This is a genomic window from Bradyrhizobium sp. 160, from assembly GCF_023073735.1.
Lineage (GTDB): Bacteria > Pseudomonadota > Alphaproteobacteria > Rhizobiales > Xanthobacteraceae > Bradyrhizobium.
The window spans coordinates 227,226-283,305 of record NZ_JADPKD010000067.1; the positions used below are offsets into that span (position 1 = coordinate 227,226).

At 63.9% G+C, this 56,080-nt stretch carries 54 protein-coding genes and 2 pseudogenes (2 of these 56 only partly in view); 23 read left to right on the forward strand and 33 right to left on the reverse strand.

What is annotated here, in order from left to right; all coding sequences use genetic code 11:
• Positions 1–381 carry the final stretch of a Bug family tripartite tricarboxylate transporter substrate binding protein gene (locus IVA98_RS28615; RefSeq protein ID WP_247301623.1) on the forward strand. It extends 597 nt beyond the left edge of the window, so the window shows 381 of its 978 coding nt (coding positions 598–978); its start codon lies beyond the left edge, outside the window; it ends in the stop codon at positions 379–381.
• Between the two features lie 185 nt (positions 382–566).
• Here IVA98_RS28615 and IVA98_RS28620 read toward each other — a convergent pair whose 3' ends face one another.
• Positions 567–2,252, reverse strand: coding sequence for a methyl-accepting chemotaxis protein (locus IVA98_RS28620; RefSeq protein WP_247301621.1), 1,686 nt, complete (start codon positions 2,250–2,252; stop codon positions 567–569).
• A 251-nt stretch (positions 2,253–2,503) separates the two neighbouring features.
• Here IVA98_RS28620 and IVA98_RS28625 point away from each other — a divergent pair, with 251 nt between their 5' ends.
• The 5 genes from IVA98_RS28625 (at position 2,504) to IVA98_RS28645 (ending at position 8,411) form a co-directional block, all read left to right on the forward strand.
• On the forward strand, positions 2,504–3,547 hold the full coding sequence (locus IVA98_RS28625) for a C-terminal binding protein (RefSeq protein WP_247301619.1): 1,044 nt from the start codon (positions 2,504–2,506) through the stop codon (positions 3,545–3,547).
• An 84-nt stretch (positions 3,548–3,631) separates the two neighbouring features.
• Positions 3,632–4,981, forward strand: a complete 1,350-nt coding sequence (locus tag IVA98_RS28630; RefSeq protein ID WP_247301617.1) for an ABC transporter substrate-binding protein — start codon at positions 3,632–3,634, stop codon at positions 4,979–4,981.
• A gap of 140 nt (positions 4,982–5,121) precedes the next feature.
• Complete coding sequence (locus IVA98_RS28635) at positions 5,122–6,078, forward strand: carbohydrate ABC transporter permease (RefSeq protein ID WP_247301616.1); 957 nt, start codon at positions 5,122–5,124, stop codon at positions 6,076–6,078.
• Positions 6,071–6,970 carry a carbohydrate ABC transporter permease gene (locus IVA98_RS28640; RefSeq protein ID WP_091888289.1) on the forward strand — a complete coding sequence of 300 codons (900 nt, stop codon included), beginning with the start codon at positions 6,071–6,073 and terminating at the stop codon, positions 6,968–6,970. The genes IVA98_RS28635 and IVA98_RS28640 overlap by 8 nt, the downstream gene beginning before the upstream one ends.
• A gap of 85 nt (positions 6,971–7,055) precedes the next feature.
• Positions 7,056–8,411: an esterase-like activity of phytase family protein gene (locus IVA98_RS28645; protein ID WP_247301614.1), complete on the forward strand. Its 1,356-nt coding sequence runs from the start codon at positions 7,056–7,058 to the stop codon at positions 8,409–8,411.
• Between the two features lie 129 nt (positions 8,412–8,540).
• Here the strand turns inward: IVA98_RS28645 and IVA98_RS28650 are convergent, their stop codons facing one another.
• From IVA98_RS28650 to IVA98_RS28675, 6 genes are all read right to left on the reverse strand, one after another.
• Complete coding sequence (locus tag IVA98_RS28650) at positions 8,541–9,374, reverse strand: energy transducer TonB (protein ID WP_247301613.1); 834 nt, start codon at positions 9,372–9,374, stop codon at positions 8,541–8,543.
• A complete protein-coding gene (exbD, locus tag IVA98_RS28655; protein ID WP_247301611.1) occupies positions 9,374–9,820 on the reverse strand; it encodes a TonB system transport protein ExbD in 447 nt (148 codons plus the stop codon). Before exbD ends, IVA98_RS28650 begins: the two co-directional genes overlap by 1 nt.
• Positions 9,821–9,824: 4 nt before the next feature.
• Positions 9,825–10,601: a tonB-system energizer ExbB gene (exbB, locus tag IVA98_RS28660; RefSeq protein ID WP_247301610.1), complete on the reverse strand. Its 777-nt coding sequence runs from the start codon at positions 10,599–10,601 to the stop codon at positions 9,825–9,827.
• 26 nt (positions 10,602–10,627) lie between these two features.
• Positions 10,628–11,143: a heme utilization cystosolic carrier protein HutX gene (gene hutX, locus IVA98_RS28665; RefSeq protein ID WP_247301608.1), complete on the reverse strand. Its 516-nt coding sequence runs from the start codon at positions 11,141–11,143 to the stop codon at positions 10,628–10,630.
• A 27-nt stretch (positions 11,144–11,170) separates the two neighbouring features.
• Positions 11,171–11,506, reverse strand: coding sequence for a heme-degrading protein HmuQ (gene hmuQ / locus IVA98_RS28670; RefSeq protein WP_247301607.1), 336 nt, complete (start codon positions 11,504–11,506; stop codon positions 11,171–11,173).
• A 97-nt stretch (positions 11,507–11,603) separates the two neighbouring features.
• Positions 11,604–13,955, reverse strand: a complete 2,352-nt coding sequence (locus IVA98_RS28675; protein ID WP_247301605.1) for a TonB-dependent receptor, heme/hemoglobin family — start codon at positions 13,953–13,955, stop codon at positions 11,604–11,606.
• A gap of 261 nt (positions 13,956–14,216) precedes the next feature.
• Here IVA98_RS28675 and hemP point away from each other — a divergent pair, with 261 nt between their 5' ends.
• The 4 genes from hemP to IVA98_RS28695 are packed head-to-tail and all read left to right on the forward strand — an operon-like array spanning position 14,217 to position 17,267.
• Entirely contained in the window at positions 14,217–14,417 is a 201-nt protein-coding gene (gene hemP, locus IVA98_RS28680; protein ID WP_247301604.1) for a hemin uptake protein HemP, read from the forward strand.
• Positions 14,418–14,422: 5 nt separating this feature from the next.
• Positions 14,423–15,376, forward strand: coding sequence for a heme/hemin ABC transporter substrate-binding protein (locus IVA98_RS28685; RefSeq protein WP_247301602.1), 954 nt, complete (start codon positions 14,423–14,425; stop codon positions 15,374–15,376).
• The gene (locus IVA98_RS28690) at positions 15,373–16,467 is read left to right on the forward strand and encodes a FecCD family ABC transporter permease (protein ID WP_247355982.1); all 1,095 of its coding nucleotides are present in this window, start codon (positions 15,373–15,375) and stop codon (positions 16,465–16,467) included. Before IVA98_RS28685 ends, IVA98_RS28690 begins: the two co-directional genes overlap by 4 nt.
• A complete protein-coding gene (locus IVA98_RS28695) occupies positions 16,464–17,267 on the forward strand; it encodes a heme ABC transporter ATP-binding protein (RefSeq protein WP_247355984.1) in 804 nt (267 codons plus the stop codon). The genes IVA98_RS28690 and IVA98_RS28695 overlap by 4 nt, the downstream gene beginning before the upstream one ends.
• Before the next feature lie 70 nt (positions 17,268–17,337).
• On the opposite strand, the gene IVA98_RS28700 is transcribed toward IVA98_RS28695, so the two are convergent.
• The 4 genes from IVA98_RS28700 to IVA98_RS28715 form a co-directional block, all read right to left on the reverse strand.
• The gene (locus IVA98_RS28700; RefSeq protein ID WP_247301598.1) at positions 17,338–19,014 is read right to left on the reverse strand and encodes a mucoidy inhibitor MuiA family protein; all 1,677 of its coding nucleotides are present in this window, start codon (positions 19,012–19,014) and stop codon (positions 17,338–17,340) included.
• Between the two features lie 226 nt (positions 19,015–19,240).
• Positions 19,241–19,876 (reverse strand): GNAT family N-acetyltransferase, encoded by a 636-nt coding sequence (locus IVA98_RS28705; RefSeq protein ID WP_247301596.1) that lies wholly within the window; start codon positions 19,874–19,876, stop codon positions 19,241–19,243.
• Positions 19,877–19,898: 22 nt separating this feature from the next.
• Positions 19,899–20,549: a CoA transferase subunit B gene (locus IVA98_RS28710; protein ID WP_247280156.1), complete on the reverse strand. Its 651-nt coding sequence runs from the start codon at positions 20,547–20,549 to the stop codon at positions 19,899–19,901.
• Positions 20,549–21,286, reverse strand: coding sequence for a CoA transferase subunit A (locus IVA98_RS28715; protein ID WP_247301594.1), 738 nt, complete (start codon positions 21,284–21,286; stop codon positions 20,549–20,551). The genes IVA98_RS28710 and IVA98_RS28715 overlap by 1 nt, the downstream gene beginning before the upstream one ends.
• Before the next feature lie 287 nt (positions 21,287–21,573).
• Here IVA98_RS28715 and IVA98_RS28720 point away from each other — a divergent pair, with 287 nt between their 5' ends.
• Positions 21,574–23,466 carry an AsmA family protein gene (locus IVA98_RS28720; RefSeq protein WP_247301631.1) on the forward strand — a complete coding sequence of 631 codons (1,893 nt, stop codon included), beginning with the start codon at positions 21,574–21,576 and terminating at the stop codon, positions 23,464–23,466.
• 95 nt (positions 23,467–23,561) lie between these two features.
• On the opposite strand, the gene IVA98_RS28725 is transcribed toward IVA98_RS28720, so the two are convergent.
• Both IVA98_RS28725 and IVA98_RS28730 read right to left on the reverse strand, forming a co-directional pair.
• The gene (locus IVA98_RS28725; protein WP_249817074.1) at positions 23,562–24,947 is read right to left on the reverse strand and encodes a C4-dicarboxylate transporter DctA; all 1,386 of its coding nucleotides are present in this window, start codon (positions 24,945–24,947) and stop codon (positions 23,562–23,564) included.
• A gap of 54 nt (positions 24,948–25,001) precedes the next feature.
• Positions 25,002–26,075 carry a 4-oxalomesaconate tautomerase gene (locus IVA98_RS28730; protein WP_247355987.1) on the reverse strand — a complete coding sequence of 358 codons (1,074 nt, stop codon included), beginning with the start codon at positions 26,073–26,075 and terminating at the stop codon, positions 25,002–25,004.
• Between the two features lie 116 nt (positions 26,076–26,191).
• Here IVA98_RS28730 and IVA98_RS28735 point away from each other — a divergent pair, with 116 nt between their 5' ends.
• From IVA98_RS28735 to IVA98_RS28750, 4 genes are all read left to right on the forward strand, one after another.
• Complete coding sequence (locus tag IVA98_RS28735) at positions 26,192–27,172, forward strand: LysR family transcriptional regulator (protein WP_247301589.1); 981 nt, start codon at positions 26,192–26,194, stop codon at positions 27,170–27,172.
• Between the two features lie 403 nt (positions 27,173–27,575).
• Complete coding sequence (locus tag IVA98_RS28740) at positions 27,576–28,961, forward strand: ABC transporter substrate-binding protein (RefSeq protein ID WP_247280157.1); 1,386 nt, start codon at positions 27,576–27,578, stop codon at positions 28,959–28,961.
• A 94-nt stretch (positions 28,962–29,055) separates the two neighbouring features.
• On the forward strand, positions 29,056–29,928 hold the full coding sequence (locus IVA98_RS28745; protein ID WP_247280158.1) for a carbohydrate ABC transporter permease: 873 nt from the start codon (positions 29,056–29,058) through the stop codon (positions 29,926–29,928).
• On the forward strand, positions 29,925–30,791 hold the full coding sequence (locus IVA98_RS28750; protein ID WP_247301587.1) for a carbohydrate ABC transporter permease: 867 nt from the start codon (positions 29,925–29,927) through the stop codon (positions 30,789–30,791). The genes IVA98_RS28745 and IVA98_RS28750 overlap by 4 nt, the downstream gene beginning before the upstream one ends.
• 123 nt (positions 30,792–30,914) lie before the next feature.
• On the opposite strand, the gene IVA98_RS28755 is transcribed toward IVA98_RS28750, so the two are convergent.
• The 5 genes from IVA98_RS28755 to IVA98_RS28775 are packed head-to-tail and all read right to left on the reverse strand — an operon-like array spanning position 30,915 to position 38,069.
• Entirely contained in the window at positions 30,915–31,727 is an 813-nt protein-coding gene (locus tag IVA98_RS28755) for an ABC transporter permease (protein WP_247301586.1), read from the reverse strand.
• A 4-nt stretch (positions 31,728–31,731) separates the two neighbouring features.
• Positions 31,732–32,646 (reverse strand): ABC transporter permease, encoded by a 915-nt coding sequence (locus tag IVA98_RS28760; RefSeq protein ID WP_247333749.1) that lies wholly within the window; start codon positions 32,644–32,646, stop codon positions 31,732–31,734.
• Complete coding sequence (locus IVA98_RS28765) at positions 32,643–33,815, reverse strand: ABC transporter ATP-binding protein (RefSeq protein ID WP_247301584.1); 1,173 nt, start codon at positions 33,813–33,815, stop codon at positions 32,643–32,645. Before IVA98_RS28765 ends, IVA98_RS28760 begins: the two co-directional genes overlap by 4 nt.
• A 52-nt stretch (positions 33,816–33,867) precedes the next feature.
• Positions 33,868–35,346, reverse strand: coding sequence for a glycerol-3-phosphate dehydrogenase (locus tag IVA98_RS28770; protein WP_247301583.1), 1,479 nt, complete (start codon positions 35,344–35,346; stop codon positions 33,868–33,870).
• A gap of 35 nt (positions 35,347–35,381) precedes the next feature.
• Positions 35,382–38,069 (reverse strand): sensor domain-containing protein, encoded by a 2,688-nt coding sequence (locus tag IVA98_RS28775; RefSeq protein ID WP_247301582.1) that lies wholly within the window; start codon positions 38,067–38,069, stop codon positions 35,382–35,384.
• Between the two features lie 202 nt (positions 38,070–38,271).
• Between IVA98_RS28775 and IVA98_RS28780 the strand changes: the two genes are divergently transcribed.
• Entirely contained in the window at positions 38,272–39,375 is a 1,104-nt protein-coding gene (locus IVA98_RS28780) for an NAD(P)/FAD-dependent oxidoreductase (RefSeq protein ID WP_247301581.1), read from the forward strand.
• A gap of 167 nt (positions 39,376–39,542) precedes the next feature.
• On the opposite strand, the gene IVA98_RS28785 is transcribed toward IVA98_RS28780, so the two are convergent.
• On the reverse strand, positions 39,543–39,722 hold the full coding sequence (locus IVA98_RS28785) for a YdcH family protein (RefSeq protein ID WP_025034152.1): 180 nt from the start codon (positions 39,720–39,722) through the stop codon (positions 39,543–39,545).
• 330 nt (positions 39,723–40,052) lie between these two features.
• Between IVA98_RS28785 and IVA98_RS28790 the strand changes: the two genes are divergently transcribed.
• The 3 genes and pseudogenes from IVA98_RS28790 to IVA98_RS28800 all read left to right on the forward strand — a co-directional run bounded on the left by IVA98_RS28790 (position 40,053) and on the right by IVA98_RS28800 (position 40,864).
• The gene (locus IVA98_RS28790) at positions 40,053–40,259 is read left to right on the forward strand and encodes a YdcH family protein (RefSeq protein WP_008546179.1); all 207 of its coding nucleotides are present in this window, start codon (positions 40,053–40,055) and stop codon (positions 40,257–40,259) included.
• Between the two features lie 114 nt (positions 40,260–40,373).
• The gene (locus tag IVA98_RS28795) at positions 40,374–40,592 is read left to right on the forward strand and encodes a hypothetical protein (RefSeq protein WP_247280165.1); all 219 of its coding nucleotides are present in this window, start codon (positions 40,374–40,376) and stop codon (positions 40,590–40,592) included.
• A 21-nt stretch (positions 40,593–40,613) separates the two neighbouring features.
• Positions 40,614–40,864, forward strand: a pseudogene (locus IVA98_RS28800) (hypothetical protein).
• A gap of 2 nt (positions 40,865–40,866) precedes the next feature.
• On the opposite strand, the pseudogene IVA98_RS28805 reads toward IVA98_RS28800, so the two are convergent.
• A pseudogene (locus IVA98_RS28805) lies at positions 40,867–41,576 on the reverse strand (GGDEF domain-containing protein).
• Between the two features lie 141 nt (positions 41,577–41,717).
• On the opposite strand from IVA98_RS28805, the gene purE reads away from it, so the two are divergent.
• Both purE and IVA98_RS28815 read left to right on the forward strand, forming a co-directional pair.
• Positions 41,718–42,206: a 5-(carboxyamino)imidazole ribonucleotide mutase gene (gene purE / locus IVA98_RS28810; RefSeq protein ID WP_247280168.1), complete on the forward strand. Its 489-nt coding sequence runs from the start codon at positions 41,718–41,720 to the stop codon at positions 42,204–42,206.
• On the forward strand, positions 42,203–43,309 hold the full coding sequence (locus tag IVA98_RS28815) for a 5-(carboxyamino)imidazole ribonucleotide synthase (RefSeq protein WP_247301580.1): 1,107 nt from the start codon (positions 42,203–42,205) through the stop codon (positions 43,307–43,309). The genes purE and IVA98_RS28815 overlap by 4 nt, the downstream gene beginning before the upstream one ends.
• A 34-nt stretch (positions 43,310–43,343) precedes the next feature.
• On the opposite strand, the gene aqpZ is transcribed toward IVA98_RS28815, so the two are convergent.
• Positions 43,344–44,066 (reverse strand): aquaporin Z, encoded by a 723-nt coding sequence (gene aqpZ / locus IVA98_RS28820; RefSeq protein ID WP_247301579.1) that lies wholly within the window; start codon positions 44,064–44,066, stop codon positions 43,344–43,346.
• A gap of 262 nt (positions 44,067–44,328) precedes the next feature.
• Between aqpZ and rpsU the strand changes: the two genes are divergently transcribed.
• Entirely contained in the window at positions 44,329–44,625 is a 297-nt protein-coding gene (rpsU, locus tag IVA98_RS28825) for a 30S ribosomal protein S21 (RefSeq protein ID WP_008546194.1), read from the forward strand.
• Between the two features lie 256 nt (positions 44,626–44,881).
• Complete coding sequence (locus IVA98_RS28830; RefSeq protein WP_247301578.1) at positions 44,882–45,532, forward strand: tetratricopeptide repeat protein; 651 nt, start codon at positions 44,882–44,884, stop codon at positions 45,530–45,532.
• A 21-nt stretch (positions 45,533–45,553) separates the two neighbouring features.
• Here IVA98_RS28830 and IVA98_RS28835 read toward each other — a convergent pair whose 3' ends face one another.
• From IVA98_RS28835 to IVA98_RS28890, 12 genes are all read right to left on the reverse strand, one after another.
• On the reverse strand, positions 45,554–46,546 hold the full coding sequence (locus IVA98_RS28835; RefSeq protein ID WP_247301576.1) for a hypothetical protein: 993 nt from the start codon (positions 46,544–46,546) through the stop codon (positions 45,554–45,556).
• A 93-nt stretch (positions 46,547–46,639) separates the two neighbouring features.
• Positions 46,640–46,924 (reverse strand): cupin domain-containing protein, encoded by a 285-nt coding sequence (locus tag IVA98_RS28840; protein WP_247301575.1) that lies wholly within the window; start codon positions 46,922–46,924, stop codon positions 46,640–46,642.
• A gap of 22 nt (positions 46,925–46,946) precedes the next feature.
• Positions 46,947–48,044: a calcium:cation antiporter gene (locus tag IVA98_RS28845; RefSeq protein ID WP_247355989.1), complete on the reverse strand. Its 1,098-nt coding sequence runs from the start codon at positions 48,042–48,044 to the stop codon at positions 46,947–46,949.
• A 49-nt stretch (positions 48,045–48,093) separates the two neighbouring features.
• Positions 48,094–49,428, reverse strand: coding sequence for a sodium:proton antiporter (locus IVA98_RS28850; protein ID WP_247301571.1), 1,335 nt, complete (start codon positions 49,426–49,428; stop codon positions 48,094–48,096).
• Positions 49,429–49,525: 97 nt separating this feature from the next.
• Positions 49,526–50,323 carry an alpha/beta hydrolase gene (locus IVA98_RS28855; RefSeq protein WP_247301569.1) on the reverse strand — a complete coding sequence of 266 codons (798 nt, stop codon included), beginning with the start codon at positions 50,321–50,323 and terminating at the stop codon, positions 49,526–49,528.
• Between the two features lie 210 nt (positions 50,324–50,533).
• Complete coding sequence (locus IVA98_RS28860) at positions 50,534–51,931, reverse strand: NAD(P)(+) transhydrogenase (Re/Si-specific) subunit beta (protein ID WP_247280178.1); 1,398 nt, start codon at positions 51,929–51,931, stop codon at positions 50,534–50,536.
• Positions 51,932–51,970: 39 nt separating this feature from the next.
• On the reverse strand, positions 51,971–52,288 hold the full coding sequence (locus IVA98_RS28865; protein ID WP_235543528.1) for a proton-translocating transhydrogenase family protein: 318 nt from the start codon (positions 52,286–52,288) through the stop codon (positions 51,971–51,973).
• An 11-nt stretch (positions 52,289–52,299) separates the two neighbouring features.
• Entirely contained in the window at positions 52,300–53,427 is a 1,128-nt protein-coding gene (locus IVA98_RS28870; protein WP_247301568.1) for a Re/Si-specific NAD(P)(+) transhydrogenase subunit alpha, read from the reverse strand.
• A 138-nt stretch (positions 53,428–53,565) separates the two neighbouring features.
• A complete protein-coding gene (locus IVA98_RS28875; RefSeq protein ID WP_008136857.1) occupies positions 53,566–53,718 on the reverse strand; it encodes an aa3-type cytochrome c oxidase subunit IV in 153 nt (50 codons plus the stop codon).
• Positions 53,719–53,814: 96 nt separating this feature from the next.
• Positions 53,815–54,210: a type II toxin-antitoxin system death-on-curing family toxin gene (locus tag IVA98_RS28880; RefSeq protein WP_247301566.1), complete on the reverse strand. Its 396-nt coding sequence runs from the start codon at positions 54,208–54,210 to the stop codon at positions 53,815–53,817.
• Between the two features lie 10 nt (positions 54,211–54,220).
• The gene (locus IVA98_RS28885) at positions 54,221–54,445 is read right to left on the reverse strand and encodes an AbrB/MazE/SpoVT family DNA-binding domain-containing protein (RefSeq protein WP_124162834.1); all 225 of its coding nucleotides are present in this window, start codon (positions 54,443–54,445) and stop codon (positions 54,221–54,223) included.
• A gap of 87 nt (positions 54,446–54,532) precedes the next feature.
• Positions 54,533–56,080 carry the 3' portion of a M3 family oligoendopeptidase gene (locus IVA98_RS28890; RefSeq protein WP_247301564.1) on the reverse strand. 390 nt of this gene lie beyond the right edge of the window, so the window shows 1,548 of its 1,938 coding nt (coding positions 391–1,938); the start codon falls outside the window, past its right edge — the gene reads right to left on this strand; it ends in the stop codon at positions 54,533–54,535.

Here is a 56,080-nt window from a genome sequence, read left to right on the forward strand (position 1 = left end):
CGCGTCTCGATGATGTTCGTCGACATCCTGACCGGCCTGCCGCATGTCAACGGCAACGCGCTGCGCGCGCTCGCGGTCACCACCAAGGAGCGCTCGCCGCTGGTGCCGCATCTGCCCTCGATGCAGGAGGCCGGCGTGCCGGACTTCGACATCTCGTCATGGCAGGGCTATTTCGGCCCGGCCGGCATGCCCAAGGAGATCGTGACGCGGCTCAATACCGAGATCAGGAAGATCGTCGAGAATCCGGAGATCAAGGCCAAGCTCGCCACCCTCGGCATGGACGCCTTCTCGGGCACGCCGGAGCAGCTTGGCACCTTCGTGAACGAGCAGCTCGTGCTGTGGGAGAAGCTGATCACGAACGCGAAGATCGAGAAGCAGTAGGGCGGGCTCCTCGGACAATGTTATCGTCCGCAGGAGGCGACGATCCAGTATTCCAGAGGCGCCTGTGTTTGAACCGAGAGGCCGCGGCGTACTGGATGCGCCTTTGCGGGGGCATGACAGCCGAGAGAAAAAGGTGGGCACGACGCTTTGCGTCTTTGCCCACTCTACGAATTCAGCGCACGGGCTTACGCCGCGCGCACCTTGGCGAGGAAGCCGTCCACGGCGCTGCGCAGCGCGCCGGACTGGTTGTCCAGCTCGCGGGCGTTGGTGAGCACGTCGCTGGCCGCACTGCCGGTCGCTTCCGCGGCCGACGTGACGCTGCCGATATGAGCGTTGATCTCGCTCGAGCCGGCCGCAACCGACTGGATGTTGCGGGCGATCTCGCGGGTCGCTTCGCCCTGCTGCTCGATCGATGCCGAAATGCCGGCGGTGATTTCGCTCATCTCGGCGATCGTCTGGGTGATGCCGGTGATGGCCGTGACCGCGTCGCTGGTCGAGGTCTGCATCGCCGCGACCTGCGCGGAGATCTCCTCGGTCGCCTTCGCAGTCTGGTTGGCGAGCGCCTTGACCTCGGAGGCGACGACCGCGAATCCGCGGCCGGATTCACCGGCGCGTGCCGCCTCGATGGTGGCATTGAGCGCGAGCAGGTTGGTCTGCGCGGCGATCGAATGGATCAGCTTGACGACCTCGCCGATCTTCTCGGCGCCGGTCGAGAGCACCTGCACGGTGGCGTTGGTCCGCTCGGCATCGCTGACGGCGCGGCTGGCGACTTCGGTCGAGCGGGTGACCTGGCGGGAGATTTCCGCAACCGAGCTCGACAGCTCTTCGGCGGCAGCGGCAACCGTGCCGACATTGCCAGAGGCCTTTTGCGAGGCAGCGCCGACCGTTGCGGCACGCGAGGAGGCATCGGTCGCGGTCGCGGTCATCGACTGCGCCGTGCTCTGCATGCCGGCGGCGGCCGAGGAGACGGAGCGGACGATGCAGTTGACGCTGCGTTCGAAATCGTTAGCGATGTCTTCCATCGCGCTGCGACGTTCCGCCGCGGCACGCTCCTTGGCATCCGCCTCGGTCTTCTCGAGGTCGCGGATGCGGACCGCATTGTCCTTGAAGATCTGCACGGTGGAGGCCATCGCGCCGACTTCGTCGCCGCGGCCGACGCCGGGAATGTCGCCCTCGAGCTTGCCATCGGCGAGGTCCTTCATACGGGCGCCGAGCAGCGCCAGCGGACGGCTGATGCCGCGGCCGATCAGCCAGGCGACGCTGCCCGCAACGATGACGATGCCAAGCATGGCCAGGCCGAGCAGCCAATAGACCGGGCCCATCCTGGCGTCGATGTCGTCGAGATAGGCGCCGGTGCCGAGATACATCTCGAAGCCAGGCACGGCGACTGCATATCCGATCTTGCGGATCGGCTTCTCCTGGCCGGGCTTCACATATTCATAATACAGCAGGATCGAACCCTTCGCCTTGACGCCGTCCATCAGCTCGAGCGACAGCTTGCGGCCGTTGGTCACGACGTCCATGCGGTTGGTGCCGATCTGCTTCGGATCGGGCGCAAGCTGGGTGATGCCGTCATACGACGTGCCGAACAGGTAGCCCGCGCCGTTGTCATAGGTCATCGCGTTACCGTAGCGGCGAAGTTCGGCCAGGGCCGCATCCTTGGTCAGCTCGCCGGCATCGACGCGCTTCTTCAGAGCGCCCGCGTAGTTGCGTGCCAGCTCGACGATAGCCTTGGCCTGATCGATGCGTGCATTCACCATCTCCTGCTTCATCAGGTAGCCGGCAAGGACACCGGAGATGCACAGGCCCAACAAGGTGACACCGACAAGAATGCCGAGCTTCGGGGCGATCTTCAGATTGCTCAATTTCACGGGATGGCTCCGGCAATGACGGGATACGGGCACGCGACCAGTTCGATCAAAATCGAATCAACTTTTATGTGTGAGCCCTTATCAAGTTACTTACGGTCATCCGTAGAAGCCCGGACGCAGCCGCACAAACCGGCAATTTATCTCCGCGCCAACAACCGGGAATTGTACGCGGCCGCGTCGATTTCGCGTAAAAGACGCAAAGGTCAGCCACGAAGGCAGGCCACAACAAGAAACCAAATCGGGAGCAGAAAATGCCGAAATACAGGGTGGTGACGCCGAAGGGCGCGAGCTTCACGGTCGCGGGCAGCGATTACTCCTATGAGCGCGAGGCGCTCGATCCGATCGATGCCGAGATCGTCGAGGCGCCGGCCGACGAGGCCGGGTTCATCGCCGCCGCGAAAAACGCCGACGCCATCTATGCCAAGGGTATCCCGATCACCAAGAGCATCATCGACAGCTTAGAAAACTGCAAGGTCATTACGCTCGGCTCGGTCGGCGTCGACAGCGTCGACGTCAAGGCCGCCACCGCCCGCGGAATTCCCGTCACCAACATCCCCGACACCTTCATCGAGGAGGTCGCCGACCACGCCATGATGCTGTTGCTCGCGGGCTTCCGTCGCCTGGTCGAGCAGGATCGCATGGTGCGCGACGGCCGCTGGGCCGAGGGCCGGCCGGCGCTGCTCAAGATCCCGCGGCTGATGGGCCAGACGCTCGGCTTCATCTCGTTCGGCCGCGTCGCGCGCGCGGTTGCGAAACGCGCAGCGCCCTTCGGCCTGCGCATGATGGCCTATGATCCCTTCATCCAGGAAACGCTGATGTACGACCACGGCGTGATCCCGGCGACGCTGAACGAGGTGCTGTCGCAATCCGACTTCGTCTCGATGCACGCCCCCGCCCGGCCCGAGGTCCATCACATGCTGACCGAGAAGCACTTCCGGCAGATGAAGAAGGGCTCGATTTTCATCAACACCGGGCGCGGTGCCACGGTGGACGAGGAGAGCCTGATCAAGGCGCTCCAGGAGGGCTGGATCGCGCATGCCGCTCTTGACGTGCTGGAGAAAGAACCGCCCTCGCACAACAATCCCCTGCTCGGTATGGAGAACGTGACCCTGACCGCCCACGTCGCTTCGGCCTCGGCACGGTTCGACGAGGCGCGCAAGCGCCGCGTGGGCTACGAATTGTCACTGGTGCTTCAGGGCATGTGGCCAGTAAGCTGCGTCAATCCGTCGGTGCTGCAAAGCACCGCGCTCCGCCGCTGGCAACCGGTCAGCATGGATCGCGGGCCGAACAGCTAGGCGGCCGGCGCAAAGGCGCCGGAAACCGGAACGGCCCTTCACCGGCGATCAACGCCGGGAAGGGAGACATCAAGGGAGGAACTGATGAGGAACGACATCACGCGTCGTGATGCCTTGGCGCTGGGCCTGTCTGCTGCAACGCTCGCGGCCACCGGTGCTGCAGCGCAAACAACGCCATCAACGATCAAGGCTGCCGACGTGGCGGCACCGAAACTCGCGATTGAGAAGGGCGCGTCCTTGCGCATGCTGCGCCCGGTACGCTTCGTCCAGGCCGACGAGGACGTGTTCCGCGCCAACGCGGCAAAGTTCACGAAGGATACCGGGGTCGAGGTCAAGGTCGACTTCGTCGGCTGGGAAGATATCAATCAGCAGACCGCAGTGACCGCCAATTCCGGCGCCGGCCCCGACATCATCATCGGCTTCTCCGATGCTCCGCACATCTATATCGACAAGTTGATCGAGCTGACCGATGTCGCCGACTATCTCGGCAAGCGTTATGGCGGCTGGCTGCCGCTGGCGCAGCGCTACGGCAAGAAGAACAAGAGCGATACCTGGATCGGGCTGCCGTTCGGCGCCACGGCCGGCCCCCTGATCTACCGCAAGTCGGTCCTGCAATCGGTCGGCTTCGACAAGGTGCCGGAGGATCATGCCGGCGTCCTCGACCTGTGCCAGAAGCTGCACAAGGCCGGCAAGCCGGCCGGCTTCGCGCTCGGCAATGCCAAGGGCGATGGCAACGGTTTTGCGAGCTGGGCGCTGTGGTCGCACAACGGATCCCTGCTCGATGAAGAGGGCAACGTCACGATCAACAGCAAGGAGACCATCGCCGCGTTGAACTGGGTCAAGCAGCTCTACCCGACCTTCATCGCCGGCACGACGTCGTGGAACGACGTCAGCAACAACCGGGCCTATTCCTCGCAGGAGATCTCCCTGACCGCCAACGGCGTTTCGCTGTACTTCTCGCTGAAGAACGATCCGGCCACCAAGGCGATCGCCGAGGACAGCGAGCATCAGCTGCTGCCGAAGGGTCTGGCCAAGGTCTCTCCGATGGCGGGCCTGACGCTGAACGCCATGGTGTTCAAGCACAGCCAGTACCCCAACGCGGCGAAGGCATTCCTGCAATACATGCTGGAAAAGGACCAGTACGAGCCGTGGCTCAATGCCAATTCGGGCTACTGGTCTCAGCCGCTGGCCGCCTACGCCGAAGCAGCCGTGTGGTCGCAGGATCCCAAGGTGAAGCTGTTCAAGGACACGATGAACAGCACCTATTACGACGGCTACAAAGGCCCGATCTCGACAGCGACGGGAGCCGTCAGCGCCGACTACGTGCTGATCCAGATGTTCGCGTCCGTTGCGACCGGTGCTGCCACGCCGGAGGCGGCTGCCGCAGAAGCCGAGCAGCGGTGCAAGCGGTACTTCCGGCGGCAGGGCCGGTAAAAACTCACGACAAGGCAGCCGTCATTGCGAAGAGCGAGGCGACGACGCAATCCAGACCGGAACCGCGCAGACAGGCTGGATTGCCTCGCTTCGCTCGCAATGACTGCGGTAGCGACAGCCCAAGACAGGACGCCGAACCGATGTCCGTGACCACCTTCTCCTCCCCCGTTCTCGCACAGCGGCAGCCGAACTGGATTGTGCGCCTGTTCGACTACAAGCCGTTCCTGATCGCGATGTGTCTGGCGCCTGCGATCGGGCTGCTCGCGGTCTTCCTGACTTATCCACTCGGCCTGGGCATCTGGCTCGCCTTCACCGACACCACGATCGGCCGGCGCGGCATCTACGTCGGCTTCGAAAATTTCCAGTATCTCCTCACCGATTCTCTTTGGTGGAACGCGGTGTTCTACAGCGTGGTCTACACGGCGGTCGCGACCTTCGGAAAGTTCGCACTCGGCTTCTGGCTCGCGCTGCTGCTCAACAACCATTTTCCGTTCAAGAGCGTGCTGCGTGCGATCATCCTGCTGCCCTGGATCGTGCCGACCGTGCTGTCGGCGCTGGCGTTCTGGTGGATCTACGATCCGCAATTCTCAATCATCTCGTATCTGCTGGTCGACGTGCTGCATTGGCGCTCCAGCAACATCGACTTCCTCGGCTCGGCCTGGCCGGCCCGCTTCTCGCTGATCGCCGCCAATATCTGGCGCGGCATTCCCTTCGTCGCGATCTCGCTGCTGGCTGGGCTCCAGACCATCTCGCCCTCGCTCTACGAGGCTGCGATGCTCGACGGCGCCAGCGCCTGGCAGCGTTTCCGCTACATCACCTTCCCGATGATGATGCCGATCCTCGCCATCGTCATGACCTTCTCGATCATCTTCACCTTCACCGACTTCCAGCTGGTCTACGCCATCACCCGTGGCGGGCCCGGCAACTCGACCCATCTGCTGGCAACGCTGGCCTTCCAGCGCGGCATCGCCGGTGGCGAGCTCGGCGAGGGTGCCGCGATCGCCGTGTCGATGATCCCGTTCCTGGTGTTCGCGACGCTGTTCTCCTATTTCGGACTGGCGCGCCGCAAATGGCAGCAGGGAGAGAGCAATGACTGATACAGTCGCCCAACCGGCTGTCGCCGACGCGAAGGCAGCGCCCGACACGATGGCCTGGGACTCCGGGCTGCGGCGGCTGATGATGATCTATCTGCCGCTCGGCTGCTTCGTACTTATCCTGCTGTTCCCGTTCTACTGGATGGCGATCACCTCGTTCAAGCCGAACGCGGAGCTGATGAATTACAAGGAGCACAATCCGTTCTGGATCTCGTCGCCGACGCTGGCGCACATCAAGCACCTCTTGTTCAACACTGCCTATCCACATTGGCTGTGGACGACGATGCTGGTCGCGATCGGCTCGACCACGCTGTCGCTGATCGCGAGCACGCTTGCCGCTTACGCCATTGAACGCCTGCGCTTCCGCGGCAGCCCTTATGTCGGCCTCGGCATTTATCTCGCTTATCTCGTGCCGCCGTCGATCCTGTTCATTCCGCTCGCCACCGTCGTCGTGCAGTTCGGCCTGTTCGACTCACCGCTTGCCCTGATCCTGGTCTATCCGACCTTCCTGGTGCCGTTCTGCACCTGGCTCCTGATCGGCTATTTCAAGTCGATTCCCTACGAGCTCGAGGAATGCGCGCTGGTCGACGGCGCCACGCGGCTGCAGATCCTGAGGCGGATCACGCTGCCGCTGGCGGTACCGGGCCTGATCTCGGCCGGCATCTTCTCCTTCACGCTGTCCTGGAACGAGTTCATCTATGCGCTTGCGTTCATCCAGAGCGGCGCCAACAAGACCGTGCCGGTCGCGATCCTGACCGAGCTCGTCACCGGCGACGTCTATCAGTGGGGTGCGCTGATGGCCGGCTCGCTGCTCGGCTCGCTGCCGGTTGCGATCTTCTACTCCCTGTTCGTAGATTATTACGTGTCGTCGCTGACGGGCGCGGTAAAGGAGTAGATGGCCACTGCGGCGTTTGGCCCGGCTTCACAAAACTGCAATGTGCCGTCCGCATAAGGCGTGCGTCCGCCAACCGGAGACGCACATGCGCGCGACTTTTCTCGGCACCGTCGCAACGATCATTCTCACCGCGAGCGCCGCGCTCGCGCAGAGCGAAGGTGAATTCCCCGCCAAACTCGTCGGCCACGTGGTGATGCCGGCCGAATCGTTCATCGACGCACCCGCCGATGCGCCAGCCGATCTCAAGACCTCGGGCAAATATACGACGGGCAAGCGCGTCGACGCGCTCGGCACCGTGATGGGCAAGTCCTATGAGCGGGCGACGGGCGTGTCGCTGCCGTTTAGGGGCCAGCCGCTGCAGGGTCATTCCGGCATCAAGACCATGCCGGACGGCACGTTCTGGGTCATCACCGACAACGGCATGGGCGCGCGTGCCAACTCGCCGGATTCGATGCTATACCTGAACCACTACAAGATGGATTGGACCAGCGGCAAGATCGAGCGGCTGGAGACCATCTTCCCGCACGATCCCGACAGACGCGTGCCGTTCCGCATCGTTCATGAGGATACCCAGAAGCGCTATCTCACCGGCTCGGACTTCGACACCGAGGGCTTCCAGATCATCGCCGACAGCTTCTGGATCGGCGACGAGTTCGGCCCCTATATCCTGAAGGCCGACAAAACCGGCAAGATCCTGGCCGTGTTCGAGACGGTCGCCGATGGCAAGCCGGTGCGCTCGCCGGACAATTGGGCAGTGGGAACGCCGGCCGCGCCGGGCGCGACCTACACGAATGTCAACCTCCGCCGTTCCAAGGGTTTTGAGGGCTTTGCATCGTCCAAGGACGGCAAATTCCTCTACGGCCTGCTCGAAGGACCGCTGTGGGACGCCGACAAGAAGGACTGGGAGAAGGTCGACGGCAAGGAAGCCTCCCGCATCCTCGAATTCGACGTCGCTGCCGAGAAATTCACCGGACGCTATTGGCAGTATGTGTTCGAACAGAACGGCAATGCCATCGGCGACTTCAACATGGTCGACCCGACCAGCGGCCTCGTCATCGAGCGCGATAACGGCGAAGGCACGGCCGACAAGTCTTGCCCGCAAGGCACCCGCGGCGAGAACTGCTTTCCTGACCTCGCCAAATTCAAGCGCATCTACAAGATCGAGCTCGCCGATGCCAATGTCGGCAAGCCCGTGCGCAAGATCGGCTATATCGACCTCTTGAAGATCAGGGATCCCGACAAGAAGGCGAGGACGCCGCTCAATGACGGCGTCTACACCTTCCCGTTCTTCACCATCGAGAACGTCGATCGCGTCGACGACACTCGCATTATCGTCGGCAACGACAACAATCTGCCGTTCTCGTCCAGCCGCGACCCCAACAAGGCCGACGATAACGAGTTCATGCTGCTCGAAGTCGCGGATTTCCTGAAGGCGAAGTGAGGCGACGCTCTCTCGATACGGTCATCGCCGGGCTCGATCGGGCGATCCAGTACGCCGCGGCGGCGGCGTCATACGGAAATGCCGCGGCGTACTTGATGCTCCGCCTTCGCGGGGCGTGACAACGGAGACTTATCGCACCGTAAACTCCACCGGAATCGTAAAGCTCATCGCGCCGTTCTTGACCTCGTCCGGGATCGGTGGAAACGGCGAGGCCTGGCGGATCATCGCCATGGCCTGAGCGTCGAAAGCGGCGACGCCGGACGAACCACTGAGGCGGCTGGAAGTGACCTGCCCGCTACGAGCAATCGTAAAGCTCAGCCTCGCGATGCCGCGCTGACCGCCGCCAGAGGACGGATATTGGTGGAAGCGCATCAGATGCGCGCGGACGCGCTGATTGTAGGATGCGATCACGGAGGCCACCGCGCCGGCGTTCTGGGCCGATGCCATCGCCGCCTCGCGCTCGGCGCGCGGGGCTGCGCTGGTGCGCGGCGCCGGCGGCGCTTCCGACGGCTTTTTCGCCTCGCGGCGAGCCACCTTAGGCTTCGCCGGCGCCGGCTTTTCGACCGGGACGATCTTCGCCGGCTCGGGCTTGGCCGGGGTCGGCTCCAATCTCTGCTCGGGTGGCGCTACAACGTCCGGCTTTTCCTGCGGCGGCGTCGGCGCGATCGTCTCCTCGGCCATTTGCTGCTGCACGGGCTGCGGCGGCGAAGCGTCGGCCTCCTGCATCGCCGGCCCTGGCGCGACATCGTCCTGCATCGATTGCGGCGCCGAAGTCACCGGTGCCATGTCGATCATGATCGCCGGCAGGCTCACACCTTGCTCGGGCATCGCCTTGAGCCAGCTCATCGCAAGCAGTGCCGCGGCCACGTGAAGCGCCACGATCACGGCCGCCGATAGGCCCCAGCGCGTGGTTTCCCTTTCGCCGAGCGGCTCGTGCAGGGCAAACGCGTTTGCGGAGGCCATCAGCTGCGCCCGTCGAGGCCGACCAGGGCGACCTTCAGGTAGCCGGCATTGCGCAAGCTGTTCATCACCTCCATCAGGTCGCCATAGGAGACCGCCTTGTCGGCGCGCAGATAAATGCGCTCGTCCTTGCGGCCCTTGGTGGCGGCAGCGAGCGAGGTGCCGAGCGCATCGCGGGACACAAGATCCTCACCGACGGCAATCGAAAGATCCGGCTTCACGGTGACGAAGATCGGCTTGTCCGGCCGCGGCGCGGGCTCGGCGGCGCTCGCCGGCAGATCGACACCGATGTCGACGGTGGCAAGTGGCGCCGCCACCATGAAAATGATCAGAAGCACCAGCATCACGTCGATGAATGGCGTGACGTTGATCTCATGGGTGACGTCGAGATCGTTGGGATCACCACGCTTGAGCGGCGATCCCGAACGTGCGCCAAGCTTTGCGGACATGGCCCTACTCCGCCGCCCGCGCCAGGCGGAATTCTCCGTGGTCGCGCTGGCGGCTCACCAGCAGCATAAGCTGTGCCGAGGCATCGCTGAGCAGCGCGCGGTAATTGGCGATGCCGCGAACGAGATGATTGTAAATCACGACCGCCGGGATCGCGGCGACGAGGCCGAGCGCGGTGGCAAGCAATGCCTCCGCGATGCCGGGCGCGACCACCGCAAGACTCGTGGTGTGGCTCTCGGAGATGCCGATGAAGGAATTCATGATGCCCCAGACCGTGCCGAACAAGCCGACGAACGGCGCGGTGGCGCCGATGGTCGCCAGCGCGCCGGTGCCGCGCGCGATCTGCCGGGACATGGCCGCCTCGACCCGCTCCAACCGCAGCGCCACCCGCTCCTCAAGGCCATTATCGAGCACGCCGCCGGAGAGCTCCGCCTCCTTGGCGCAGGACTGGATAAGCTGGGCGACCGCATCATGCGCATCGCCGGCCCGTGCCGCGGCCTCGGCCAGCGTCATGTTGCCTTCGAGCGCGCGCGTCCGGTGCAAAGCCAGCGCCCCCTTGCGGCGCAGCTCGATGGTCTTCGCAAGCCACACCGTCCATGTCACCAGCGAAGCCACGGCGAGGCCGACCATCACCGTCTTCACGATGATGTCGGCGCTGACGAACATGCCCCAGGGCGACAGATTGCGCGGTAACAGCGCTTCGTCGATCGCGAAGGCCGGTGTCGGCGCGAGCGCCAGCACGGATGTTACGATCATGTGCCGAAGCCTGGAATTGCTTTGCATCCTGATCTCCCGTCAGACAGAAGAAGCTACGCGGTTGGCTGCGGCGCGATCCGGTCCGCGAGCTGCCTGAACCGCGCCAGTTGGTCCGCACGCAGCGCACGGGTCTCGTCGCGGCCGACGAAGACCTTGAACATGATGCCGCCATCGGCATTGACGAAGGCGACGAAGGCGGACGTCTTGCCCATGAAGGGACGCTCGACGAAGACGACGGCCGCGCATCGCTCGTGACGGAGATGGCCGTGCAATCCCTTCGGCTGCATCAGGTTGAAGTAACCGCGGCCGATCTCCCCCGCGGGAAGCGCCCCGGTGAACTCGAAGATCCCATCGTCCGTGTGCACGATCAGCGTGACCTCGCCCCATTCGGCGATATCCTGCATGGCGGCGGCGAAATGCTCACCGCCGCCCATGCGCACCATGGACGGCGGCAGCGCCTCGATCACAGCGCGCGGGGTGACCTTACGCTCGCGCGCAACGTCCTCGATCACGGCGCCGGGATTGTCGGCCATATACGCCTTGAGATCGGCGAGATCGGTGCTCAACATGTCCAGCTCCCTTCATGATCGGCCGGCTCAGGCGGCCGCGTTCGCCTTGCGCTCAGTCATGATGACCTCGAACCCCTCGAACCTGGGATGGCCGAGATAGAGGCTTTCGCCGGTCTTGTTGTCGGCACGCGCATGTGCGCGGCGGAATTCCTCGGAGCGAGTCCAGGCCTCGAAAGCGGCCTTGTCGACCCACACCGTGTGCGAGGAATACAGCGTGTGGTCCTCCAGCGCCGGTCCTTTGAGCAAATGGAATTCAACGAAGCCGGCCATGCTGCCGAGATAGGACTCCCGGCTGCGCCACACGGTCTCGAACGCGGCTTCCGAGCCGAGCTTCACCTGAAAACGATTCATAGCGATGAACACGAAAGTCTCTCCTTCTGATCAAGACGAAAACGCGCCGAAGCCGCGCTGGAGCATCAGCGCGGCGCGACGGAAGCTGTGGTTTGCGGTGCCCTGCGGCTTACGCACCTCCAAAGTGGATCTTCAGGCCGGCCTTGTAGACCCTGCCCGGTCCCGGGCTCGTCCACAGCACGTCGTTCTGCGAGGTGCCATCGGTGGAGCTGCCGGGAATGGCATAAGGCCGGTAATACTGGTTCAGAAGATTGTCGATCGAGGCCGAGAACACGATATCCCTGGTCGCATTGTAGGTCAGATACAGATTGACGAGATCGTAGCCGGTCGAGCGAATATAGTTGGCCGGCACGTCGTTGTTCGGACCGAACGAAGCCCACTGCGCCGACACGATCAGGGTGCGATCAAGCAGGCGGACACCGCCGGTGGTGACGACCTTGGTCGGGCTGATGGTCGCAAGCCCGATATTGGTGGCGACGTTCTTGCCCTGGATGTAGTGACCGGCGACGCCGATGAACCAGCTGCCCGCATCGTACATCGTCTCCGCCTCGAAGCCCTGGATGCGGGCATTGGCGATGTTCTGATACTGGTAGTATTGGCTGAACGAGCCGAATGGCGGCACCAGGACCGCCGCCGAAGCGACGAGGTCGATATAGTCGCTGACATCGTTGCGGAACAGGTTGATCTTTCCCCTGAACGAGTCAGACGCGCTGAAGATGTTGTCATACTTCAGGTTGATACCGATTTCCTTGTTCTTGCCGACCTCGGGACGAAGGTTTGGGTTGGGGAGGAAGCAGAACAGGCCGACGGTGCCGTCGGGGCAGGGAAAGAACGCCGGTCCGCCACCGGTCGCGTGCGCGCCGGAAATCACCGTCTCGGTGATCGACGGGGCGCGATAGCCTTCGGCATAGCTGACATAAGGCTGGAAGCCCGCGATCGGCGTGACGCCCAGGGTGATCTTGGGTGAGAAGCGGTCGCCGCCGGCGCTGGTCCTGCCGGAATCGAGGTCGTAGCGGTCATAGCGGATCGCGCTCACCGCCTCGAACCAGGTGCCGTAGTTCTGCTTCAACTGAACGAAACCGCCCGACACGGTACGGATGCCGCTCGGCGTCGTGATGTTGGAGTTGCCGCGGCTGTCGGTCGTGATGACGTCGTCCTGAAACGCGTCGACGCCCCAGGTGACGGCGTTGCGCCAGTCACCGACGTTGAAGCGCGTGGTGTTGTTGAGGTCGATGCCGTAGGTGTTGACGACATAGCCGCGTTTGTCGCCGACGCAGCCCGAGATGTTGTTGCCGAAATTGCCCGCGCCGCAATAGGCCGCGCCTCCGGTTGAATAGTGATAGGTTTTGGTCTGGTCGTTGTCGACGCGGTTGCCGTAGACCGACATGTGCCAATCGAACAGATTGTCACTCGGCAGCGAATAGTTCCAGGTAATCGTCCCCGTGTAATTCTTGGCGTCGGAAGCGTAAACCGAGGAGCCCTGATAAAGCGCGCGCTGCGCCGCAGTTACCACCGGGCCCCGGTTGAACTGACCAATATCGTACTGATAATCCTGAAAGATGGCACGGAACTTGACCTCGTGACCGAGGGCCGGCCGCGCCGTGAGCTTCATCAGCCCGCTTTCGACCTGGTTACCGATGTTGCCGATCTCGGTGCCATTGCCGTCCTTGTAATTGCCCTGTGTGCGATAGATCGCGCCGCCGAAGACATCGACATCGGGCGTGGCGCGCACGCCGCCGAAGACCGAAGCGAGGCCGCGATTGTTATTGGAGCCGTAGGAGCCGGAGAGATCGACGCCCCAGCGCTCGCCGGGGCGTAACACGTCGTTGATGTCCTTGGTGCGGAAGGAGACCAAGCCGCCAATCGCACCGGAGCCGTAGATATTGGCAGTCGGTCCCCGCACGACATCGACCCCGCCGATCAATTCAGGGTCGAGGAAGAAGGAGCCGTTGGCATTGTGGCCGGTGCGCTGGTAGTTCTGCCGCGCACCGTCGACCACGACCGCGACGCGGCCGAAATCCTGCAAGCCGCGGATGTTGATGACGGTTGCGGGATCGTCGCCGCGCTCCTGGAACGACACGCCGGGCACCGCATAGAAGATGCCCGACAAACGGTTGGGCTGAAGCCCCTGGATCTGGTCGAGCGAAATCGAGCTGACTGGCGCGAGCGCATCGATCGTCCGCTCCGGTGTCTTGGTCGCGGCGACCGTAATCGTGTCGAGCGTCTGAACAGGCGCGGCGCCTCCAGCCTGGGCGCGGGCGTTGATGACGTCGGGCGCTGCCTGCTGCGCAACTGGCGGCTTCACCGGCCTGCGCTTCGCTTGCTTGGGCCGTTCCGACGACGCACTTTCGGCCTGCGGCTGGGCGGCCTGTGCAAGCCCCCTCTCCGCCGTCATTGCCGCGATTGAAACCACCGACGCGCCCAAAATCAGGGCGCGCGAATACCTAGCCCCGTCAGCCATATCAGCCCCAGCCTGCACTTCACTTTAGTCTTGGAGTCTATTGGCTGGCGTGCGTTCGCAACGCGAACGACTGGCTGGCTGTCTTTCGAAAGCACGCGGGGCACTCCCCGCTGCCATCATTGGTTACGTGGCAACACTCTGACCGTCAATGACATCGGTTTACAGTTTATATCGATTGTAAATTGCTGCCGTTGGAATGCGCCTCGCGCCCCCTATACAAAGCAAGACGTATCTGAATTTCGAAAGCGCATCACACCGACAATGTCAGCAACATCAGGAGACAGCGGCAGCGGCGCGGCGGCAGGAGGGCCTTCTGCAGCAACGAGAACCCTCACGATGCGAGGAAGTCGGATCGACAGCCGCGAGCTGTTTGCGGCCGAGCGCGAGATCATCATTGCGCATGGCGCGGACAGCTATCGCCTGCGCCTGACCTCGCAGAACAAGCTGATCCTGACCAAGTGAACGCAATGACATTTTGTCGCACTCTTGCAAGCCTCCTGCTCTCCGGCACGTTCGCGCTCGTGTCCGGCGCGCACGCCGCCGGTGTCACCGTGCACGACGCGCGCAATCGCGACATCGCCATCACCGATTTCGCGCGCACGGTCTCGATCGGCGGCGCCATCACCGAAATCCTCTATGCACTCGGCCTGGAGAGCCGGCTGGTCGGCGTCGACACGACGAGCCTCTATCCGGCGGCGGCGCTGCACGACAAAGCCAATGTCGGCTACATGCGCCAGATTTCCGCCGAAGGTGTGCTGGGCCTCAACCCGACGCTGATCCTGGCGATCCAGGGATCGGGCCCGCGCGAGACCATGGTCATCCTGGAGGGGGCGAAGGTGCCGCTGGTGCTGGTGCCCGAGACCTTCTCCGAGGAAGGCCTGATCGAGAAGATCAAGCTGGTCGGCCACGCCATGGGCGTCGATGCGCGCGCCGAATGCCTGAGCGCTGCGGTCGGCACCGATCTCGCGCAGCTCCGCGCGCTGCGCGCCAAGGTGACGAAGCCGGCGCGCGTGATGTTCGTGATGTCGCTCCAGAACGGACGCGCCATGGTCGCCGGCCGCAAGACCGCGGCGGACGAGATCATCCAGCTCGCCGGCGCCGCCAACGCCGTCGACGATTATGATGGTTACAAGATCATCGGCGACGAGGCGATCGTGGCAGCCAAACCCGATGTCGTGCTGTCGATCGAGCGCGGCAAGGATTCGCTCCAGGCCGAAGCGGTCTATACCCATCCCGGCTTTGCGCTGACGCCGGTTGCGTCCAACAAGAGTTTCATCACCATGGACGGCCTCTATCTGCTCGGGTTCGGGCCGCGCACGGCCGCGGCCGCTCGCGATCTCTCCGTCAAGCTCTATCCGACGCTGGCCGAACAGGGCGGCGCGTTCACGTCGGCCCTGTCGGCGGCGAATTGCCGGCAATGAGTGTGGCGGTCGGGACGGATGCGCAAAGCCGGCGACGACGCGCCGCACGACGACGTGCCGCATCGTTCGCGCTTCCCCTTCTGGTCGTGCTACTCGTGCTCACCGCCATCGTTGCGCTGACGGTTGGTGCGGCCGGTATTCCTCTCTCGCGACTGCCTGCTGCGCTCGGCTTTGCCGGCAATACGATTGCCGACGCCATGACGGCGCGTGACCAGCTCGTGCTGTGGTCGATCCGCATTCCCCGGATCGCATCGACCGCGATGGTCGGCGGCTTGCTCGCCGCGGCCGGCGCGATCATGCAGGGACTGTTTCGTAATCCGCTCGCCGATCCCGCGCTGGTCGGCGTTTCCAGCGGCGGCGCGATCGCGGCGGCGAGTGCGATCGTCTTCACCGATTCACGGTTCGGCGAAGCGCTGCGCTTCCTCCAGACCGAGCTGTTGCCGCTCGCGGCCTTTACAGGTTCGCTGACGACGACCGCGATCCTCTACGGCATCTCCAGCCGTGCCGGGCGAACCTCCATCGCGATCTTCCTGCTCGCCGGCGTCGCCATCACCGCCATTGCCAATGCCGGCATCGGGTTGCTGGTGTTCGTCGCCGATGACCGCCAGCTCCGCGACATCACCTTCTGGCTGCTGGGCTCGATGAGCGGCGCGACCTGGACCAAGGCCGCCGTGCTCACGCCGATCCTGGCCGTCGGGCTTGCGGCCTGCGCCTTCATCGCGCGCGGGCTCGATCTCCTGGTGCTCGGCGAAGCCGACGCTTTTCACGGCGGGGTCGACGTCGAGCGCCTGAAACGGATCTCGATCGTCATGGTTTCCGCCATGACCGGCGTTGCGGTGTCGATCAGCGGTGTCATCGGCTTCGTCGGCATCGTCGTGCCGCATCTGCTCCGTCTGGTCGTCGGACCGGCGCATCGGCTGCTGCTGCCCGCCTCGGTGCTGCTTGGCGCTATTCTGATGGTCGGCGCCGACACGCTGGCGCGCACCATCGTGGCGCCTGCGGAGATGCCGATCGGCATTTTGACCGCGGCCGTCGGTGCGCCGGTCTTCCTGGCCATCCTGCTGCGGCAGCGTGGGCTCGCCTCGCTATGAGCGCCGTGATCGAGGCGCAATCCTTAAGCAAGCACGCCGGCCGCGCGACACTGCTCGATGCGGTTGGCCTGCATGTCGCGGCCGGCGAGACGGTCGCCATCATTGGCCCGAACGGCGCCGGCAAGTCGACGCTGCTGCGGCTGCTCTCCGGCGATCTCCGCCCAAGCGAGGGCGAGGTGCGGCTGAAGCAGCGCGACATCAGCAGCTTCACGCCGCGCGAGCTCGCCGCGCGCCGCGCCATGCTGTCCCAGCACATCAACGTCACCTTTCCCTTCACGGTGGAGGAGATCGTGCTGATGGGCGCAGGCGATCGCAGCTCGCGCGAGGCGAGCGCGCTCGTCGATGCCGCACTGGACGAGGTTGGCCTCGCCCATTTCAGAGACGGGCAATTGCCGACACTGTCCGGCGGCGAGCAGCAGCGAGCCCATTTCGCCCGCGTGCTGGTGCAACTCGCCTGCGGCGAGGCCGAACACGGCCCCGGACTTCTGCTGCTGGACGAGCCGACCTCGAGCCTCGACCTGCGCCACCAGATCGACCTCGTCGAAGCCGCGCGCCGCCGCGCGGCAGGTGGCACGGCGGTGGTCGCAATCCTGCACGACCTCAACCTCGCGATCCGCTTCGCCGACCGACTGATCGTGCTGAACCGCGGTAAGCTCGCCGTCGACGGCCCGCGGGCCGATGTCGTCACGCACGAGATCATCCGCGACATCTTCGAGATCGATGCCGCCGTGCACCAAGGCGGCGACGGCGTACCGTACGTGCTGCCGCAATCGATGCGAGCGGCTGGACCTACGCGATGATGCCCAGTTGATTTGCGCAGAGCTTGCGGCGCACTTCACCTGTCACTACGGGAGAGGTGAAGAGACACCGTCAGCCGGCCGGTGCGATCACCATGCTCTTGTCCTTCGGCCAGCGGATGCGCCAGGCGAAGTTGATGTCCTTGGACTCGCCGGGCTTGGCGTCGAACGACCATTCCATCACGCCACGCTTGTCGCGGATGTTGCTCGCGGTGGGCGGCGTGCTTGCGGGCAGCATCTCGACCACGATGTCCTCGTTCTCGCTGACCGGCAGCTGATCCTCGATCGCAATCTTGATCGGGAAGTCGTGTCCATTGCGGATCGTCGTCTTGAACGCGCGCTCGTCGGTCTTCGACGTCGTGACAAGGAGACCCGCCGACCCCTCGTTGCGCTTGAGTACCGCGCGCTCGATCTTAACCTTGTCGTCGGCGCCGAAGCCGAGCCGCACGATGTCGTCCTTGGCCGACGCCATGATCTTGCCGCGGCCGACGAAGACGCCGTCGCGGTAGATCGCGACCTTGCCCGGCAATAGAGTCGCCTCGTCGGTCTGCCTGAAGCTGGCTTCGAGGAAGGCGGTCGGGTCCATCACCGGGGCGGCCCGCACCGCCAGATCGGCGGGCACATTCACCGAAGCAATACGGAGGCTCTTGGCGCCTTCGGCGGCGCCGAGGCTGACGCGCCCGGGAATCTTGAAGGTAGCCTGGAAGTCCCCGATCTCGGCAACCGCCTGCTGCTCGTCGGCGCGTTCACGCGGCTCGGCCGATTCGGCCATTTTCGAAAGATGGGGCTGCATCTGACGTGCGACCGGCGCGGGCCGCGCCAGATCGGAGACCGTTCCTGCAGCCAGCGGTTTCGCCACCTGCGGATATTGCGCGACCAGCGAATTCAGCTCCGGGGCGCTGCCGCCGCGGCTGATGTGGACGGTGGAGACGCCGAGCGTCACGTTGGACCAATCCTCGCCGGTCGATTGCGTGACCTCGGCGCGGCGCACCAGCTCGAGCTGCGGCTTGCGATCCTTGGCGCCAGTGTCGAGGCGCGCGTCATAGAGCGGCAGCCAGCGCGCATTGCGCACGGTATAGGTCACCCGCAGCGTCGCCTTGGTCGCGGCTGCCAAGGCGACGTCGATCCGCACCTCCAGCTTGCTCGGCGGCTTGGCCGAACGCTCGGCCTCGAGCTGCGCGATCTGCCGATCGATCTCGCGCTGTTTTCGCGTGGCCTCGCGGATCGCAGTGTCGGCGGTCGCGATCTCGTCGGCGACGGCGGCAAAGGCCGCGCGCCATTCGGTGATCGGCCGGGCCTCGCCCTTGTCGCCGAGACCGGCAGGAGAGACTTCGGCAAAGCGCTGAGCGAATTTGCGCCGCGCGACCGCCGCATCGATTGCTCCTTGCAAATCGGAGCGTTCGTCCTTGAGCGTTTCGATGCGCTGGTCGAGCTCGGACAGGTTGACCGGCGGCGCCGCACGCGGCGGTCGCGCGTCGATGGTGCCGATAGTCAGCTTGGCGCCCGCTTCGCCCTCGACGCGGAGGGAGGACGGATCGAGCGAGAGCGGAAAGTCCTTCGCGACCAACGTACTGTCACCGGAGGCCAGATCCAGCGCGATGACACGGGTCACGGTGGCACCATCGGGATAGACGGTGACGGTGTCGATAGCCGATGTGGCGTCCACGTCGGCGGCCCATGACGGCAACGCCGCCGCCGAGGCCACCAGGACCAGAATCGTCGTCGCCAGATATTTTGCGATGGTACGCATAAATTTCCTCCCTGCCGATATCGACGCGTCACCAGCCGGACGCGCGAAAAGATGCCTCGCCATCGTGATGAGACGCGGCAGGGAAGGAACCGGTTCGATTGGGGGTTTCGGTGGGGCGCTGCGGTCGCGCCGGGCTGGCGCGAACTCGTCAACGGCAGCATCGATCCAATCGACCATGTCGCGGGCGCGGAACAGCTTTCCGATAAGTCGGCCGCGCCGCAGCGGGCTAGATTGTCCGCACGAACATGCGAAAGCCGGGCGCGCCGATCAGCGCCTCGAAATCGGGATCGCGCTTCTCCTCCGCGAACACGAATCCGGCCTTGCTATAGGCACGTTCGGCGGGCTCGTTACCGATCAGAAACGATATCGTCGCCCGGCCAAATCCAGCCGCCCGCCCTTTATCCAGCGCGTGCCCGATCAGCGCCTGCACCAGGCTGCGACCGCGATAGGCGGGATCGGATGCGATATATTCTATCATCCAGTCGCCCTCGCCGCCCTGAACCCAGCAGGCGCGCGTATAGGCGCCGCGTCGACGGATGGCTTCCAGCTCCAGCGCGGCGAGCCCGGTTGCACCGGCGACTTCCTCGATCGCGCGCCAGGCCGAAGGTCCGGTGCCGGCCGCCGGCAGCGCGGATAGCGCGGCGGCAGGCATGCCATCGATCTCGGCGATCAGGAATTGCGAGACGTGCCACATCGACACCGCGTCTGCGACGGTGATGCGCGCGATGAAATCGAGGCACTGCGCTTCGGGGCAGCCGAGCGCGACGTCGAACCAGCCACGCGTGCGGTAGCCGCGCTGCGATGTCAAAATGGTTCGTGCGACAAAACCGGCGTCGTCGGGACGCGCTGACCGTATCGTCATGCGCGCCTCCATTGCGACGGCCTTACGTATTCTTCAGCGCAACGCGGAATTCGGCTTCGGTCTTGGCCTTGACCTCCTCGAGCGAGACGCCGTCGGCGAGCTCGATCAGGGCCATGCCGCCGTCGCCGTGCTTGTCGATAGTGAAGACGGCGAGATCGGTGACGACCATGTCGACCACGCGCTCGCCGGTGAGCGGCAGGTTGCACTGCTTCAGGAGCTTCGGACCGTCCTTGGCGGAATGCTCCATCACCACGACGACGCGCTTGACGCCGGCGACGAGGTCCATCGCGCCGCCCATGCCCTTGACCATCTTGCCGGGGATCATCCAGTTGGCGAGGTCGCCGTTCTGGGCCACCTGCATGGCGCCGAGGATCGACAGATCCATGTGACCACCGCGGATCATGCCGAAGGAATCGGCGCTCGAGAAATAAGACGTCGAGGGCAGTTCGCTCACGGTCTGCTTGCCGGCGTTGATCAGGTCCGCGTCCACCTCGTCTTCATAGGGGAACGGGCCCATGCCGAGCATGCCGTTCTCGCTCTGGAGGCTGACGTCAATGCCATCGGGTATGTAGTTCGAGACCAGCGTCGGGATGCCGATGCCGAGATTGACGTAATAGCCGTCGCGCAGTTCCTTCGCGGCGCGCGCGGCCATCTGTTCACGGGTCCAGGCCATCAGATTTCTACTCCAGTGCCGGCCGCCTGCGCCGCCGTCGGACGCGGGCGGGTGTTGCGGAATTCGATGCGCTTCTTGGCCGTGCCGACCTCGACGATGCGCTTCACGAAGATGCCGGGCGTGTGGATGTGGTCGGGATTGAGTTCACCGGCCGGAACCAGATGCTCGACCTCGGCCACCGTGATCTTGGCGGCGGTCGCCATCATCGGGTTAAAGTTGCGCGCGGTCTTCCGGTAGATGAGGTTGCCGGCGGTGTCGCCCTTCCAGGCATGCACGATGGCGAGATCGGCGAACAGGCCACGCTCCATCAGATATTTCTCGCCGTCGAATTCCTTCACTTCCTTGCCTTCGGCGATCAGCGTGCCGACGCCGGTCTTGGTGTAAAAGGCCGGGATGCCGGCGCCGCCGGCGCGAATGCGCTCGGCCAGCGTGCCCTGCGGATTGAATTCGAGTTCCAGCTCGCCGGCGAGGAATTGCTGGGCGAACAGCTTGTTCTCGCCAACATAGGACGAGATCATCTTCTTGATCTGCCGGGTTTGCAGCAGCCGGCTGAGCCCGATACCGTCGACGCCGGCATTGTTGGAGACCACCGTCAAGCCCTTGACGCCGGACTCGCGGATCGCGTCCGACAGCTCCTCGGCGATGCCACAGAGGCCGAAGCCGCCCGACATGATCATCATGTTGTCTTTGAGAATGCCTGACAGAGCCGACTTGGCGTCGGGATAGACCTTGTTCATGCAAATGACCTTCGACTGAACGTTCGGCTTGCGGGCGTCGCGCCTTATTGGCGGCGATTATTAGGCGAAATTCTCCGAAGCCGTCAATGATACGGGGTTCTCCGATCCGTGGCCGGGTGATAGAAGCTGCCCACGCCGTGGGCAGAATCGTCCGCGGCCTTGAAAGCGACAAGAAAACCCATCAAGTTGCGGGACTTAACATAATAGGGCTTGGGCATGGGCACGCAGGTTTCCCGACCCGTCCTTCTGGCTCCAACGACCAACCCGATCAGGACATGCCATTGACCATGGCCCAAGGAATGAAGCGCCTCGGGACCCCGATCGCGGCGCTGCTCGGCGTGGCGCTGATCGCCCTGATCGCGACCTCCTGGCTCATTAACCGTGACGCGCTGCGCAAGGCGGTGGAAGCGCAGATCCGCGACGTGACCGGGCTCGAGCTCAGTGTCGCAGGCAACATCGACATTTCGGTCCTGCCGGCGAGCTATATCTCCTTCCGCGACGTCGGTCTCAAGGGCGGCGGCGCCTACGATCCCGCGCTTCATGTCGACGTCCTCACCGCCAATTTGCGGCTGCTGCCGCTGCTGTTGCAACGGTTCGAGATCGCCGACCTGACGCTGCTGCGGCCGCGCATTCATGTCAGCCTGAAGCCGGACGGCGAGAGCAACTGGACGCCCTTCATCCAGACCATTGCGCGCACCATGAAGCCCGGGGCCGACAATCAGGTGTCGTTCTCCGAGATCAGGATCCAGGACGGCGTGCTCAATTACGAGGACGTTGCCACGCGCGCCACCGAGAAGCTAGAGGACATTGACCTGTCGCTGGCCTGGCCCTCGATCTCGCGCTCCTTCGCCGCGACCGGACAGTTCGACTGGCGGGGCGAGCGCGTCGATGGCTCGATCAGCTTTTCCGATTTCGTCGCCGCCCTCTCCGGCGAGCGCTCAGGATTGAAGGCGCGGATCGCGAGCGCGCCGCTCAAGCTCGCCTTCGACGGCAGCGTCGCCAACCGCACCAGCCCGATGATGGAAGGCACGCTCACCATCGACAGCCCGTCCTTGCGCAATGCGCTACGCTGGACCGGCCAGCCGCAGCCCGCCAGCGGCGGCTTCGGCCGTTTCGCGCTGAAGGCGCGCGCCAACGTCGTGGGTGCCTCGATCGCGCTCACCAACGTCAATGTCGAGCTCGACGGCAATGCCGCTGAAGGCGTGATGACCTACGCCAATAACGGCCGGCAGACCCTGCAGGCGACGCTCGCCGCTGACGCGCTCGACTTCACACCCTATATCTCGACCTTCCGCCTGCTCGCGAGCGGCGCGCGCGACTGGAACAGGCAGCTGTTCGATCTTAACGGGCTGTCGACCACTGACCTCGACATGCGCCTGTCGGCGGCAAAGCTGACGGTCGGCCCGTCGAAGCTCGGCCGCACTGCGATCGGCGCCAATTTGCGCAACGGCACGCTGGCGCTCTCGGTCGGCGAGGCCCAGGTCTATGGCGGCATCGCCAAGGGTTCGTTCGGCATCGCGCGCGCCGACAGCGTCGCCGACATCAAGGCGCAATTCCAGTTCACCGACGTCGACCTCCAGGCTTGCGCCTCCGAACTGTTCGGCCTCAACAAACTGTCCGGCCGCGGCAACATCAACGTTTCGCTCTTCGCCTCCGGCTCGAGCCCGTTCGGCCTCGTGCAGTCGCTCGACGGCAGCGCCACCGTCACCGGGCATGACGGCGCGATCTCGGGCTTCAATGCCGAGCAGTTGCTCAAGCGGTTGGAGCGGCGGCCGCTGTCGGGCGGCGGCAATTTCCGCAACGGCTCGACCCCCTACGACAAGCTCACCATCGCAGTGAAATTCTCCGACGGGATCGCCACCGCCGAGGACATCCGCATCGAAGGACCCGCGGCGAAGATCACGCTGACCGGCACCGCCTCCGTACCGACACGCGAATACGACATGAAGGGCGTCGCGAGCCTCAACACGGCGTCAGGCTTTCAATTGCCCTTCATGGTGCAGGGGCCCTGGGACGATCCCCTGATTTTCCCCGACCCCGAAAGCCTGATCCGGCAGTCGCCTGCGGCCTCTCCCTTCCTCGATCTCCTGAAGCAGCGCATTACCGGGGGCGGAAAGCGCCCGGCGCAGGACGGATCGCCGACGGCGGAGAACGCGAAGGAGGGCGCCAAGTCCAACTAGAGTGATCAACCTCGCTCTGTTAGGTTTGGCAGCCCGCGCGCGACAGGCTCGATTTGCCAAATCCAATACTGCGACGGATTTCATGCAACGCGGCGTCAAGCGGCCGATTGCGTCGTCGAGATCCAGCTCTTGTCCTCGTGCACCCTTGTTGCCCCGTCGATCTTCGTCCCGGCCGCAACCTTGATAGTGCCACTCTGTCCCAGTTCACGGGCCAGCACCTCGCGGTCACAGGCGTCCTCCCACAGCGAAATGGTGATGGATGCGACACAGTTGCTGATCATGCTGGTCAGCGCCCGCGCCTCCGACATGAAGCGGTCGATGCCGACAAGCAGCGCCACGCCGGTCACCGGCAAATCCGGCATGACCGAAAGGGTCGCGACAAGCGCGACGAAGCCGCTGCCGGTGACGCCTGCCGCCCCTTTGGAAGTCAGCAGCATCAGTCCGAGCATTGCCGCAATCTGCCCCCATGACAGGTGAATGTCGCAGGCTTGCGCAATGAAGATGGAAGCCAGGGTGAGATAAATGGCGCTGCCGTCCAGATTGAAAGAGTAGCCCATCGGCAACACGAGCCCCGATACGCCTTTCCGGCATCCGAGTTGCTCCAGCTTGCGCAGCGCACCAGGCAACGCCGGCTCCGACGACGACGTGCCGAGCACGATCAGCAGTTCTTCCTTGAAGTAGCGGACAGTCTTCCACAGGCTGAAGCCGTTAAGCCGCGCCAGCGTGCCAAGCACGACGACCACGAAGACGGAGCAGGCGATGTAGAACGTCAGGATCAGCAGTCCGAGCGAACCAATCGAATGGATGCCGTAGCGCCCCACCGTGAACGCCATGGCTCCAAAGGCGCCGAGCGGAGCGAGCTTCATGATGAAGCCGAAGGACACAAACAGCACCTGTGAGAACGAGTCGACTGCCTTTGTCACCACCACACCGCCATCGCCGGCACGGCTTAGGCCAAAAGCGATCAGGACAGAAATCAGTAGCACCGGCAGCACTTCGCCATCCGCAAACGCTCCAAAAAACGAATGTGGGATGATGTGCAGCACGAACTCCGCGAATCCGGTCGCACCTGCCTGCTTGATGAATTTCGCAGCCACCGACGGATCCAGCGTACTGACGGCCACATGCATGCCGACACCCGGCTGGATCAGCGATACAGCGAGTAACCCGGCCAGCAGCGCCAGCACAGTCAGCAGGTAGAACAGCGCCATGGATTTCACCAGCGTGCGGCCGATCTCGCGGGAATCGCTGATGCTGTTGATGCCGCTGACGATAGTGCAGAACACGATCGGCGCGATCATCATCTTGACCAGCTTGACGAAGCCGTCGCCAAGCGGCTTCAGCGCGGCACCAAACTCAGGCCACAGATGGCCCGTGAGGACACCCAGCATCAGGCCAATCAGCACCTGGACATAGAGAATCCGGTAGAATGGCTTCCCCGCCGGCGTGTTCGGGTGCCCGACCAGCGCTTGCTTGTGCATTCTCGTTTCTCCCATGGCTCTGATTTTTCTTGATGGCTTCGAAGGCGGCGGGCTTCAGGCCGCCAGCACCGAATGAGGCACGTGCGATCGACGGGCGAAGACATGGCCCTCGAAAATTCGCCGGGCCGTCCGCTGCACCCGGGCAATTGGGCCGGGCTCCAGCCGAACGACGAGCTGGCCCGAGGGATGGGCGAGCGTGATCGGCACCGGCAGCGCCAGCGGCCCGACCATCTCTGCGGCGATCGTTCCGGGCGTCACGCAAGCAGTCGCGATCGCGACAGCGCCGGTCACCGACAGCGCGCTATGGCAGTCATGCGGCATGAAGTACCGGATGTTCAACGCCGCCTCGCCCGCAGGCGCCATCAGAACCGGCTTCGGGATCACCATTGTCGCGGAGTTCGGAAAACCCATCCGGCGTCCCGCCTCGATGCGCAAGTTCTCTAGACACGCGCGGAAGCCGCTGTCGGTGAAGCCCGAGGGCGCCTCACGGCCGGTGCAGCCCAGATCCGCCGCGCCGACCAGCATGACCGGCATCGCCGCGTCGATGCAGGTCACGTCGATCCCTTCGATGCAGTCGACCGGACGTCCCGTCGGCAGCAGGCGACCGGTGCGTGCGCCGGCGGCGTTGGGGAAGGACAGTTCGATGGGCGCGGCCGTTCCCGGTACGCCGTCGATCCGCGCCTCGCCCTCGTAAGTCACCCGCCCGCCGGGGGTGGCAACGGTCGCATCAATCAGCTTGCCGGTGTTGACATTGTGGACACGCACATGGGTGCGATCCGCAGTAGCGGCGACCAACTCGGCTTCGATTGCGAACGGCCCCACCGCCGCCAGCATATTTCCGCAGTTCGGCGAGGTGTCGACGATCCCTTCACGAACACGGACCTGCGCAAACAGGTAGTCAACATCGGCGCCGGGTACCGAGGCCGGCCCAATGATCGCGACCTTGTTGATAACGGCATTGCCGCCGCCGATTCCATCGATTCCAAGATCGTGCCCACCTCCCATCACGGACAACAGGATCGCGTCGCGTAACCTGGGATCGGCCGGAAGATCGCGGGCGAGGAAGAACGGCCCGCGCGAGGTACCCCCACGCATTACCACACAGGGGATGGCAATCTGATCGTTCATGGACCTCTTCCGTTCGGCGACGTCTTCGCTCGACCAGAACATCCTCCCTCTGAACTCTTTTGTGAAATGCAAATATCCGATGTATTATTCCGCATATCGATATAATGGAGGCTGCCATGAACGCAGAACTGCTCGACCTCAAGGCGTTCATCACGGTCGCGGAGACGGGAAGCTTTGTTCGCACTGCCAAGGCGCTGAACCTGTCTCAGCCGGCGCTCAGCCGACGCATTCAGAAGCTGGAAGAAAGCCTCGGTGCGCCGTTGCTCGAGCGGTCGACGCGCCACGTCAATCTCACCATGACGGGCCGTGACTTCCTGGCGAAGGTGCGCCGCCTCATCGACGAGTTTGAGACCTCGGTGCTCGCCATCCATGATATCGGCGCGCGAAGTTCAGGCCTAGTCTCGGTGGCTGCGGTGCCGACAGCAGTATTCTATTTTCTGCCGCGTGCGATCGGCCGGTTTGCCGAAGCCTATCCGCGCATTCGCATCCGGATTCTGGACATCGGTGCCAATGAGGGACTGGAAGCGGTCGCGCGCGGAGAAGCCGATTTCGGCATCAATTTCATTGGTGCTTCGCATGCCGAGATTGACTTTGAAAAACTGGTTGAGGATCCTTTCGTCCTGGCCTGCCGTCATGACCATCCGCTGGCGTCACGCAAGCAGGTAAGCTGGTCGGAAATTGTGCCGCACCGGGTGATCACCGTCGGTCGCAACAGCGGCAATCGCGCATTGATCGACAATGCGCTGGCGCGACACGGTCTGCAGCTGAACTGGTCCTATGAAGTCGCTCATCTCTCAGGTTCGCTTGGCCTGGTCGAAGCGGGACTGGGCATTGCCGTGCTACCGAAGCTCGCGACTCCCGCTGCCGATCATCCGATCATTCACACCATTCGGTTGATCGAGCCGGAAGTGTCGCGGACGATCGGAATCGTGCGCAGGCGCGGGGCGACACTATCCCCTCATGCCAGCCAATTTCTCAAGATGCTGCTCGAGGCATGGCGTTCGCCTTCCCGGACCAGCGGGCAAGGCAAGGCGCGATCCCGATCCGCTGAGGCAAGTTCGCATGCCATTTCAACAGGGCTGAAGGGGAAACGCTGACAGTTTGCCGCTAAGCGGTGCAAGTCCGTTCCCCGACGAACCTGAGCTCGTGGATCAGCCGCCCGTATCCTTCAGAGACATTTTGGCTCCCGCAGCCGGAGCGCCGCGGCGTTGCAAGCCGGCTGCGTTGCGTTCAGTCCTCATACCGCTTACAACAGCTGAGACTTTCGCTGGCGGCGAGCGGGTGTGTGGAGCTGCGCATGGGCAGGCCAAGCCAGAACGCACAAGGCGAATTGATCGCTGCGAATTGATGCGGCGATTGGATCGATACGCGGGTTAAGCATCTCCGCGAGGCTCTATCCCACGACATTGGTCTGACAACATGGCGCTAGATCAGACTTCCGCCATGCGCTAGTGTTTTATACGACCGGCTAAAAACACCGGTCGTTTGAGGGAGAAAAACGTGAGATCCAAGGTTATTGGCGCAGTATCATTGGCGGTCGCTGCGGTTGGGCTTTTCGCCGCCACTGCACCCGCCTTTGCGCAGCAGAAGACGATTACGGTCTGGTGGGGCAAGGGCTTCTATCGCTCCGAAGACGACGCGCTGATCGAGACGATCAAGAAGTTCGAAGCCAAGACCGGCATCAAGGTCGAATTGTCGCAATACGCGATCCAGGACATGATTCCGAAGACCGTCGCGGCGCTCGATGCCGGCACCGTGCCCGATGTTGCCTACTCCGACTCCTATGACGTGCAGGCGCAGGGCAAGTGGGCATACGAGGGCAAGCTCGAGGACCTCACGGATGTCATGGAGCCGATCAAGGGCCGGTTCGTGCAGAACACGCTGGACGCGTCGATCCTCTACAACGATGTGACCAAGAAGAAGGCCTATTACGGCTTCCCACTGAAGCAGCAGAGCATGCATGTCCAGATCTGGAACGACATGCTGGAAAAGGCCGGCTTCAAGCAGAGCGACATTCCGACCGATTGGACGGGCTATTGGTCGTTCTGGTGCGACAAGGTGCAGCCGGCGATCCGCAAGGCGACCGGCCAGCGCATCTATGCCGTAGGCCAGCCGATGGGCGTGGAATCCACCGATGCCTTCCAGTCGTTCTACACCTTCATGGACGCCTACCACGTCAAGCTGGTCGACGACGACGGCAAGCTGCTGGTCGATGATCCCAAGGTCCGCGAGAACCTGATCAAGGCGATGAAGGACTACACCGACACGTACATCAAGGGCTGCACGCCGCCGTCCTCGACGACGTGGAAGGATCCTGACAACAACGTTGCCTTCCACAACAAGACGATCGTGATGACCCACAACTTCACGATCTCGATCGCGGCGAAGTGGTTCGAGGACTCGCAGAACCAGGCCCTCACCCAGGAACAGCGCGACGCCGGCAAGAAGGCCTATGAGCAGGACATCATCACGGCGTCCTTCCCCAAGGCGCCGGATGGTTCGACCATCCGCTACCGCTCCGACGTCAAGACCGGGCTGATCTTCACCGCGGCCAAGAACAAGGCCGAGGCCAAGCAGTTCATCAGCTTCCTGCTCCAGGAAGAGAACGTCCGTCCCTATATCGAGGGCGCGCTCGGCCGCTGGTTCCCAGTGACGAAGGAAAGCCAGGAAAGCCCGTTCTGGCAGGCTGACAAGCACCGCAAGGCAGTCTACACGCAGTTCAAAGGCGGCACCGCCGCGTTCGACTTCACCAAGAACTGGAAGTTCACGATTCTCAACAACGAGAACGTGTGGGCCAAGGCGATGAACCGGGTAGTAAGCGAGAAGGTTCCGGTCGATAAGGCCGTCGACGAACTGATTGCCCGCATCAAGCAGGTCGCGGGTTAAGTCATCCGCCCCTCTCCCCGCGTTGCGGGGAAAGGTATAAGAACAACACCGGCCGCGTTTCGCGGCCGGCTTCTCTTTGAAGAGTTCGAAAAGAATGGCGATCACGCTTTCTGGCGATCAGGCAATTCCCGGCCCGCCTCTGTCGTCGCGGCTGACCCCGGCGCAGGTCTGGGGCATCGTGCTGCTCGCGCCCTACCTGCTCGTTTTTCTCGCCTTCGTTGTCTATCCCGTCTGTTACGGGCTGTGGCTGGCGCGCGCTCCGGCGAACTACGTCGCGCTGTACAACGACCCGATCTTCGCCCGCGCCGCGGTCAACACGCTGATCTTCCTGGTCATCGGCATCAATATCAAGATGCTGATCGCGCTGTTCTTGTCCGGCTTCTTCGCCCAGCAGCGCACCTGGATCAAATGGCTCTCGGTGATCTTCATCCTGCCCTGGGCGGTGCCGTCGATCCCGACCATCCTGTCGGTACGCTTCATGCTCAATCCGGAATGGGGCATGATCAACCACCTCATCTTCTCCTTCACCGGCGATGACGGCCCGAACTGGCTGAACGATCCGACCGTGGCGCTGAGCATGGCGATCGCCGTGCACATCTGGAAGTCGCTGCCGTTCTGGACGCTGATCCTGATCACCGGCCGGCTTGCGATCTCGCACGATCTGTTCGAGGCCGCCGAGGTCGACGGCGCGAGCTGGTGGCAGAAATTCCGCTACATCACCTGGCCGTCGATGCAGACGCTGTACGTCACCTGCACGCTGCTCTCGATGATTTGGACGCTCGGCGATTTCAACAGCGTCTATCTGCTCACCGGCGGTGGCCCGGCCGACCTCACGCACGTGCTGTCGACGCTCGGCATCCGCTATCTCCGGCTCGACCAGCTCTCGCTGGCGATGGCGTCGATCGTCTGTGCGATGCCGTTCGTCCTGCCGCTCGTGTACTTCATGATGAAACGGTTGTCGCGATGAAGCTCCCCGGCGTAAGCGAATTTTCTTGGCGTGACGTCGCGACCGAAGCGCGGCTGCTGCTGATCGGCATCCCCGTCTTCCTGTGGACGATGATCCCGATCTATCACATGTTCCTGTTCGCGATCTCCCCGAAGGAGGACGCGTTCTCGGGCAAGCTGTGGCCGGATCATCCGACGCTGCATAACTTCGAGATCGTGTTCAAGCAGCAGCATTACTTTCTGCGCGACTTCTACGTTCAGTTCTGGAATTCGACGGTGATCGCCGTCTCCGTCGGTGTGCTGACGCTGTTCATCGCGACCGCGGCGGCGTTCTCGATCTCACGGCTGAAGGTGCCGGGCGGACGCGCCGTGCTGAACCTCGCGCTGTTCACCTATTTCATCCCAGCGGCGTTTCTCGCCGTGCCGATGTACCGCACCATGGGCAATTACGGCCTGCTCAACAATCACTGGTCGCTGATCCTGGCTATGGTGACGATCGCCAGCCCCTACGCGATCTGGGTGCTCAAGCAGGCTTCCGACAAGCTGCCGGTCGAGCTGGACGAGGCCGCCGTGATGGACGGCGCGACGACGCTGCAGATCTTCCGCCTGGTCTACCTGCCGCTGATGATGCCTTCGCTGGTCGCGATCGGCACCTACGCGGTGCTGCTCGCGTGGAACGAATATCTCTACGCGTTCCTGCTGCTCTCCAACGACCGTGAGATCACCCTGCCCGTCGCGCTCGGCAATTTCCTCGCCGCCGACGATTCGCCTTGGGAACTGTTGATGACGACCGGCTTCATCTACGCGCTGCCACCGGCCGCGGTCTATTACGCCTTCCGCCGCTACATGGTGGGCGGACTCACGGCGGGTGCGGTGAAGTCGTAAGCGTGCACGTTCGTCATTCCGGGACGGTGCTTCAGCACCGGACCCGGAATCTCGAGATTCTCAGGTGCGCAATTGCGCACCTGAGTTCGATGCTTCGCATCGCCCCCCGGAATGACGATCGGCTCACAGCGGCGCCGCGCTCTCGCCCTGTGAGCTCGACAGTTTCGAGGCGAGCGAGGCGATGACGATGACCACTGCGATCAGGGCGATCACCAGCGTGCAGATCGCGTTGATCTCCGGCTTCACCCCGAGCCGCACCTCCGAATAGATGCGGATCGGCAAGGTCGCCGAGCCGGGGCCGGTGGTGAAGCTCGCGATCACGAGATCATCGAGCGACAGCGTGAACGCCAGCATCCAGCCGGCAACGATCGCCGGCGCGATCAGCGGCAGCGTGACGGCCGCGAACGCGCGGACGGGGTCGCAGCCGAGATCCATTGCGGCCTCCTCCAGCGAGCGATCGAGCGAGCCGAGGCGGGACTGCACCACCACGGCGACGAAGCACATCGTCAGCGTGGTGTGGGCGATCGTCACCGTCCAGAAGCCGCGCTCGGCGTTGAGCGCGACGAACAGCAGCAGCAGCGACAATCCGGTGATCACCTCCGGCATCACCAGCGGCGCATAGAGCATGCCGGAGAACAGCGTACGTCCGCGGAAGCGTTCACCACGCGACAGTGCGACCGCGGCGAGCGTGCCGAGCAGCGTGGCAATGGTCGCGGACGAGACCGCAACCCGCAGGCTCATCCAGGCCGCCTCGATCATGGCGCGGTCATTGAAGAACTCGTGATACCAGCGCAGCGACCACCCACCCCACACCGTCACCAGACGCGAGGCGTTGAAGGAATAGATGACGAGGATGAGGATCGGCAGGTAAAGGAACGCCAGCCCGAGCGCCAGCGAGGCGATGTTGAAGCGGGAGAGACGGGAGAGCTTGCGCATCGCCTCACCGCCATTGTTCCAGCTGCCGCTTCTGGAGCCGCTCATACAGCAGCAGCGGTAGCAGCAGCATCACCAGCAGCACGATGGCCGCCGCGGACGCGACCGGCCAGTCCTTGTTGGTGAAGAATTCGAGCCAGAGGGTCTGGCCGATCATCAGCGAGTTGGACCCGGCCAGGAGATCCGGGATGACGAATTCGCCGACAATCGGGATGAAGCACAAGAGCACGCCGGCGCCGACGCCGGGCAGCGACAGCGGGAATGTGACGAGCCAGAACACCTGCCACGGCGGCGCGCCGAGATCGCCGGCCGCCTCCTCCAGCGCCCGCTCCATCTTCGCGAGCGTGGCATAGAGCGGCAGGATCATGAACGGCAAATAGGAATAGACGATGCCGATATACATCGCGCTGTCCGTGGAGAGCCACACCACGGGCTGGCTGACTAGATGCAGTGCCAGCAGGATCTGATTGAGCAGGCCATCGTGCTGGAGGATGTTGATCCAGGCATAGATGCGTATCAGGAACGAGGTCCAGAACGGCACGATCACCAGCACCATCGCCACCGCCTGCCAGCGCTTCGGCAGCCGCGCCATGCCATAGGCGATGGGGTAACCGATCAGGAGCAGGAGCGCGGTCGCCGTGACCGCGACGATGAGACTGCGCACATAAGCGAATACGTAGATGTCGTCGGAGATCAGCAGCCTGAAATTGTCAATCGACAACGCAGCAAGGGCTGTCTTCAGCGCTTCCCATCCCGCCGTCACGTCGAACACGGGCTCGTAAGGTGGCTGAGCAATCGCGGTCTGCGACAGGCTGATCTTCAGCACGAAGGCGAACGGCACCAGGAAGAACAGCGCCATCCAGACGTAAGGCGCGATGGCAGCAAAACGCGCCGGCCGCGCGAAGATGCGGCGGGAGCTCATGACGGCAGCACCACGCAGTCGTCGGGCGTGAACCAGGCGATGACTCTCTGGTTCACACTGTAGGCATCGACGTCGAGGCGCGCGCTGTTGACGACTGAAGCTTGCACCATTCCGCCGTCGTCGAGCTTCACCTTATAGGTGGTGGTGCCCCCGAGATAGCTGATGTCGGCGATCACGCCGTCCAGACTGTTGATCGCCGTTTCACGGCCGGCCTCAAACACCGGCCCGCGGCGTGCGAGCTTGACCTTCTCGGGCCGGATTGCGACCGACAGTTTCGTCTTGCCCACCGGCTCGCGCGGCTCGGCCGCCACCAGCGTGCCCGCTTCACGGGTGGCGATCACCAGGCGATGCCCGTCGCGCAGCCTGAACTCGCCGTCGAACAAATTGATGTCGCCGACGAACTCGGCGATCCAGCGCGAGCGCGGCGCCTCGTAAAGCTCGCGCGGGGTCGCGACCTGCGCGAGCTTGCCGGCGTTCATTACACCGATCCGGCTCGCCATCGTCATCGCCTCTTCCTGGTCGTGGGTGACCATGATGAAGGTCATGCCGAGCCGGCGCTGCAGCTCCATCAGCTCGGCTTGCGTGCTCTCGCGCAGCTTCTTGTCAAGCGCGGCGAGGGGCTCGTCGAGCAGCAAAAGCTGCGGTCGGCGGGCCAGCGCACGGGCGAGCGCGACGCGCTGGCGCTGGCCACCGGAGAGCTGGTCCGGCTTGCGTTTCTCCAGCCCCTCGAGCTTCACCAGCGCGACCATCTCCGCAACGCGCGCGGCAATGTCGGCGCGCGCCATACCGGCGCGCTTCAGGCCGAACGCGATGTTGTCGCGCACCGACAGATGCGGAAACAGCGCGTAGCTCTGGAACATCATGTTGATCGGACGCTCGTGCGGCAAGGCCTGCGCGATATCCTTGCCCCCGAGCAGGATGCGCCCCTCGTCCGGCGCCTCGAAACCGGCGAGCATGCGCAGGAGCGTGGTCTTGCCGCAGCCGCTCGGACCAAGCAGCGCGAAAAACTCGCCGGCCCTGATGTCGAGCGACACGCCGTCCACGGCACGGAACGTCCCGAAGTTCTTGGTGACGCTCTCAATGCGCAGCAACGGCTGCCCGGCCACCGGATGTTGATCTCCGCTGGCCGCATTGGCCGCGGCGTCTGGTCTGGGCAACTCGTCCGTCATGTTCCCTGCCAACCCCGATTCCGCCGCACGCTAGCGGCCGATCGTGCCTAGCTCAACCGGTTCGGTATGAATCGTTCACACCCGCCATGAACGCGGCCAGCGCGTCGCGATCCGCCGCGGACATGGTCAGCCCAAGCTTGGAACGGCGCCACAGGATGTCCTCTGGGAAGCGCGCCCATTCGTGGGTCATGAGATAGCGCACCTCGGCCGCGGTCAGCTCGGGACCGAAGGCGGGGCCGAGCTCTTCACGGCTCTTGGCCTCGCCGAGCACCGCCGCTAACCGCGAGCCGTAGGCGGCAACCAGCCGCTGGGCCTGCGGCTCCGAAAGAAAGCGCCAGCGGTCGCGCGCGAGATCGACCTCGGTATCAAAACGATTCCAGGCAAAATCCCCACCGGGCAGCGCTGCGCCGGCGGTCCAGCGCGGCGACATCGGATAGAACCGCGCCAACTTCGTCACCGCCCTCTCCGCGCGCAGGCGCGACGTCGTAATGTCGCCGCCGAACATCGTGATCAACGGCGCCTTCCGCCTGCTCGCGTGGAACAGCGTCGTGCCATCACGTCCGCGTGCGGACGCCAGCGTCAGGTTGACGCCGGAGACCGCCCGGACCACGTCCGACGGGGTAACGCGCTCGCGGAAATAGCGGCTGACCGCCTCGCAGAGATAGCTGACATCGGCCCCAGGCATCGCCACGATCGCGGGATCGCCGGTGAACTCACGCGTGACCGTGCCGATCAGGGTGAAGTCGCGCTCGAAGGGCCGGGCAAAGATCAGCCGTCCATCGTTGTTCTGCAAGACGTAGACGTGATCGGATTCGAACAGCCGCGGCACGATGATCTGGCTCATCTGCACGGCGGCCATGGTGAGCAACGGCTGCCGCAGCACAGTCTCCGCCACCATGGACGTCCAGGCCCCGGTCGCGTTGGCCAGCGCCCGGGCCGTGATCGTGCGGCGGTGGCCCCGATCGACCACCGCAAGCCGCCAGGTGTCGGTTCGATCGGCGCGGACGCAACGCGCGCCGGTCCGGATCACCGCGCCACGCTCGGCGGCATCGAGCGCCGTGACCACCACCAGGCGGGAATCATCGACGACGCAATCCGAATATTCGAACGCCGTGCCGAACGGACGCTTCAGCGCGTTGCCCACCGGATGATGCGTGATGTCGAGGGTTGTCGCGACGGGCAGTCCGCTCCGGCTGGAGAGGCTGTCATAAAGGAATAGGCCGGCGCGCAGCAGCCATGGCGGACGTTCGTGCGAATGGGCGGGAATGACGAACTGCATCGGCCGGACCAGATGCGGCGCGATCCTGAGCCAAGTCCGCCGCTCCATCAGCGCCCGGCGCACCCGCCAGAAGCCGCGCCGTTCCAGAACCGACAGATCGCCATGGATCAGCCGCGGCGTCGCCGACGACGCCCCGGCGCCGAGATCGCCCTGCTCGAACAGGACGACCCGCAGACCGCGGCCAGCCGCATCGCGCGCGAGGCTGACACCGTTCAGGCCGCCGCCGATGATCGCAAGGTCGTAATCCGCCATGAGCCGACGAGAAGGAGCGAAGCGCCCCATCATCATTAGCCGGTCTTGAGCGCAAGCTCCATGACCTCAGCGCGGCCGACGAGGCCGGCATATTTCCCGATCGGCAGCGGCTTGCCGAGCAGATAGCCCTGCACGCCGTCGCACCCCTCCTTGGCAAGGAAGGCGAGCTGGTCGGTGGTCTCGACGCCCTCGGCGATGATCGACATTTCGAGGCCGTGGCCGAGATCGATCACGGCGCGCACGATTGCCGCCGATTGCGGGTTGCGGCCAAGATTGATGATGAAGGCGCGGTCGATCTTGATCTTGTCGAACGGGAACGCCTGGAGATAGCTCAGGGAGGAATAGCCGCTGCCGAAATCGTCCATGGAGATGCGCACGCCGAGCGCCTTCAGCCGGCGCAGCAACGCAAGGCCTCGATCAAAGTCCTCGATCAGCACGCCCTCGGTGATCTCCAGCTCGAGCCGGCCGGGTGCAAGGCCGGTCTCGATCAGGATCGAATGGACGAGGCCAACCACGTCACCGTGCATGAACTGCGCCGGCGACAGATTGACGGCGACCTGGAGCGGTTTTGGCCAGGACGCCGCCTCACGGCAGGCCTCGCGCAGGATCCACTCGCCCATTTCGACGATCAGGCCGCTCTCTTCCGCGATCGGGATGAATTCGGCCGGCGAGACCTGACCACGCACCGGATGCTGCCAGCGCGCCAATGCCTCGAAGCCGATGATCTCGCTCTCGGCGACGCTGTCGCCGGCGGCGCCCTGCGGCTGGAAGGCGAGCGAGAGCTCGCCATTCTTGATCGCCATCGACAGGTCCTGGTGCAGCACGCGGCGATCGCGGATCTGCTGGTCCATCTCCGGCTGGTAGAGGCTGATCGTGCCGCGCGACTTCTGCTTGGCGCGGAACAGCGCCGCGCCGGCATTGGCAAGCAGCGAGGCGCCGTCGGCGCCATTGTGCGGGAAGACCGACATGCCAGTGGTGATACCGGCGCGAACCGGCCGGCCATCGATCTGGAATTCCCGGGCGACGGCTTCGCCGATCTGCTGCGCCAGCGCCATTCCGGCGTCCGGCTGCTTGCCGTCGATGATGAGACCAAATTCGTCGCCCGACAGACGCGCCACCACGCCGCCGCGCGCGGAGTCCTGGAGCCGCTGGGCCACCTCGATCAGGAGCTTGTCGCCGAGCGCATGGCCGAAGACATCGTTGACCTCCTTGAGGCCGTCGAGGTCCACGCACAGGACGGCAAACTCCTCGACCGTGCCTTGGCAGGCCTCGATCATCTGGGTCAGCGCCTGGAGGAAGGCGGCGCGGTTCGGCAGATCGGTGAGGCCGTCGTGATAGGCCATGTGCGCCATGCGCGACTCGGTCTGCCGGCGATCGGTGACGTCCTCATGGGTCTTGATCAGATATTGCGGCTCGCCGGCATCGCTCAACACGGTGGCGCGGCGTGTTAGGAACAGGCGCAAGCCGTCCTTGGTGGAGATCGGATGCTCTTCGGTGATCATCCCGCGCTTCTTGATTGCGGCCTCGTCGCGCGCGATGATCAGCTTGGCTTCCTTGGGATTGAAGATATCCGCGGCAGTCAGGCCCGTGGCTTCCTCGCGCCTGCGGTTGAGAATCGTCTCGGCGCTGCGGTTGGCGAGCAAATAGCGGCCGTCCTTGACTTGCTCGACGATCAGCGCCACCGGGATGTTGTCGACCACGAGCTCGAGGAACTTCTTGGTGCTCTCCAGTTCCTGCGACAGCGAGCGGCGGTCGGTGATGTCCTCGAATACCAGCAGCAGGAATCCGGGCCTGTTGCTTTCATTGCGGACCGCGATCCGGATCGAGGCGACCATGCGCTGCTCCCCGCCTCGCTCGACCTCGAAGTCGTTGCGGAATTGCCCGTCCGGCGAGTTGAGCGCGGCCTGGTCGGTCGCCTCGATCGTGGCCGCCGAGGCGGGCGAAAACAATTCACGCGCATTCTTGCCGACCACGTGATCCCGCGAGAAGCCCCAGAAGCGCTCATAGGCGGTGTTCGCGAAGATGTAGCGGCCGTCCTCGATGCTCTTCGCGGCAACACAGGCCGGCACATTGTCCAGCACGGTTTCCAGGAACTGCTTGGTGGAGGCGAGCTGTTGTGAAAGCCGGCGCTGTTCGCTGACGTCGAGATGCGTCGCCACCGAGCCGCCGTTCGGCAGCACGTAAAATTTCACCAGGATGGCCCGTCCACCCGGCAGTTCGGTGATCAAACCGTTGCTGCTTGCCGCCTTCTCGTAGAACTCGTCAACGGAGGCGCCGCCGAGCACCCCGCGCTTGCGTCGCAGCTCGAGGAGTTCGGAGCCGTTCATGTTGGCCCGGATATCCGACCGCGTCAGGCCATAGATCTCGAGATAGCGGTCGTTGCAGAAGATGACGCGCCGCTGCGCATCCGTCATCACCACGCCCTGGTTGAGATTGTTCATTGCCGAGGAGACGAAGGCATTGCGCCGCATCTGCGAACGCCTGGTCCGCCGCAGCGAGGAATGGATCCATAGCGCGATCGCGGCGAGGAACGAGCAGACGACGATGCTCGCGATCAGGCCTTCCCAGATCACGTTGGGATCGAGCTTGGCGAGATCGCCCGGAGCGGTGAAGCTGTCCGACAGCGCAAAGGCGCGCGCAGGGCCGACCGCGCCGGCCAGGCACACGACAGCCTGCACAGCAATCGGAAGCGCACTGCCCACGTGCCAGTTTTTCTCAGCCATCCGCCACCCGCGATTTCAACGCCGGATTGTCTGGCTTCGCGGGTTTGGATCGGGTAAACGCCTGTACGCGCAACGGAAAAATGTGACGCGAAACACGGCAATTGCCCTGACATGATAAATGCTTCCTTAATGGAAAACGGCCGCGCGCCGTCGCTTCAAGCCCCACTGCCACCGGCCTTTCCAACTGACGTCCTGCACGACCATGGATAGGGTCGATTGCGTCGTCATCGGAGCCGGCGTCATCGGCCTCGCGGTGGCTCGAAGGCTCGCTCAGACCGGGCGCGAGGTCGTCGTGCTCGAGGAAGCCGAGGCCATCGGCACCGTCACCTCCTCGCGCAACAGCGAGGTGATCCATGCCGGCATCTACTACCGCGCCGGGAGCTGGATGGCGCGCATGTGCGTCGGCGGCAAGCAGGCGCTGTACCGCTACTGCGCCGAGCGCGGTATCCCGCACAAGAATTGTGGCAAGCTGATCGTCGCCACCAACGCAAAAGAGACCGAGAAGCTGCAATCGATCAAGGCGCATGCCGAAGCCAACGGCGTGCTCGACATGCAACTGCTTTCGGGCGAAGCCGCACGCGCGCTGGAGCCGGCGCTCGCCTGCGACGCCGCGCTGCTGTCGCCGTCGACCGGCATCATCGACAGTCACGCCTACATGCTCTCGCTACGCGGCGAAGCCGAGGAGGCCGGCGCGGCCTTCGCGTTCCACACGCCGCTGGTCCGTGCCAAGGCTGCCGCCGACGGCATCGAGATCGAGGCCGGCGGTGAGGCGCCGATGACGCTGCAATGCAGCCTTCTCGTCAACGCCGCGGGGCTCTCGGCGACGAATGTGGCGCGTAATATCGACGGCATGCCCCTGGACCGGATTCCGCCGGCCTATCTCGCCAAGGGAAATTACTTCAGCTGCAGTGCCAGGGCGCCGTTCTCGCGCCTGATCTACCCGGTGCCCGAGCCTGGCGGGTTGGGGGTGCACCTGACGCTGGACATGGCGGGGCAGGCCCGCTTCGGCCCCGACGTCGAATGGATCGAGACCATCAATTACGAGGTCGATCCGGCACGCGCCGAGCGCTTCTATCCCGCGATCCGCAAATACTGGCCGACGCTGCCCGACGGGGCGTTGATGCCGAGCTATTCAGGCATTCGCCCGAAGATCGTGCCGCCGGCGGTGGCGACGCAGGATTTTCTGATGCAGGGCCCGCGCGATCACGGCGTGGCAGGCTTGATCAACCTGTTCGGCATCGAATCGCCGGGACTGACGTCGTCGCTCGCAATCGCAGATCACGTCGCTGAGCTCGCGGACATCTAGAGCGTTTCGAGCAAAGCGGATACCGGTTTGCGTCAAGAAAATGCGTCGAAGCAAAAGGCTGACGCCGCACAATTTGCACGACGCGCGCTCCTTGCAGCAGGGATGAGCGCAAAGGCGCTCATCCCTGCCTAAGGAGTACGATCAACTCTACGCTGTTGCGGGGGTCACTAGTGGAGCGTGTCGCCTTGCTTCAGACGCTCGATCTGGTCCTTGACCATCAACTTCCGGCGCTTCAACTCAACAATTTGCAGGTCGTCTGTTGAAAGGTGCACGAGAGCTTCGTGCAATTCGTTTTCGAGAAGTTTGTGCTTCCGTTCCAATTCAACAAGATGTGCCTGAATTGTCATTCGAAACCTCCTCGGTAGGGTTGAACCTCAGGATTCGATCCGGACGAGGGAAGTCTACATCACCGATTCGTTCTGTCGATGGGTATCCGTGGTTGCGCCGTCATTTTTGAAAATTCATATGTAACGAAGCGTGAGTAAGGGAACCACGCAGGAAAAATCCATGATATCAATGCGCTTGCGCAGCGCCGGGGCGACCCGCAGAAATATGTGACGGGAGATCGGCGGGCGACGGCCGCAGATCGCTTGCGGTCACGCCGCGCAAGGACGATAATTTCCACAGGGCATCCACAGCCCAGATCTCACGGCTATCGGTTTTCGGCCACCGCAGACATGACCAATGAAGACGAGCGTGAGCTCGAAGCCGAGCTCACCCGGTTGCAGCAGGAACACCGAGACCTCGATGCGGCGATCGATGCACTGCATCAGTCGCCCGCCCCCGACCTGTTGCGTTTACAACGGTTGAAGAAGCGCAAGCTGTTGTTGCGCGACCGCATCGCCTTCATCGAAGACCAGATCACGCCCGACATCATCGCCTGATCCGCAAGGCGGCCTTGCGGCGGCTTGCGGGTGCGTGAATCCGCTTGACTCAAAGAGAACAAAATAGGAACATTCTGACTTCCAACGCCCCAGGAAACGCCAAGGACAACGCAGATGTCGGCAACCGCCCTTCTCGACAACAGCCATTATGAACAAGCCTGCGATCAGGCGATCGCGATGTGCGACGGCAATCTGCGCAGCACCATCAAGGCGCTGATCATGGCCAATGAATATCTGGAAGCCGAGCTGGAGGAATTGCAGGCGGCGATTTCCGCCGGGTGCGTTCCGGAGATCTCGCCCGGCAAGATGCGAAGCAAGAGCAGCGCCGCCTGAGTTCAACATCGGAGCAACGCCATGTCGGATGTAACCTACTACGTTGCAATGCCCTTCCTGATCGATGCTGACGGATCGCTCGTCGCGGGCGCCGCAGAGGAGTGCCAGAGCTCGACGGCCGCCTTGCGGCGCGCCGAAATCCTATCGCGCGGCGCTGGTCACATCGGCGCGATCGCGTTTAGCCGCAGCGGCGATCCCATGACCGGCGAATTCGGCGACGCCACATTGCTGCGCATTTCGGCAATGTGCCGCAAGATCTCGCCGCGCTTTAGAATTAGCTCCCGGCCAGCCTGGTCCGCGGCTCGTGCCGCCGGCACGCCTTGCGCACATACATGGCGGCGTCGGCTTCCTCGAGGGCGCGGCCTGCGTCGGACTGCGCCCCCAGCAACGCGACGCCGGCGGAGGCGCCCGCAGCCACATGCTGGCCCCGAAAGGTGAAGGACAGTTCGTCGATCGCCTGCTCGAACGAGGCGGCCTTCGCTTTGGCGTCGGTCTCGCTGAGATTCCACAGCGCAGCGCGAACTCGTCGCCGCCAAGGCGGCCGACCACGTCCGAGGCGCGGACCTGCCGCGTCAGCGTCGCGGCAATCGCCTTGAGCACTTCGTCGCCGGCCGCGTGTCCGAAGGAATCGTTGATCGGCTTCAGCCCATCGACGTCGAGCACGATCAGCGCGCCGCTGGCGCGGTAGCGCTTCATGTAGGCGATGGCGCGGTTGAGCTCGCGCTCGAAGCCGCGCCGGTTCGGAATCTCGAGCAGGAAATCGGTGTCAGCGGCCGCTTCGAGCTCCGCGACCCGCCGCTCCGCCGCCTTGAGCTTGCTCCGCAAGCCGCGGATGGTCGCCTTGATGCTCTCCGTGGCGCCATTGGCCTGCGTTCGGCGCCGCGACGGCCTGGCCGGAGGCTTGGCAGCGGCTTTGGAACGGCTGGCGCTGGTCTTCCGGCCCTTTTCGGCCTTCGCAGCACTCGCCCTTTTTGGTTTCTTCATGGGCATCCTGCTCAATGAAGGCTTGCGGGGATTCACCAAGACAGGATAGTGCATTCCCTTCTCCTTGCCACCGCCTTGCGAGCCGCCGGCCGGAACCTTTAATCTGGCCTATCTTTCTGTTTTCCGGGCACAATTGACGTCATGACCGCGCCGATCGCCATCATCATGGGAAGCCAGTCGGATTGGGACACGATGCGGCATGCCGCCGACACGCTTGCCGCGCTCGGCGTCGCCGCCGACACCCGCATCGTTTCGGCCCATCGCACGCCCGATCGCCTGTTTGCCTTCGCCAAAGGCGCCAAGGCGGCGGGATACAAGGTCATCATCGCCGGCGCTGGCGGCGCCGCGCATCTGCCCGGCATGGCGGCGGCGCTGACGGAGCTGCCGGTGTTCGGCGTGCCCGTCGAATCGAAGACGCTCAAAGGCCTCGATTCGCTGTATTCGATCGTTCAGATGCCCGCGGGTATCCCGGTGGGCACCCTGGCCATCGGCAAGGCCGGTGCGATCAACGCCGCGCTGCTGGCAGCTTCCGTGCTGGCGCTGTCCGACCCCGCCCTGTCCGGTCGGCTTGCCGCCTGGCGCAAGGCGCAGACCGAGGCAGTTGCCGAGCGCCCGGAGGACAAGGCGTGACTGACGCAAAGCAGGTGACGCTGAAGCCGGGCGACACCATCGGAATCCTCGGCGGCGGACAATTGGGCAGGATGCTGGCGATGGCTGCGGCGCGGCTCGGGCTGCGCTGCCAGGTATTCTCGCCCGATCCGGATTCGCCGGCCTTCGACGTTGTCCTCAATGCGACCTGCGCCGAATACGCCGATGTCGAGGCGCTCGAGCTGTTCGCAAACGACGTCGACGTCATCACCTACGAATTCGAGAACGTGCCGGCGGCCGCCGCGATGGTGCTGGATGCGCGCCGCCCGGTGCTGCCCAACCGCAAGATCCTCGAGACCACCCAGGACCGACTGGCCGAGAAGGATTTTGTCACCCGGCTCAGCATCGGCACCGCCGCTTACGCCGACGTCACCTCGGTGGCTTCGTTGCGCGAGGCGATCGTCAGGATCGGCCTTCCAGCCGTGCTTAAAACCCGCCGCTTCGGTTATGACGGCAAGGGCCAAGCCATCATCCGCGAGGGCGACGATATCGCCAAGGTGTGGACCAGTCTCGCCACCAAATCGGCGATCCTGGAGGCATTCGTGCCCTACGAGCGCGAGATTTCCGTGATCGCCGCCCGCGCGGCGACGGGTCAGGTCGAGTGCTTCGACGTCACCGAGAACGAGCACCGCGACCACATTCTCAAGATATCGCGCGCGCCCGCACCGATCGCGGACTCGCTCGCCGAAGAAGCGCGCAGCATCGCCAGCAAGATCGCCAGCGCGCTCGACTATGTCGGCGTGCTCGCCGTCGAGATGTTCGTGCTCACCAATGGCACCGGACCGAAGGTGCTGGTCAACGAGATCGCTCCGCGCGTGCACAATTCCGGACACTGGACGCTGGACGGCGCGTCCGTGTCGCAATTCGAGCAGCACATCCGCGCCATCGCCGGCTGGCCCCTCGGCAAGCCCGTGCGCCACGGCGAATGCGTCACCATGACCAATCTGATTGGCGACGAGATCAATGACTACGACAAGTGGCTGACCGTCCCTGGCGCCACGGTGCACATCTATGGCAAGGGCGCGCCGCGCCCCGGCCGCAAGATGGGACATGTCACCGAAGTCACGCCGACAAAAGCCAAATGAGAGGACCGCAGCAATCGCTGCGATCCCCTTGCGATCACGCCGTCTTTGCGCCGGCGACGACGCCTGTCGGCTCCTCGCTGAGCCAGCGGTAGATCACCCCGCCTAACGCGCCGCCGATCAATGGCGCGACCCAGAACAGCCAGAGCTGCGACAGCGCCCATCCGCCGACGAACAGCGCGGGGCCGGTGCTGCGCGCCGGGTTCACCGAGGTGTTGGTGACGGGGATACTGACGAGATGGATCATCACCAGCGCGAGCCCGATCGCGAGCGGCGCGAAGCCCGCGGGCGCACGGCCATGGGTGGCGCCCATGATGATGAACAGGAACATCATGGTCATCACCACCTCGGTGAGGAAGCACACGATCATGCTATACTGGCCGGGCGAATGCGCGTCATAGCCGTTCGACGCGAAGCCCTTGGCGACGTCAAATCCGGGCGCCCCGCTCGCGATGACGTAGAGCAGCCACGCGGCAACGATGGCGCCCGCCACCTGTGCGATCACATAGGGCAGGATCTGGCCGGCCGGAAAACGGCCACCTGCGGCGAGGCCGACCGTGACGGCCGGATTGAGGTGGCAACCCGAGATGTGGCCGATCGCATAGGCCATTGTGACGACGCTCAGCCCGAACGCCAGGGACACACCGACCAGTCCAATGCCGACCTGGGGAAAGCCGGCGGCAATGACGGCGCTGCCGCAGCCTGCGAATGTGAGCCAGAAAGTGCCGATGGCTTCGGCGGCGTATTTTTTCATGTCCATGTGTCGTCCCCTGATTTCAAGTTTCCGGAACAAAGCTCCGGAAACGACCCCGCCATGGGCGTCAAATCGCCCAAATCGGGGCCGCACAGAGGTATTTTCGCCGCATTTAATGGCCGAAATTGGCCCGAAACCCCGCATGGCCGGTGGACATCCGCAGTTTTGTCTGATACATCCGCGCGCTCAAGGTTAAGGGCTTGCGCGTTTTGCCATCCCCTTAATTCTTACCAGAATTCAAATCCGATCCACCTGAAGAGGATGCCGCGTGCAGGTTCTCGTCCGCGATAACAATGTCGATCAAGCCCTCAAGGCGCTGAAGAAGAAGATGCAGCGCGAGGGAATTTTCCGCGAGATGAAGCTCCGCGGTCATTACGAGAAGCCGTCCGAGAAGAAGGCCCGCGAAAAGGCCGAAGCCGTGCGCCGCGCACGCAAGCTGGCCCGCAAGAAGCTGCAGCGCGAAGGCCTGCTGCCGATGAAGCCGAAGCCGGTGTTCGGCGCAGGTCCCGGCGGTGATCGTGGCGGTCGTGGCGGCCCGGGTGCAGGTCCGCGCGGACCGCGCTGATCTACCGGATCTTGCAAGACTTCAGTTTTCGATAACGCGGGCCCCTGGCCCGCGTTATTGTTTTGAGCGGTGCCTATTCTGGGACAGGGGCGCCACCGATGCGGCACCAAAGCGCGATGAGATTGGGATTGAACGTCATCGCGCTTTGGTTTGTTGTTTGAGCATGATCTCCGCGCAAACGCATCTCCGCGTTTGTCGCGAGACAGAAACCGCTTCACATTTTTTCGGACCATGCTCTAGCGCGAGCGAACCGTAGATGGCCTCCCCTTTCCCCGAGCGCAGCTTGGCGCGGCTACGCCAGATCTGGCAGCAACCGTTCGTGTTGGCTTTGATGGGGATTGCGCTGTGCAGCTGCTCTTTCGATCTGGGATCGCTGATGCCGGAGAAGGAGAAGCCTCAGGAGGCGCCGAAGGCGATCGCGACCGCCGAAAGCGCGGTCAGCGCCGGCAACGTCAGCGAAGCTCAGGCCCACACGGCAAAGGCCCAATCCCTGGCGAAGTCAGGTGAGGCCGCAGCTGCGCTCGACGAATTCAATCGCGCGGTCGGGCTCGATCCCTACAACGCACAGGCGCTCTATGGCCGTGCCTTGATCTATCAGGGCAATAACCAGCACGATTTCGCAATCGCCGATTTCAGCGCTGCGAGCGGGCTCAACCCGCAGAAGGTCGAGCCACTGCTCGGCCGCGCCACCAGCTATCTCGCGCTCGGCAAGATCAAGGAAGCCGCAGCCGATCTGGACGAGGCCTCCGAGTCCGATCCGCACAACGCCCAGGTCTGGACCACCCGCGGACAGGCCTATGAGCGGCTGGGCGACAGGGCCAAGGCAGCGGCGTCCTACACCAAGGCGGTCTCGCTTCGCCCACGCGACGATGCCGCCCGCAGCGGCCTCGCCCGGGTCGGCGGCTGACAGCGCGGCTCAGATGCCGTCCTAATCGGGGGTGGCGGGTTTTGGCAGAACGGCGTGGAACATCGACTTCACGCCTGACAGCATCTCATCGGCGACATTGGTCTTCGGCCGCCGCATGGTCGTGGTCGCCGCGGCGTCGGCGCGCAGATCGAGCGGCGGTGCGATCACCGGCACGGGAATGTCAGCCGGCGGCGTGATCCGATTCGGGTCGTCATTTCCGACCGAGGCTGTGTAAGGCGGGTTGAGCGGCGACGAGCCGCTATTACCATAGGCCTCGGGTGACGGCGTCGACACAGTAATCGGCGGCGGCAGCGGACGCACCGTGGACGGCTCCGCGGTGATCACACGCGGCGCCTCCGGGGTACGGGCGGCTTCCCGTACCGCAGGCTCCGCCGGCCTTTCAGCCGGCTTGGTCTCGGAAGACTTGGTCTCGGAAGACTTGCTCTCGATTGATTTGGCCTCAGCGGCCTTGCCCTCAGGCGACTTGCGCAGACGCTCGATCGCGGCACGCACGAGATCGTTGGCGTCGGGGGCCGCGGCCGGGGAAGCCGCAGCCGGCGCCGAATTGGCCTCCACCACCGGGGCGGTGGCGGGAACCGCAGCAGCCGGAGCAGACTTGGCAGCCGCCTTTTCGCGCGCGGCGGTGCGGCCGCGCGGGCTGGTCTCGGCGGGAGCAACGTCTGCGGCCTTGGTCTCGGCAGCAGGTTGATGATCGGCAGGCTTCTCGGCCGCCGACTTGTCCGCAGCATTCTTCTCGGAAACGCTCTTCTCGGAGACACTCTTCTCAGAGACACTCTTGTCGGAGACACCCTTGGCCTTGACGCCGGCCCCGGGAAGGCTGGTGGTGTCTGCCGGCTTGCCCTCACTGCCAGCCTGGGCAGGCACCGCTACGGCCGCAGGAGTATCGGGTGCGGGCTTGGCATTGATATAGTGATTAACGATGTAAGCCCCGATGATCGTCGCGAGCACCGAGGGGAAAATATCCATCGAGATTTTAGCGAGGTATTTCAGCATTTCTCGGCCACTCCCCGCGCGACCTGATGCGGGAACTTTGGGGCATTGTGAGGGATCAACTGCGACGGATCGATGGCAATCGGCAACGCCAACCTACGGTTTTAGCTCGACTTCAAGGAACACGATCTCGGTTGAGGTTTCGTTAAGTACGTCATGCTGGACGCCAGCCTTGCGGAAATAGGATTTCCCGGCCGCAAGCTGCGCCTTGGATCTCTCGCCGCTGGGCGCCACGATGGTCATCTCCCCCGCCACCACGGGTACAATCACGTAGTCCATTCCGTGCGTGTGATGCCCGGTGGCGCTCCCCGGCCCAAGTCGCCACTCGGTCACGCGAACCTGCGCGTTGTCGACCTGAACCTCGGACTGGGCGGCAAGCATCGGGAACTCTCCATGTCGCGCTTCAGGGCACGAAGACCATGAACACGTAGATGGCAAATACCACCATGTGGACCAGGCCGAACAGGACATTGGTCCTCCCGGTGCCGAAGGTCAGCATGCTCAAGAAGAAGGTCAGGAGCAAGAGCACGCTGCCCTGGGCGTTGAGGCCGAGTTCGAGCTCCTTATCGAGCGCGTAGGTGGCGACGCCGACGGCCGGGATGGTCAGCCCGATGGTCGCGAGTGACGATCCGAGCGCGAGGTTAATGCTCTTCTGGAGGTCGTTCTTGCGGGCAGCCGCGATGGCCGCGACGCCCTCGGGCAGCAGGATCAGGAGCGCGACCAGGAGACCGGCGAAGGCCGGCGGCGCGCCGATCCTGGCGCCCACGGCATCGACCACCAGCGAGAATTTCTTGGCGAGCAGCACGACCGCCAGAAGTGAGACCAAGAGCAGCGCCACGGTGAGTGCGAGCGCCCCACTTGACAGGTGCACCTCCCCGCCCTCGCCCTGCGCCCGTTCATGAACGAAGTAATCCTTGTGCAGGACGGTCTGCGTGTAGAGAAACACCGCATAAAGCGCGAGCGTGACCACGTCGACGAAACCGAGCTGAACCGCCGAATAGACCGGTCCGGGCGTGGTGGTGGTGTAGTTCGGCATGATCAGCGTGATGGTGGCAAGCGCAAACAAGACGCTGAGATAGACGTTGGCCCCGGAGAGCTGGAAACCCTGCTCGCGATAACGCAGGCCGCCGATGAAGATGCAGAGCCCGACGAGGCCATTGCAGACGATCATGACCACGGCGAACACGGTGTCGCGCGCGAGCGCCGGGGCGGGCTTGTCGCCCAGCATGATCGTGGTGATCAGCGCCACTTCGATGATGGTCACCGAGAGCGTCAGCACGAGCGTGCCATAGGGTTCGCCGACCCGCTCAGCGATCACTTCGGCATGATGAACCGCGGCAAATACGGTGCCGAACAGGATGATCAAAAGGACAATGGCGAAGACGAGCCCGCCGAGCGACAGCGTGAACACGTAGTTCGTCGCGCTAACAGCCGCGAACAACAGCACGGCCAGCGCCGGGAAGATCCTGGCCGACCGGGGCATCGGGTTATGTGCGCTCATCCACCGCTTCCATTTGCTGCCATGAGCAGTAGCAAATCAGGCGTGAGATTCAATGCCAGTGCAGGATCGGCGCGATCGGCAGCAGCGTCAGCAGCAGGAACAGCGGAATGAGCACGGCGCCGGCGCGCAACATATAGCCGAAGAAGCTCGGCATCTCGATGCCGTTCTCGCTGGCAATGCTGCTCACCATGAAGTTCGGCGCATTGCCGATGTAGGTGAGCGCACCCATGTAGACCGCGCCCATGGAGATCGAGGCGAGCGTCCCCGAGAGTTCATGCATCAGCACTTGCGGGTCGCCGCCGGCGAGTTCGAAGAACAACAGATAGGTCGGCGCATTGTCGAGGAACGCCGACATCAGGCCGGTGAACCAGAAATAGGCGACTTCGCGCGGCGCACCGTCCGGCGCCGTCACCGCCGACAACAGCCAGGCGAAGGCACCGTGATGGCCCGCATTGAGCATGGCAATGACGGGAATGATCGCGACGAAGATGCCGGCGAACAGTTTCGCGACCTCGCGGATCGGCTCCCAGGTGAAGCCGTTGGCCAGTCTGTGCTCGTCCGGCGTCAGCCAAACCGACAAGGCCGCAATGGCCAGCAGCACCAAATTGCGGACGACGTCCTCCAATTGCAGCTTGGTGCCGAGAATGTCGAAGGCAATGCCGGACTTCCACATCGCCGATGCCAGCAGGCTCGCGACGATGGCAGCGATCAGCACCAAATTGACAAGGCCGCGGATGCGCAGCGGCTCCCCGCAGCCTGTGTCGCCGGGCGGCGACTCGCTGCGGAAGCGCCAGACATCGATGGCGACGAAGATAGCGAGCAGCAGTCCGGCCACGATTGCGGTCTGCAACCAGATGGTACGCGTGGTCCAGAAGAAATCGACGCCATGCAGGAAACCGACGAACAGCGGGGGATCGCCGAGCGGGCTCAGCGCGCCGCCGACATTGGCAACCAGGATGACGAAGAAGATGACGACATGGGTATTGTGGCGCCGCAGCCGGTTGGCGCGGATCAAGGGACGTATCAGGATCATCGCGGCCCCCGTGGTGCCGACAATGCTCGCCCCCAATGTGCCGAGCGCGAGGATGCCGAAATTGGTCGCCGGCGTGGCCTTGATGTCGCCGGTGATGAGGATGCCGCCGGCCACGACATAGAGCGAGAACAGCAGCACGATGAAGCCGAGATATTCGGCGAGCATGGCGTGAACGAGCGCCGCCAGCGTTGCCATGCTCCCGGCAAAGATGACGAGCGCGGCGAGTGCCAGCAGCGACCAGGCCGCGGCGATCTTGCCGTAATGATGATGCCAGATTTTTGGAAACAGCAGCGGACCCAATGCGATCGACAGCAACAGGCCGGCAAAGGGCAGCGCATAGGGCCAGCGCATGGCAGCACCATCGAGCCCGGTCGCTGCCCATGCGTGTTGCGGCGATAACGCGAGGATCGCGGCGAAGGCCAGGCGCCAGGGCCACGTAACGAACTGCTTAGGATTCAATGAAGCGCCTTGCCGTTTCGATCGCACCGAAAGCATCGAGATTGTCGTGTCCGCCGCCCGCGAAGCGAACGAACTGCTTGGGTCCGCGGGCGAGCGCAAACAGACGCTCTCCGAATACGATCGAAATGACAAGGTCATTGGTGCCATGCATGATCAGCAGCGGCACCGTGACGCGCGCGATCCGCTCGTCGGAGCGAAACGGGTCGCGCATCAGGAGGCGCACCGGCACGAACCGGAACGCTGATGCGGCGATATCGACCGCCGAGGTATAGGGCGCCTCCAGGATCAGCTTGCCGATCGGATGCTCGGATGCGAGCGCGACGGCCACGCCGGTGCCGAGCGAAAAGCCCCAGGCGACGATCCGTTCCGCGGCATAGCGCCCCGACGTGAAATCGTAGGCAGCTGCGGCATCGCGCAGCAAACCCTCCTCACTCGGCGCACCGCTGGAGCCGGCATAGCCGCGATAGGACAGCGCGACGAGGCCGGTGCCGTCGGCCGTCATCGCCCTGAAGCGGCTGACGCGACCGGCGAGAAAATCGCCATTGCCCGGAAAATACAGGATCACGCGACGGCCACGCTTCGCCGGCACGTGCCAGACGATGACCTTCTCGCCGTCCGACGTGGTCAGGACATGCTCTTCCGCCTCGGGAAGGCCCGCAGCATCGGGTGCGGTGCGACCGGCGGGCGGGATCGGAAACATCATCTCGCGCTGGCGGACATACAGCACGAGGAGACCGGCGCAATAGACGGCCGCGAGCAGGATGGCGATCCACTTGACGATGGTCATGATACGCGGCCGGCCTTTCGGCTCACGGCTTGCGACGGCTCCGCAGCAATTTCATGACATGGGGCCGGAGGCTGGCCGGAACATCGCGGCAGCGGCACGCCGCCTTACGGGCGGCTTGCCGGCTGCGCGCTGCGCGCGCGTCGCTTTGGGAGCCATGCGATAGGACCGGTGCCATTCCTTTGTGATGGCCACGGTCCGTTTGCTTCCGCGCTACATCGCCTTGACGATGTTCTCGGTGACCTTCTTGGCGTCGCCGAGCAGCATCATGGTGTTGTCGCGGTAGAACAGCGGATTGTCGATACCGGCATAGCCGGAGGCGAGCGAGCGCTTGATGAACATCACGGTGCCGGCCTTCCAGACCTGGAGCACGGGCATGCCGTAGATTGGTGAGGTCTTGTCCTCTTCGGCGGCCGGGTTGGTGACGTCGTTCGCGCCGATCACGAAGGCGATGTCGGCCTGCGCGAATTCGGAGTTGATGTCCTCGAGCTCGAACACCTCATCATAGGGCACGTTGGCTTCGGCGAGCAGCACGTTCATGTGGCCGGGCATGCGGCCGGCGACCGGGTGAATGGCATATTTCACCTCGACACCTTCCTTCTTCAGGATGTCGGCCATCTCGCGCAGCGCGTGCTGGGCCTGCGCCACCGCCATGCCGTAGCCGGGCACGATGATGACCTTGGAGGCGTTCTTCATGATGAAGGCCGCATCGTCGGCCGAGCCGAGCTTGGCGGGCTTCTGCTCGCCCGTACCGCCGCCGGCCGCAGCGGTCTCGCCGCCGAAGCCGCCGAGGATGACCGAGATGAAGGACCGATTCATCGCGTGGCACATGATGTAGGACAGGATCGCGCCCGAGGAGCCGACCAGCGCGCCGGTGATGATCAGCGCAGAATTGCCGAGCGTGAAACCGATGCCGGCAGCGGCCCAGCCGGAGTAGGAGTTCAGCATCGAGATCACGACCGGCATGTCGGCGCCGCCGATCGGGATGATCATGAGCACGCCGAGCACCAGGGCGAGGATGACGATCAGCCAGAAGTCGAGCGCGCTGCCGGTCAGCACGAGGCCGACGATAAAGAACACCAGCGCCACGGCGAGCGCGATGTTGATGACGTGGCGGAACGGCAGGATAATTGGCGCGCCGCTCATGCGTGCGGAGAGCTTCAGGAAGGCGATCACCGAACCGGTGAAGGTCAGCGCGCCGATGGCGACGCCGAGCGACATCTCGACCAGGCTCTGCGGATGGATGTTGCCGGGAGTGCCGATGTCGAAGGCCTCGGGCGCGTAGAACGCGCCGGCGGCGACCAGCACCGCGGCCATGCCGACCAGCGAGTGGAAGGCGGCGACCAGTTCCGGCATCGAGGTCATCGGCACGCGGCGGGCGATCACGGCGCCGATCGCGCCACCGATGGCGATACCGAGGATCACGAGGATCCAGGCGACGCCGTCCGCTGGCGGATGGCTGGCGAGGGTGGTCGCAACCGCGATGCCCATGCCGATCATGCCGAACAAATTGCCCTGGCGCGACGTCGCCGGGCTCGACAGCCCGCGCAGCGACAGGATGAACAGCACCCCCGCCACGAGATACAAGAATGCAGAGAGATTGGCGTTCATCTCAGGTCCCCATCTGTCCCTTCAGCCCGAGGTGGCCGCTTACTTCGACTTCTTCTTGTACATCGCGAGCATGCGCTGCGTGACAAGGAAGCCGCCAAAGATGTTCACGCAGGCAAAGATGAGCGCGACGAAGCCGAAGCCGCGCGCCCAGCCCGAGCCGCTCGAGATCATGCCGACGCCGACCGCGAGCAGCGCACCGACCACGATCACCGACGAGATCGCGTTGGTCACGCTCATCAGCGGGGTGTGCAGCGCCGGCGTCACCGACCACACCACGAAATAGCCGACGAAGACGGCGAGAACGAAGATCGACAGCCGGAAGATGAAGGGGTCGACGACCTGTGCAGCATGCTCCATGGCGACTCTCCTTAAACCTTCGGCTGGAAGTTCGGGTGGATGACGGCGCCGTCTTTCGTGAGCGCAGTGGCCTTGACGAGTTCATCGTCCCAGTTGACGGCGAGCTTCTTCTCTGTCTTGTCGACCATGGTCTCGATGAAGGAGAACAGATTGCGTGCGTAGAGGCTGGAGGCAGAGGCCGCGACGCGGCCGGCGACGTTGGTGTAGCCGACGATCTTGATGCCATCGAGGTCAACGACCTCGCCGGCCCTGGCGCCCTCGACATTGCCGCCGCGCTCGACGGCGAGATCGACCAGCACCGAGCCCGGCTTCATCGACTTGACCATCTCGGCACTGACGAGCTTCGGCGCCGGTCGGCCCGGAATCAGCGCGGTCGTGATCACGATGTCCTGCTTCTTGATGTGCTCGGCCGTGAGCGCGGCCTGCTTGGCCTGGTACTCTTTCGACATTTCCTTGGCGTAGCCGCCGGCGGTCTGCGCGTTCTTGAACTCCTCGTCCTCGACGGCAAGGAATTTCGCACCGAGCGATTCCACTTGCTCCTTGGTGGCGGGACGCACGTCGGTGGCGGTCACGACGGCGCCGAGACGGCGCGCCGTCGCGATCGCCTGGAGACCGGCAACGCCGACGCCCATCACGAACACCTTGGCCGCGGGTATAGTGCCGGCCGCCGTCATCATCATCGGGAAGGCGCGGCCGAAGGCCTCGGCGCCCTCGATCACGGCACGATAGCCGGCAAGATTGGCTTGCGAGGACAGCACGTCCATCACCTGCGCACGGGTGATGCGCGGCATCAATTCCATCGCGAAGGCGGAGACGCCGGCATCGGCCATCGCCTTCAGCGCCGCCTCGTTGCCATAGGGATCCATGATGGCGATGACGAGCGCGCCGCGCTTGTATTGCGAGAGCTCCGACGCCTCGGGGCGCTTCACCTTGATGATGATGTCGGCGTCAACAAGCGCATCAGTGCTGATGGTGGCGCCCACGGCGGTGAATTCGGAATCCGGCAGGCCCGACTTGAGGCCGGCGCCCGGCTCGACGGCGATCTCGGCGCCCAGCGCCTTGAATTTCTTCACCGTATCAGGCGAAGCGGCGACCCGCGGCTCGGACGGATCGATTTCCTTGGCAACGGCAATCTTCATGAGGCCTCCGGCGGCGCAGGACAGCGCGCGCGCAAACTAAAGCGTTACTCCCGCGGCGTTCGATACCGGTTCTGGGACCGGTTTGTATGCAAATTTTCTGGGCAGCTGCTGCCGCTGGCGTGTGCAGCTGCCGATCGATCAGGTGAGGAAGATCGCCATCAGGATCACGATGAGCGCGACCGAGGCCGTGCCGTACTTCACCAGCTTGATGAAGCCCTCGTAGGTCTGCTCGTGCGCAACGTAGTCGTTGCCGTCGGCGGTGGTGTACGCCACTTCGCTATGGTCAGCCATGGATTGTCCCCAGTCGAAAGTCGAATTCTTGGCTGGGATACCGCAAACTTTCGGGCAGGGCAACGGCACGCGGGCGCGGTTTTCCCGCAAATGAGGTCATTTGGAATTCCAATTGTCGCGGATCCAGCGCGCCAGGCTCTGCTCGCTGACTTCGCCGGCGGCGAGCGAGAGAATCATCGTTGTCGCTTCCGCGGGAGCGGGACTGAAGGCGACGCCGTTCTTGTGAAGGAAGACCATCATCGCCATGAAGGCGATGCGCTTGTTTCCATCGGCAAATGCATGGTTCTTCGCGAGGCCGAACGCGTATGCTGCAGCGAGTTCTTCCATTGGCGCCTGTTCATAGCGCCATTTGTTGATCGGACGCTCCAGCGCCGAACGCAGCATGCCCTCGTCGCGCAATCCGGGCGCGCCACCGAAGCGCCGGAGCTGTCGGCTATGAATTGCGACAGCCTGCTCGTAGGTGACCCAGAATGGCTCCTGAGGATCACTCATGCGCCGGCCGCTATTTTGCCAGCGCGGCGAGCGTATCGCGATACTTATCCATCACCTCATCGGCGATTTCCATCGTCCGCTCGAAGTCGGGGTCGTAAGGCAGCAATTGAAAACCCCCACCGGGCAATTCCACGACATGCAATTGCTGCCCGCGTTTGAGATCGAGCCGCTGCATAAGCTCGCGGGGCAGCAACAACCCGTCCGAATTGCCGATCTTCTTGATCTCGATCTTCATGGCTAACCTCCAGCGGTTATACGGGTGTATAACATTGCTGGACTCTTGGTTCAACAGACGTTTTACGCCCCGTGAGAAGCCAGCCACTCAGGCCATCTTCTCCAGCTCGTCGATCATGCCGGCGATGACGCTGAGCCCGCCATCCCAGAACTTCGGGTCCTTGGCATCCAGCCCGAACGGCCGCAGCAGCTCGGAATAATGCTTGGTCCCGCCGGCGGCGAGCATGTCGAGATAGCGTTCGGCGAAGCCCTCGGCCGCATTCTCGTAGACCGCATAGAGCGAGTTCACGAGGCAATCGCCGAAGGCGTAGGCGTAGACGTAGAACGGCGAGTGGATGAAGTGCGGAATGTACATCCAGTAATTCTCATAGCCCGCCTTGATCTCGATCGCAGGCCCCAGGCTCTCGCCCTGCACCGACAGCCAGATCTCGCCGAGCCGCGTCGCGGTGAGCTCGCCGTTCTTGCGCTCGGTATGAACCGCGCGTTCGAACGAATAGAACGCGATCTGCCGCACCACGGTATTGATCATGTCCTCGACCTTGCCGGCGAGCAGCGCCTGGCGCTGTTTTGCGCTCTTGGTCTGCGCCAGCAGCCGCCGGAAGGTCAGCATCTCGCCGAACACGCTCGCGGTCTCCGCCAGCGTCAGCGGCGTCGGCGCCATCAGCGCGCCGTTCTTCGCGGCGAGCACCTGATGCACGCCATGGCCGAGCTCGTGCGCGAGCGTCATCACGTCGCGCGGCTTGCCCTGGTAGTTCATCAGCACGTAAGGGTGCGCCGACGGCGTGGTCGGATGCGAGAACGCGCCGGGCGCCTTGCCCGGACGCACCGGCGCGTCGATCCAGCGATCGGTGAAGAAGCGCTCCGCAATGTCGGCCATCTTGGGTGAGAAGCCGCGATAGGCCGTCAACACCATGTTCCGCGCATCGGGCCAGCCGATGACATCGGTCGCGGCAAAGGGCAGCGGCGCGTTACGGTCCCAATAAGCGAGCCGCTTCTTGCCGAACCACTTCGCCTTCAGTGCGTAGTAGCGATGCGATAATTTTGGATAGGCCGCGCGCACCGAGGCGACCAGCGCATCCACCACCTCGCGCTCGACGCGGTTGTTGAGGTGCCGGGAATCCGCAACATCCTGAAAGCCGCGCCAGCGGTCGGAAATGTCCTTGTCCTTCGCGAGCGTGTTGGTGATCAGCGCAAAAGTGCGCTCATTGGCCTTGAAGGTCTTCGCCAGGGCTTCGGCGGCGGCCTTGCGCTTTGCGCCGTCTCGGTCCTGCAACAGATTGAGCGTCGGCTCGATCGCGAGCTCTTTTGCGCCCACCTTGAAGCGCAGGCCCGAGATGGTCTGGTCGAACAGCCTGTTGAAGGCGGAATAGCTGGTCTGCGCCTTCTCCAGGAAGAGCTGCTCGAGCTTATCGTCGAGCTGATACGGCTTCTCCTTGCGCAAATCCTCGATCCAGGGGCGATAGTGTGCCAGCTCCGGTGTCTGCATCGCGCGGTTCAAAATGTCGTCATCGATCCGATTGAGCTCGAGCGCGAAGAACAGAAGATGTGTCGACGCCGCCGTCAGGCGCTCGGACACGTCGCCGTAAAACTTTGAAATCGCAGGGTCCACGCTGTCGCCGGCGTGGACCAGGCCGGC

Excerpts from the sequence above, each read along its gene's own strand:
- IVA98_RS28625 (WP_247301619.1), top strand. The coding sequence starts at position 2,504 with ATGCCGAAATACAGGGTGGTGACGCCGAAGGGCGCGAGCTTCACGGTC.
- IVA98_RS28630 (WP_247301617.1), top strand. The coding sequence starts at position 3,632 with ATGAGGAACGACATCACGCGTCGTGATGCCTTGGCGCTGGGCCTGTCT.
- IVA98_RS28635 (WP_247301616.1), top strand. The coding sequence starts at position 5,122 with ATGTCCGTGACCACCTTCTCCTCCCCCGTTCTCGCACAGCGGCAGCCG.
- IVA98_RS28640 (WP_091888289.1), top strand. The coding sequence starts at position 6,071 with ATGACTGATACAGTCGCCCAACCGGCTGTCGCCGACGCGAAGGCAGCG.
- IVA98_RS28645 (WP_247301614.1), top strand. The coding sequence starts at position 7,056 with ATGCGCGCGACTTTTCTCGGCACCGTCGCAACGATCATTCTCACCGCG.
- IVA98_RS28650 (WP_247301613.1), bottom strand. The coding sequence starts at position 9,374 with ATGGCCTCCGCAAACGCGTTTGCCCTGCACGAGCCGCTCGGCGAAAGG.
- exbD (WP_247301611.1), bottom strand. The coding sequence starts at position 9,820 with ATGTCCGCAAAGCTTGGCGCACGTTCGGGATCGCCGCTCAAGCGTGGT.
- exbB (WP_247301610.1), bottom strand. The coding sequence starts at position 10,601 with ATGCAAAGCAATTCCAGGCTTCGGCACATGATCGTAACATCCGTGCTG.
- hutX (WP_247301608.1), bottom strand. The coding sequence starts at position 11,143 with ATGTTGAGCACCGATCTCGCCGATCTCAAGGCGTATATGGCCGACAAT.
- IVA98_RS28675 (WP_247301605.1), bottom strand. The coding sequence starts at position 13,955 with ATGGCTGACGGGGCTAGGTATTCGCGCGCCCTGATTTTGGGCGCGTCG.
- hemP (WP_247301604.1), top strand. The coding sequence starts at position 14,217 with ATGTCAGCAACATCAGGAGACAGCGGCAGCGGCGCGGCGGCAGGAGGG.
- IVA98_RS28685 (WP_247301602.1), top strand. The coding sequence starts at position 14,423 with ATGACATTTTGTCGCACTCTTGCAAGCCTCCTGCTCTCCGGCACGTTC.
- IVA98_RS28690 (WP_247355982.1), top strand. The coding sequence starts at position 15,373 with ATGAGTGTGGCGGTCGGGACGGATGCGCAAAGCCGGCGACGACGCGCC.
- IVA98_RS28695 (WP_247355984.1), top strand. The coding sequence starts at position 16,464 with ATGAGCGCCGTGATCGAGGCGCAATCCTTAAGCAAGCACGCCGGCCGC.
- IVA98_RS28700 (WP_247301598.1), bottom strand. The coding sequence starts at position 19,014 with ATGCGTACCATCGCAAAATATCTGGCGACGACGATTCTGGTCCTGGTG.
- IVA98_RS28705 (WP_247301596.1), bottom strand. The coding sequence starts at position 19,876 with ATGACGATACGGTCAGCGCGTCCCGACGACGCCGGTTTTGTCGCACGA.
- IVA98_RS28710 (WP_247280156.1), bottom strand. The coding sequence starts at position 20,549 with ATGGCCTGGACCCGTGAACAGATGGCCGCGCGCGCCGCGAAGGAACTG.
- IVA98_RS28715 (WP_247301594.1), bottom strand. The coding sequence starts at position 21,286 with ATGAACAAGGTCTATCCCGACGCCAAGTCGGCTCTGTCAGGCATTCTC.
- IVA98_RS28720 (WP_247301631.1), top strand. The coding sequence starts at position 21,574 with ATGGCCCAAGGAATGAAGCGCCTCGGGACCCCGATCGCGGCGCTGCTC.
- IVA98_RS28725 (WP_249817074.1), bottom strand. The coding sequence starts at position 24,947 with ATGCACAAGCAAGCGCTGGTCGGGCACCCGAACACGCCGGCGGGGAAG.
- IVA98_RS28730 (WP_247355987.1), bottom strand. The coding sequence starts at position 26,075 with ATGAACGATCAGATTGCCATCCCCTGTGTGGTAATGCGTGGGGGTACC.
- IVA98_RS28735 (WP_247301589.1), top strand. The coding sequence starts at position 26,192 with ATGAACGCAGAACTGCTCGACCTCAAGGCGTTCATCACGGTCGCGGAG.
- IVA98_RS28745 (WP_247280158.1), top strand. The coding sequence starts at position 29,056 with ATGGCGATCACGCTTTCTGGCGATCAGGCAATTCCCGGCCCGCCTCTG.
- IVA98_RS28750 (WP_247301587.1), top strand. The coding sequence starts at position 29,925 with ATGAAGCTCCCCGGCGTAAGCGAATTTTCTTGGCGTGACGTCGCGACC.
- IVA98_RS28755 (WP_247301586.1), bottom strand. The coding sequence starts at position 31,727 with ATGCGCAAGCTCTCCCGTCTCTCCCGCTTCAACATCGCCTCGCTGGCG.
- IVA98_RS28760 (WP_247333749.1), bottom strand. The coding sequence starts at position 32,646 with ATGAGCTCCCGCCGCATCTTCGCGCGGCCGGCGCGTTTTGCTGCCATC.
- IVA98_RS28765 (WP_247301584.1), bottom strand. The coding sequence starts at position 33,815 with ATGACGGACGAGTTGCCCAGACCAGACGCCGCGGCCAATGCGGCCAGC.
- IVA98_RS28770 (WP_247301583.1), bottom strand. The coding sequence starts at position 35,346 with ATGGCGGATTACGACCTTGCGATCATCGGCGGCGGCCTGAACGGTGTC.
- IVA98_RS28775 (WP_247301582.1), bottom strand. The coding sequence starts at position 38,069 with ATGGCTGAGAAAAACTGGCACGTGGGCAGTGCGCTTCCGATTGCTGTG.
- IVA98_RS28780 (WP_247301581.1), top strand. The coding sequence starts at position 38,272 with ATGGATAGGGTCGATTGCGTCGTCATCGGAGCCGGCGTCATCGGCCTC.
- IVA98_RS28785 (WP_025034152.1), bottom strand. The coding sequence starts at position 39,722 with ATGACAATTCAGGCACATCTTGTTGAATTGGAACGGAAGCACAAACTT.
- IVA98_RS28790 (WP_008546179.1), top strand. The coding sequence starts at position 40,053 with ATGACCAATGAAGACGAGCGTGAGCTCGAAGCCGAGCTCACCCGGTTG.
- IVA98_RS28795 (WP_247280165.1), top strand. The coding sequence starts at position 40,374 with ATGTCGGCAACCGCCCTTCTCGACAACAGCCATTATGAACAAGCCTGC.
- purE (WP_247280168.1), top strand. The coding sequence starts at position 41,718 with ATGACCGCGCCGATCGCCATCATCATGGGAAGCCAGTCGGATTGGGAC.
- aqpZ (WP_247301579.1), bottom strand. The coding sequence starts at position 44,066 with ATGGACATGAAAAAATACGCCGCCGAAGCCATCGGCACTTTCTGGCTC.
- IVA98_RS28830 (WP_247301578.1), top strand. The coding sequence starts at position 44,882 with ATGGCCTCCCCTTTCCCCGAGCGCAGCTTGGCGCGGCTACGCCAGATC.
- IVA98_RS28835 (WP_247301576.1), bottom strand. The coding sequence starts at position 46,546 with ATGCTGAAATACCTCGCTAAAATCTCGATGGATATTTTCCCCTCGGTG.
- IVA98_RS28840 (WP_247301575.1), bottom strand. The coding sequence starts at position 46,924 with ATGCTTGCCGCCCAGTCCGAGGTTCAGGTCGACAACGCGCAGGTTCGC.
- IVA98_RS28845 (WP_247355989.1), bottom strand. The coding sequence starts at position 48,044 with ATGAGCGCACATAACCCGATGCCCCGGTCGGCCAGGATCTTCCCGGCG.
- IVA98_RS28850 (WP_247301571.1), bottom strand. The coding sequence starts at position 49,428 with ATGCGCTGGCCCTATGCGCTGCCCTTTGCCGGCCTGTTGCTGTCGATC.
- IVA98_RS28855 (WP_247301569.1), bottom strand. The coding sequence starts at position 50,323 with ATGACCATCGTCAAGTGGATCGCCATCCTGCTCGCGGCCGTCTATTGC.
- IVA98_RS28860 (WP_247280178.1), bottom strand. The coding sequence starts at position 51,931 with ATGAACGCCAATCTCTCTGCATTCTTGTATCTCGTGGCGGGGGTGCTG.
- IVA98_RS28865 (WP_235543528.1), bottom strand. The coding sequence starts at position 52,288 with ATGGAGCATGCTGCACAGGTCGTCGACCCCTTCATCTTCCGGCTGTCG.
- IVA98_RS28870 (WP_247301568.1), bottom strand. The coding sequence starts at position 53,427 with ATGAAGATTGCCGTTGCCAAGGAAATCGATCCGTCCGAGCCGCGGGTC.
- IVA98_RS28875 (WP_008136857.1), bottom strand. The coding sequence starts at position 53,718 with ATGGCTGACCATAGCGAAGTGGCGTACACCACCGCCGACGGCAACGAC.
- IVA98_RS28880 (WP_247301566.1), bottom strand. The coding sequence starts at position 54,210 with ATGAGTGATCCTCAGGAGCCATTCTGGGTCACCTACGAGCAGGCTGTC.
- IVA98_RS28885 (WP_124162834.1), bottom strand. The coding sequence starts at position 54,445 with ATGAAGATCGAGATCAAGAAGATCGGCAATTCGGACGGGTTGTTGCTG.